We start from the raw sequence: 44,972 nt of genomic DNA on the forward strand, positions 1-44,972 counted from the left end.
GCCTCCGCCGCCCCCGGCCGCTGCGGCACCGCCACCGGGTCCGGGCCCCCGTACCGCGGCCCGGGCCGCGGCGGGCCCGCCACCCGGCGGAACCGGAGCGGCGACGGCCGCGGCACCCCCGGCCCCCGCACCGGCACCGGCACCGGCACCGGGATGCGCCTCGGGCCCGGGCACGTACCCCATGGCGGGCGCGCCGGCACCCGCGGAGAACTGCACCCCGCGCTCGATCCGGTCCAGGCGGGCCATCACCGAACGCTCGTCGCCGTACGCGGCGGGCAGCAGCACGCGCGCGCAGATCAGCTCCAGCTGGAGGCGGGGCGAGTGGGCGCCCCGCATCTCGGTGAGCCCCTCGTTGACGATGTCGGCGGCGCGGCTCAGCTCGGCCGCGCCGAACGACCGTGCCTGGGCCTGCATCCGCTCGACGACGTCGGCGGGGGCGTCGATGAGCCCCTTCTCCGCCGCGTCGGGCACGGCGGCGAGGATCACCAGGTCACGGAGGCGTTCCAGCAGGTCGGTGACGAAGCGCCGCGGGTCGTTGCCGCCCTCGATCACCCGGTCCACGACCTCGAAGGCGGCCGAGCCGTCCCCCGAGACGAACGACTCGACGACGGAGTCGAGCAGCGAGCCGTCCGTGTAGCCGAGCAGGGCGGTCGTCATGTCGTATGTCACACCGTCGGCGCCGGCGCCCGCGAGCAGCTGGTCCATGACGGACATCGAGTCCCGGACGGATCCCCCGCCCGCCCGCACCACCAGCGGCAGCACGCCGTCCTCGACCGGGATCTCCTCCCTGCCGCACACCTCGCCCAGGTAGTCGCGCAGCGTGCCGGGCGGCACGAGCCGGAACGGGTAGTGGTGGGTCCGCGACCGGATGGTCCCGATGACCTTCTCGGGCTCGGTGGTCGCGAAGATGAACTTCAGGTGCTCCGGAGGCTCCTCGACGACCTTCAGCAGGGCGTTGAAGCCCTGCGGCGAGACCATGTGGGCCTCGTCGATGATGTAGATCTTGTACCGGCTGGAGGCGGGCCCGAAGAACGCCTTCTCGCGCAGGTCACGGGCGTCGTCCACGCCACCGTGCGAGGCGGCGTCGATCTCGATGACGTCAATGGATCCCGGTCCGTTGCGTGCCAGGTCACGGCACGACTGGCACTCGCCGCACGGGGTCGGGGTGGGACCCTGCTCGCAGTTCAGACACCGCGCCAGGATCCGGGCGCTGGTCGTCTTGCCGCATCCGCGCGGACCGCTGAACAGGTACGCGTGATTGACCCGGTTGTTCCGCAGCGCCTGCTGCAGCGGGTCGGTGACATGCCCCTGCCCGATGACCTCGGCGAAGGACTCCGGGCGGTAACGGCGGTAGAGCGCGAGAGACGACACGCATACGAGGTTATAGGCGCCCGCCGACAACCGGTCCGCCCCAGGAAGCCAGGACGTCCCGGGAACCCCGGCCGCCCCCGGTATGCCCGGCCGCCCTGGAACGCAGGCGCCCCCCACGCACCCGCCAGAGCCGACCTACCCTTGCTGCCTTCCGGCCCTGGGGGAGTTCAGTCAGATAGCGCCGCGTGAGGGGCTGTGCCATACGTTACCCGATGTGGGGCCCCCGGAACGAGTTCGCAAGCACTCCTCCACGTCATGTAATGTTCTCTGCGGAGGATTCGCCTAGAGGCCTAGGGCGCACGCTTGGAAAGCGTGTTGGGGGCAACCCCTCACGAGTTCGAATCTCGTATCCTCCGCCAGTGCCTCACCGGGCACGTGAAAGGCCCCGACCGGGAAACCGGCCGGGGCTTTCTGCTTTCTGAAGGATCTTCCCCGGATCGTGCACCGCCCGCGGACGTCGACACGGCGTCAGTGCCGTCGGTATCACCTAGTCCCGGCGCTTCCTCCGGCCCCAGGCGCGTCGGAGCCGGGCGAGGCCATCGGTCCGCGACGGCGCTCGCGGCTCGTGGACATGGAAGTGGATGTCTCCCACCTGCCCCGCCTGTACGGCGGGGCCGTGGATGGTCCCCGACAGGTCGTTGCCCGTTCCGGCCCCGGCGCCCGCGCCGGTGTCCGTGTTTCCGCCGATGCGCGGGGCCCCGCCGGTGTTCGCGTCCCCGCCGGTGTCCCCGCCGGTGTCCGCGTCCCCGGACGCGGGCGGCGAGTCCGTCGGGCGCATGACCTGGATGCGCTCAGCGGAATAGCCCCTGCCGAGCGAGAGGTATTCGGCGAGTTTCAGCGGCTCGACGGTGCAGGGACCCATGTCGTCCCGGGCTGCCTTCCTGCATGCCTCCGCCAGCCCTGGCCTGCTGTCCAGCCATTGTTCCGTCTCCGCCAGTTCCGCTTGCAGGGCGGCGAGCCGGGCTTCTCGCTCAGCCTTCGCGTCCTGGCTCTCCGGGACGTAGTGCAGCTCCGCCGGTGGGTCGGCGGCCTCCCGCAGGGCGCGCTTGACCTTCTCGGCCTTCTGGTCCAGACGGCGCCAGTCGGCCTTCCTCGGGTCCGCGCGGACCGCTCGAGCGATCTCCGTCAGGAAGGCCTGCGCGGTCTGTTCGGCGGCGTCCGCACGGATCAGCTCCGCGAGCCTTTCCGACCATGCGCGGTGCGCGTCGGGGTCGACGTGCGCGACCAGCGTCAAGTGGTGTCGCAGCCCGTCGATCTGCTTGCGTACGGCGTCGACTTCCAGCAACCGCGCCATGCTCGTCGGCGGGTCCTCGACCTCCCGCCGCTCGTGCCGCCCGAACCCGTGCCGAGGGAAGCGCTCCACGAGGCGGGTGAGGCGCGCCCGCTCCCGCAGCCGGACGTCGTCCCCGGGCGAGTAGCCGGGGTGCGACGCGACCCTCTTGCACAGCTTGTAGAGGCTTGTCTCCGGGCGCAGCTGGATCAATACGTCGGTCTCCTCCCGGAGACAGAGCACGAGGACGGCGGGGAGCAGCCTTTCGGCGATGCCGAAGAACTCGGCGCAGCGGGACACCGCCTCGGTCCACGCGGCCTGCTGCACATCCTCCGGGTACGGCGGACGTGCGACCGGGACGCCTCTCCAGGCGTCGTCGGGGGTCAGGACTCGGGTGTGCCTGAAGCCACCGCAGTCGTCGAGCGTCAGGTTCTTCCAGAACCGGGAGCGCGGACTCTCCAGTGCCGTGCAGTACGGCTCTTCTTCCGGATCGTCCACGAAGGAGGGGTCGGGGCAGAGCACCGCGATGCGGTGGCCGGTCACGTCGTGGATGCTGGTCCAGTCCCGCGACAGCTCCTCATGGAGGGTTCTGGCCTCTGCGGTGCGGGCGAGGACGACCATGAGTCCGAGATAACCGTCGCGCCGCGCCGCGTCGACGATGTAGGGCAGTGCCTCCCGGGCGTTGACCGGGGCCTTCCACATGACGTCTCCGTTCTTCACCTGGACAGTGCTTCTTCCCTGGCAACCGACAGGACCCTCAACAAGTCCTGTCGCCGCAGGGCAGGAGCGTTTCCTGCGTGGGTGACCAGCCTTCGGACAGAGCGCCTCGTGACAGCGCGAGGCCAGTCCGTCCGACACGGGCCGGAACGTCGTGGCCGCCTCGGGGCCTCACGCGGACAAGGGCTCGTCACGACCTGACGAGTACACGGCTCAGTCAACAGGACGGGACCCTCCTCGGGGCCTTGAATGCGCCGGAGCCTCTCCGGGAGGCTGTGAGGCCGACCCAAAGTGGGATCCGTAACCGAGCAGGGGAGTCCCAGGATGGACCCGATCACTGCAGCGGCCCTCGCGGCGCTGGCCGGCGGTCTCGGCGGCGAAGCCGGACGTCATGCGTGGCAAGGGCTCACCACGCTGGTGCGGCGCCCGTTCGGACGAGCCGACGCACAGGCAACTCAGAGCGACGCGACGTCCCAGGTCAGCTCCGGGGAACTGGAAGTCGCCGCGCTGGAGGGAGACCCTGCCGACCCGATGCGCGCGCAGGCACTGGCCACCGTCCTCGGCGTACGAGCGGCCCGCGATGAAGAGTTCCGCCGCCTGCTCGACGAGTGGTGGCAGCGAGCACAGCCCAGCACGTCGGGCGGCGACGTGCACAACGACGTCAGTGGTGGCACCCAGAATGGCCCAGTACTCCAAGGCCGGGACTTCTCGAGCCTCACCTTCCACATGACGCGCACCCCAGCCTCCTCCGACAGGGACTGATCGGCAGGAGGCCGGGCCACGCTCAGCCACCGCTCCTTCGCGCGGGGCAGGGCGCCGGCTCGCTACCGCTCGATGCGTATCCGCCGCGTCTCGCTCACCTGGTCGGTCTCCGACACCCGGACCGTCGTCCTCATCGTCCAGGTGCCGGGGAGGGGCAGGGTGAGGGAGTGGGCGCTCCAGTAGCCGCCCCGGTCAACGAGTTCCGCGGTGATCGGGCCGACCGCGCAGTCGGGCAGCGTGAAGGAGAGGCGCAGTTCGGGTACGGCGGCCAGGCTGCCGTCGGGGCCGAAGACCACGGCCTGCACCGCGTTGTCGCCGGTGCGGCCGGGGTCCAGGGTGATCTGGACCGTGCCCCGGCCGGAGGCGCCGATGTCGAAGGGGACGGTGGTGACGGAGGCGGGCAGCACCCCGCCCGCCGGTGCGGTTCGTGCCGCCTCCTCCGCCGCCCGGCCCGGCGGGGTGCCGGTGAGCACGGTCGTGATCGCCAGGACGACGGCCGCGAGGACGGCCTCCACCAGGACGGACCGGCGCAGCCCTCGGCGGTGGGCGGCCACGTCGGTGGGCGGTTCCGGCTCGGACGGCTCCGGCTCGGGCGGCTCCGGCTCGGACGGCTCCGACGCCCTGGCCGGTGGTCCGCCCGCCGGCCCGCCCGCTGGCCCGCCCGCCGGCCCGCCCGCCGGTCCGCCCGCCGGTCCGCCCACCGGATCCGGCGTCCGCTCGCGTACGTCCGCGGGTACGGCCGTCTCCGCACGCGCCCCCGCCGCCACCCACGCGGTCGTCCACCGTCGCGAGACCGCCGCCGCGGCCAGCAGTGCGGCCACCCCGGCCAGCTTGGCGAGCAGCAGCCTGCCGTACGTCGTCTCGGTGAGCGCCGGCCAGGAGCCGAGGCCGCGCCAGGACTGGTAGACGCCGGTGGCGGCCAGGACGCTCACGGAGGCGAACGCGGTCCGGGAGAAGCGGGCGGCCGTGGCGGCGTCCGGGGAGGAGGGGAGGGTGGTGAGCAGGGCCACGAGACCGCCGAGCCATACCGCCGTGGCCAGCAGGTGCAGTACGGAGGACGCCATCGCGACGGGCACCTGGATCCCGGCGGACGCGTGCTCGGCGGCGGCCCAGGTCAGGGCGAGGCCGACGGCCGGCGCGGCGCCCACCGCGGTGGCGAGGGGGGTGCGCCGGAGGTGTCGGTCGCCGCGGGTCAGGCGGACGAGGGACAGCCCGGCCGGCACCAGCAGCGCCAGCCTGACCAGCAGCAGCGCACCGGGCCGGGTCGCCACCGTGCCGCCGAGGGCGGTGACGTCCAGGGCCGCCGACGGCCCCGCCCCCGCCTCGTACGGGGCGCGCAGCACCAGCAGGGCGACGGTGGCGCCCAGCAGGGTCCACCAGCCCGCCAGCAGGGGCCGGCGCAGCGGGGCGGGGTCCGGCGGGCGGCACAGGGCGACGAAGGCGGCGGTGCCGATGAGCAGGGCGGCGGCGAGGTAGGAGAGGTAGCGGGCGATCTTGTGGAGCGTGGCGGTGAGCGGGTCCTCGGTGGGACCGGTGTCCACGGAGGCGGTCGTCGCGGAGGGCTCGCCGACCGAGAAGGTGAAGGCGCCGGAGACGGGGTGGCTGTCGGCCGACACCACCCGCCAGGCCACGGTGTAGGTGCCCTCGCCGAGCTCGCCCGCCAGCGCCACGCGGGCCGTGTCGGAACCGCCGTCTGCGCGCCCGGCCTCCCCCGTGCGCACCCGGTGGCCTTCGGGGTCGAGGACGCGGAAGGAGTCGTCGCGCAGGCCGACGGACTCGGTGAAGGTCAGGGTGACGTGGCGGGGAGCGCGCTGGAGGACGGTGCCGTCGCCGGGGTCGGTGGAGCGGAGGGCGGCGTGGGCGGACGCCGGTCCCGCGCCGCCGAGGACGAGGCCGAGCAGGACCAGCACGGTGCCCAGCAGCACCAGCCCCTGGGTTCCCCGTCGGCCCCGTCGGCCCCGTCCGTTTCCACGGCCCCCTCGCCCCCGGCCTCCCGTGCGCGCACCCTCACCACACCTCACGTCGCATCTCCGTCGTCGGGACCCGCTGCCTCGGGGATACGTACGGACGCGGACGCCGCCCCGCTCACCGGAGACGCACCGGAGACGCACCGACTGCCGGGCCGAAGACGCACCGAAGACGCCCGGCTGCCGGGCCGAAGACGCACCGGCTGCCGGGCCGGGCCCTCACCACGACGGGCGTGCCGTCACCCCGCCGTCCACCACGAGGTCGTGGCCGGTGACCCAGGACGCCAGCCGCGACGCCAGGAACACGCACGCGTCGCCCACGTCCTCCGGGCGTCCGAGCCGTCCCGTGGGCGCCGCCTCCCGCCACCGCCGTACGCCCTCCGGCCAGGCCCGTGCGAGCCCGTCCCGGTCGATGAGGCCGGGCGAGACGGAGTTGACCCTGACTCCCCACGGGCCGTACTCCAGCGCCGCGGAACGGGCGTGTGTCACGACCGCCGCCTTGGAGGCGCTGTAGTGCGCGTGGGCGGGTGCGGGGGCGCCCGCCTCGATCGAGGCGATGTGGGTGACCGTGCCGCCGCCGTCCTGGGCCCGCATGATCCGGGCGGCGGCCTGCGTGCACGCGAAGACGCCGGTGAGGTTGGTGTCCACCACCGTCCGCCACTCGGCGGCCGTCATGTCGGGCAGTTCCCGCAGTGGCTGCACGCCCGCGTTGTTGACCAGTGCCGTCAGCCGTGCCCCGGGGCTTTCGCGTCCCCCGCCCCAGTCGGCGGCCTGTTCCACCAGGCGGCGGCAGGCGTCCTCGTCGGTGAGGTCGGCCCGCAGGACCGTGGCCCGCCCGCCCCGCTCCCGGATCCGCGCGGCCACGTCCCGCGCCGCCTCCACCGCCGTACGGCAGTGCACCGCGACCGCCGCGCCCTCCTCGGCGAACCGCAGGGCGATGCCCCGTCCGATGCCGCCGCCCGCGCCGGTGACCAGGGCGACCTGGCCTTCGAGGAGGTTCATGGCCGGCAGAGTTCCACGATGCGCCCGGCCGCCGACGGGTACCGCGCCGTCAGGTCGGCCGCGTCACCGTGCTCGTAGTCCCCGTAGGTGAATCCGGGCGCCATCGTGCACCCGAAGAGCGACCACGCGCCGCCCGCCGCCACCGTGCCGCCCATCCAGGTTCCGGCGGGGACGGTGAACTGCACGTGCTGCCCGCCCAGGACGTCCGGTCCCAGCACGGCCGTACGGGCGCCGCCGTCGGGTGGGAGCAGCAGCAGTTCCAGCGGATCGCCGAGGTAGAAGTGCCAGACCTCGTCGGTGGGCAGGCGGTGCAGGGCGGAGAAGTCACCCGGACGGGCGGTCAGCAGGGCCACGATGGCCGAGCCGGCAGGGCGTCCGTCCGGGCGCTCGGGGCCGGCCCAGGTACGCCGGAACAGGCCGCCCTCGCGCGGGATGGGCTCCAGCGCGTAGTGCGCGATCAGGTCCTCGGCGGTCGGCGGGGAGGTCACCCCGGGAACGCTACCTCCCGGCGGAGGAACGCGAGTTGCGCCTTCTTCTCCGGCAGGTACACGTCCGGCAGGTCGATCTCCGGCAGGACGACCGCCGGTCCGGGGGTGAAACCCTGCTTGAGGAAGCGGGCGATGGCCTTCTCGTTGCCGACGTCCGGGTCGACCACGATCCGCTTCCGGCCCAGCCCCAGCAGCACGTACGCCACGAGGCACCCCGACAGCGCGGCGGTCCAGCCGGGCCGCGCGCCCTCGGTGCCGGCGGGGGCGAGCAGCAGGTGGACGCCGATGTCGCCGGGTTCGGCGTCGTAGCACTCGCTCACCCGGTCGGCCTCGGGGTCGTAGGTCTGGAACACGGCGACGGGCGCGTCGTCCTTCACCACCAGGAAGGCGTGGTGGGTGTCGAGCGTGTCCATGTGGGCGTAGATGCCGGCGACCTGGTCCCGCGTGAGGCCGTTCATGCCCCAGAAGGCGGCCCGCTCCTCGCTCACCCAGCCGTGGATCACGGCGGCGTCGGCGGTGGCGTCGAGGGGGAGGACGCGGACGGTTCCGAAGCCGTCGAGTTCCTGCTCGTGGACGGGGACGCGGGAGGCGTACGGGGAAGGGGGCGTGTGCGGGTCAGTCATCGGTTTCCTTCGTGAGCCGGGTGAAGTCGGTGACCACCGGGGCGAGGTCGCCGTCGAGCCAGAGCTGCTGCTGGTCGCGGTGGTGGGGCGAGCCGGGGACGCCCCGGGCGCCGTGGGGCACCACCCAGCCGCTGTCCTGGCGGTCGGCCAGGTCCCAGACGTAGCGGGCGGCGGGGCCGCGGGCGGCGCGGTCGGTGAGGCCGGGGACGGCGGAGGTGCACAGCACGCAGTCGTGGTCGCCGGACAGGCCGGGTTCCTCCTCGGGGGAGGGGTCCGGCAGCGCCCGCCAGGGGGCGAGGCGGTGGGTGTCGCCCCAGGTGCCCGCGGGCGGACTCGCGGCCACCTCCTCCAGCGCCGCGCGGACGGCCCCGGCGCGGTCGATGCCGTACAGGTCCTCGGCGCGCAGCAGGTGTTCGAGGGCGTATCCGACGCGCGGCACGAGCGCGAGCCACGGCAGCAGCACCTCGGGGTACGCGGGCGGCACGGACGCCGCGGCGAGGACCGGGTGCGCCGCCAACCGGCGTACGACCGCTGCGCGTACGGCCGCGTACGCCGCCGCGTCGGTGCTGCCGGCGTCCATGCGCCGGTCCCAGGCGAGGAGGCGGTCGCGCAGGGCGCCGGCCTCGGGGGGCAGGGCGTCCAGGGCGGCCAGGTGGTCCAGGAGGGGGGCGGCCGAGGCGAGGTGGGTGTCCGTGTGGATCGCGGGCATGCAGGCGGCCGACCAGCGTTCCTTCCCGGCGAGCAGGGCGGTGATGCGATCGGCGCGGTGCGGCGGGGCGAACTCGACGCCGAGCGGGGCGGCCGGGCCGCGCTGGTTGGCCATCACGGCGACGCCGTCGGTGAGTCCGGCGCGGGGCGGGGTGTGCCAGCCGGTCCACTCGTGGCCGGTTTCCCAGGCGGGCACCGGGCGCAGGCCGTTGGCCGGGGACCGGGTCGGCACGCGTCCCGCGACCCGGTGCAGCAGCCCGCCCTCGGTGTCGGCGGCCTGCACGACGTTGACCGGCTCGGCCCACGCGTCCAGGGCCCGGTCCACGTCGGCGACCCGGCGGGCCCGCAGCAGCGGCAGCAGGGCGCTGAACCCGAGGTCGGCGGTGACGCGGGGCGGGTAGCGCAGGCTGAGGGCGGTGGGGGTGCCGTCGTCGAGGCCCTCGGGTCCGCCGGCGATGACCGGGCCCCGGTCGGTCTCGATGACCTCGACCTCCACGTCGTCCTCCCCCGCGACCCGGATCGTCTCGGTGTGCCGGGCGGCGCGGTGCCAGGTGCCGTCGGGGCCGAGCGCCTCGACACCGGCGCCGGTGCGGCGCAGCCGCTCCCGGTACAGGTCCTGGTAGTCGGCCATGGCGTTGGTGATGGCCCAGGCGACCGTGCCGGTGTGCCCGAAGTGGGCGGTGCCGGGGACGCCGGGCACGGCGAGGCCGACGACGTCGAACTCCGGGCAGGACAGGTGGATCTGCTGGTAGACGCCGGGTTCCTCGATGAAGCGGTGCGGGTCGCCGGCGATGACCGCGTGGCCGGTCACGGTCCGTTCGCCGCTCACCAGCCAGCCGTTGCTGCCGGCGGTGCCGGGTCCGTCGGCGGCGAAGAGGGCGACGGCCTCGGGACCGAGGTGCTCGGTGATGTGTTCGCGCCAGAGCTTGGCGGGGAAGCCCGCGAAGAGGATGTGCGTGGCGAGCCAGACGCCGAGCGGGGTCCAGGGCTCCCAGCGGCCGGGGGCGAGGCCGGTGCGCGCGAACTCGGGGGCGGCCGGGGCCGCGGCCAGTCCCTCGTTCACGCCGTCGGCGTACGCCCGGACCCAGGCGGCCGTCTCCGGGTCCTTGTCCTCCAGGGCGGTGAAGCAGCGGCGGGCGGTGTCCGCGAGCCGGGCCCGTCTGGCGAGCCGGTCCCAGGACAGTGCCGCGGGCCCCAGGAAGGACGCGGAGGTGCCCTGCGCGCGGTGCCGCTCGACCTCCAGCTGCCAGGCCCGGTCACGGGCGGTCACCCGACCCTGGGCGCGGGCGAGTTCGCCCGCGCTGTCCGCGCGCAGGTGCGGGATCCCCCAGGCGTCGCGGTATGTCTCGGCGCTCACCCCTGTGCCTCTACTTTCCTTTAGGTTAGGCTCACCTAAGTCAATCGTCGTGGGCGAATAGTACGCGAAGGGTGAAGAAACGATGGGGCAGGGGCGGGGCTGGGAGGGCGCGGTCCTCAGACTGATGCGTGCGAAGGACTTCGAGTTCACCGTGGTGGACGCCGAGGACGTGACCCCGCACTACCGGCGGCTGCGGATGACCGACGGCGGCATGCTGGCGGCGACCGGCGTCCACCCGACGATGTGGGTGCGGCTGTGGTTCGAGAACGCGGGCAAGCCGCACCAGCGGGCGTACACGCTGGTCGACCCCGACCCCGCGACGGGCACCTTCGCCATGGAGTTCGCCCTGCACGAGGGGTGCGCGAGCGACTGGGCCCGGGCGGCCAAGCCGGGCGACACCGTCGAGGCGACGGTCCAGGGCACCGGCTTCGACGTCCCGCAGCCGCTCCCCTCCCGGCTCTTCGCGGTCGCGGACCCGGCGTCCCTGCCCGCCCTCAACTCCCTCCTCGACGCGCTGGGGCCGGTCCCCGCGACGATCTGGTTCGAGGGCGGCGGCACGGCCGACGGCCTGCCCTTCCGCACCGACCCCGCCCGCCACGAGGTCCGCGCGGTCCCGCGCCGTGACGCCGGCGCCCACCTGGTCGCACAGGTGAAGGAGGCCCTGCCGGAGCTGCTGGCGTCCACCCCCGAGCCGTACGTCTGGATCGCCTGCGACACGACGACGACCCGGGCGCTGGCCTCGTACGCCCGCAAGGAACTGGGCCTGCCCAAGCAGCGGGTGAACGCGCTGGGGTACTGGCGCGCGACCTGAGCCCGCGCGCGCGATCATCGGAGCATGGACGTCACCCTTCACCTCGCCCAGGACCCCGAGGCCGACGAGCTCCTCGGCCGCAGCCCGCTCGCCGCGCTGGTCGGCATGCTGCTCGACCAGCAAGTCCCCATGGAGTGGGCGTTCAAGGGCCCGTCGACCATCGCCCGGCGCATGGGCGCGGAGGACCTCGACGCGCACGACATCGCCGCCTACGACCCCGAGGCGTTCGCCGCCCTGCTCTCCGACAAGCCGGCCGTGCACCGCTACCCCGGCTCGATGGCCGGCCGCGTCCAGCAGCTGTGCCGGTACCTCGTCGAGACCTACGACGGTGACGCCGAGGCCGTCTGGCGGGGTGTCGGCACCGGCAAGGAGCTGCTGAAGCGGCTCCAGGAACTGCCGGGCTTCGGCAGGCAGAAGGCCCAGATCTTCCTCGCCCTGCTCGGCAAGCAGCTCGGCGTCCAGCCGGAGGGCTGGCGGGAGGCCGCCGGCGCCTACGGCGAACCGAGGTCCTTCCGGTCCGTCGCCGACATCACCGGGCCGGAGTCCCTGACCAAGGTCCGTGCCCACAAACAGGAGATGAAAGCCGCGGCGAAGGCCGCGAAGGCCTCCGGCACGTAGCCGGACGGGGCCACGGAACCCCGGGCCCGGGATCCACCGGCCCGAGGCGGCCCGTCGCCCGCCCCGGCCCCCGGTTCCCGTTCGCCCCCGTTTGCGGCATCTTTTCCGGCGCCGCACTCGGGCGCCATGGCTGCGCCCGCGACGTCTTGGCCGGTAGGCTTTCCGTGTGATCTTCAAGCGCATCGGAAACGGCCGGCCGTACCCCGACCACGGCCGGGAGAGCACCCGGCAGTGGGCGGACGTCGCGCCGCGCCCGGTCCGCCTCGATCAGCTCGTGACGACCAAGGGCCAACTCGACCTGGAGACGCTCCTCGCCGAGGACTCCACCTTCTACGGCGACCTCTTCGCGCACGTCGTGAAGTGGCAGGGCGACCTCTATCTCGAGGACGGCCTGCACCGCGCGGTGCGCGCGGCGCTCCAGCAGCGCCAGGTACTGCACGCCCGGGTCCTCGAACTCGACTGACCGGGACCGGGGCCGCCCCCCTGCCCGGCCTCGCCCTCGGCCCGGCCCGGCCCGGCTCTGGCGATCCTCGCGACACTCCGGCCTGACCCGTTCGGGTTGCATTTCACCGAACGCCGGAACGTCAACTGATCATCTAATAGGCATCGCCGCCCGAGCGCACTACGCTGCGACCATGAGCATGCTCACTCCCCCTGGCATGGGCGGCCAGTACAGGATCACGGGGGACAAGTACCCGCGGATGCGACCGGCCCGGCGACGCGGCCGGCTCGCGTTCGCCGGCGTCGCCTGCGTCACCGTGATCGGAGTGCTCGGCTGGGGCACACTGCAGCTCATCGACGTCTTCACCGGCGGCGACAAGGCCTCGGCGGCCGGTGCCGCGGGCTGCTCGGCCACCACCGCCAAGGCGAGCGCCTCGCCCGCCGCGGTGGCCGTGCCGAAGCCGGCTCAGGTGACCGTCAACGTGCTCAACGCGACGACCCGCAGCGGTCTCGCGCAGAAGACCGCCGACGAGCTGAAGAAGCGCGGCTTCCGCGTCGGCGCCGTGGGCAACGCGTCCAAGGAGTACGACAAGAAGGTCGGCGGCACGGGCGTCCTGCTCGGCGCCGCCACCACCCTGAAGACGTCCCTGCCCGTGCTCGGCACCCAGCTCCCCGCCGCGGACCGCCGTACCGACGCGGCCCGCAAGGACACCACCGTCGACCTGATCATCGGCGACGGCTTCAAGGGACTGGCGAAGAAGGCGGACGCCGACGCGGCGCTGGCCGGGCTGGCCGCACCGCGGCCGACGCCCGCCGTGGAGAAGAAGAGCTGCTGAGCAGCCGTACGGGTGCGCCCGGGCCCGGAGGCCCGGAGCGTGCTACTCGGCCGCCCCGTACATCCGGTCACCGGCGTCGCCGAGGCCCGGCACGATGTAGCCCTGATCGTTGAGACGCTCGTCCACCGAGGCCGTCACGACCGTCACCGGGGTGCCGGCCAGCTCGCGCTCCATGACTTCAACGCCCTCGGGGGCGGCGAGCAGCACCACGGCCGTCACGTCGTCGGCGCCACGCTTGATCAGCTCCTGGATCGACGCGACGAGCGTGCCGCCGGTGGCCAGCATCGGGTCCAGGACGTACACCTGGCGTCCGGAGAGGTCGTCGGGCATACGGGTCGCGTACGTGGAGGCCTGCAGCGTCTCCTCGTTGCGCACCATGCCGAGGAAGCCCACCTCGGCGGTCGGCAGCAGCCGCACCATGCCGTCGAGCATGCCGAGACCGGCCCGCAGGATCGGCACCACCAGCGGGCGCGGGTGGGAGAGCTTGACGCCGGTGGTCGGGCAGACCGGCGTGTGGATGTCGACCTGTTCGGTGCGCACGTCGCGCGTGGCCTCGTAGGCGAGCAGGGTGACCAGCTCGTCGGCGAGACGTCGGAAGGTCGCGGAGTCGGTGCGCTGGTCGCGCAGTGTGGTGAGCTTGTGGGCGACCAGGGGGTGGTCGACGACGTGGAGACGCATGTCCCCCACAGTAACCGGGCCCCGGGAGGCCGGCGTCCCCGCGGCGGGCAAGCCCCTGACCACGGCTCCCGATCACGGTTCCGGATCACGTCTTTGCCCGGTCGCCCGCGTCGAACCGCCCGACCGGGGGAAGGTGGAAGGGACGGACGCTGGGTGGTGAGACTGTGCCTGACCGGGACTTCCACGACACGCCGTCCCCCGGCAAGGAACCGGGGACGGGGCGCGTGACGGAGCGGAACGCGAAGCTGCGTACGCAGCGGGACACGGAACGGAGTACGGAGCGGAGCGCGGAGCCGCGCACGGAGCGGAGTACGGAGCAGGGCGCGGAGCGGAGCGCGGAGCCGGAGAGGGACGCCGAGCGGCGACGGCGCCGGGCCCGGTTCCTGCGCGACCTGACGGAGGCCCGCGAGCTGCGGGACCGCGTCCAGCCGCGCCGCGCCAAGGCCGCCCGGCTGCGCCACGCGATGCGCATGCGCACCTTCCGCTGGTAGCTCCCCGGGGGTTTCCCTGGCCCGGCCGGGGAAGATCACGCGCCGCGCCGACGTTACGACGACGGACGTACCCGGGCGCCGCAAGAATCCGCGTACGATCCGCACGTGGCGGCGACAAGTCCCGTAACCCGGTCGAAACTGCCGGACACAGGGCGCCGAAGACGTCCCCTGAGGGCCTTGTTTCTGCCACGATTCCGAGTGGGTGGGCTCGGAGCACCGCTCCTCCGCCCGCAGCCTCCGCCGGGGGGACCTCCAACCGGCACGCCTATGACCAGTGGGAGAGTCACGGTGTACTTCGCCGCACTGCTCGCGCGCACCGAAGACGGGTGGGAAGCGAGCGACACAGAGCTCGACGATGTGGAGACCCTGTCGGATCTGGCCGACCTCGCCCGGGAAGCCTCTCCCGACGAGGACACGGTGCTCGTACTGATCGAGCAGGAGGACGCGTGGTTCGGCGTCGTCCGGGTGGACGGCGAGGAGGACCCCCGTATCTACGTCTCGGACGCCGCCGCTGCCGCCCGCAGCAGCTACGGCGAGATCCTGCTCACCGACGAGCTGCTCGGCCGGGAACCCGGTGACGACGGCGACGACCTCGACGCCCTCGACCTCGACGGCACGGAGGACGGGAACTCCGAGGACGACGACGAGGACGACGGGACGGGCGGTGACGCGGCCGCCGGCACCGGTGAGTCCGTGCCGCACGGCCCGGTCGGTGACGCGGAGATCCTCGACGACCTCGGCATGAGCGAGAAGGAACTGCGCTCGATGTCCGGGGACGCGGTCGGCGAGATCGCCGAGGCCCTGGGCGCCTCCGAGGTACTGGAGACCGTCCGCTGACCGGACAGGACGTGGGAGAAGAACCGCTGGAACGTTCCGGCCCGCCCGACCCGGTGCGCGACCCGTGGCGGGCGGTGATGCGGCTCGCCCTGGCCGAGGCCGGGCGGGCCGCGCGGGGCGGGGACGTCCCCGTCGGAGCCGTCGTGCTGGCACCGGACGGCCGGACCGTGCTGGCGGCCGGGCACAACGAACGCGAGGCCACCGGTGACCCCACGGCCCACGCCGAGGTCCTCGCGGTCCGGCGGGCCGCCGCGGCCCTCGGCGAGTGGCGGCTGACCGGCTGCACGCTCGTCGTCACCCTGGAGCCGTGCACGATGTGCGCGGGCGCGCTCGTGCAGTCCCGCGTGGACCGCGTCGTCTACGGCGCCCGCGACGACAAGGCGGGCGCGGCCGGCTCCCTGTGGGACGTCCTGCGCGACCGGCGCCTCAACCACCGTCCCGAGGTGATCGAGGGCGTACTCGCGGACGACTGCGCCCGGCTGCTCACGGACTTCTTCCGCGACCGCTGACCGGCACCTGCCAGCCGTTGCCGAGCCCGTCCAGAACCGATTTCGAACCACGCCGCACTCTGTTGTAAGGTCTCTCTCGGTAGCGTGTCCGAGCGGCCGAAGGAGCTCGCCTCGAAAGCGAGTGTGGCGCAAGTCACCGAGGGTTCAAATCCCTCCGCTACCGCAGGTAGGCGAAGGGCCCGGTCCACTGGACCGGGCCCTTCGTGCTGCTCCGTATGGACCGGCCTACGTGCGGGAGCCCTCTCCTTGGTCGTCTCGATCGGCTGCGCGTGGCTGCCGGATCAGCCCGTCCGCCTGCCGGGCACGCCCACCCGAACGGTGTCGGCCATGTGCCGGCACCGCGCGGCCACAGCCGTGGTCGACCAGCCCGTCAGGCCCATGACGGTGCGCTGGGGCGGGAGCGACAGCCCGGCGAGCGGAGTTGCGCCGGTCGTCGGCGGCCCGCAAGAGCCGTTTGACGTCCTCCGACAGGGAAGGGCCAGTCCCTAGTCCCACCCGCTCAGACCTGGCTGACCCGGGAACATGCCCTTGCAGTCGCCGAAGCTGATCACATCGCTGTCGGGCGAATTCTGCTCGCACCGTTGTCTGTCGTTGAGGGACTCTCCTTCCTCCGGCTCCGACAGGGCGGCGGCGACAGACCACACGACAGCGACAGCGAGGATGACCATCAAGGCCTTCAGATACGTCATCCGCCCGAATCCGCCACCGATCACGGTGCGCTGACCCGAGGCCGCTTCATGGGCAGAGTGGTGGGCGGCGCGCCCTCGTCTCGCGGGGAGACGCGGCGGCGCCAGGGATTTGGGGCGCAGTTCAGCCTTCGGATGACGCGCCCGGCGTGCGTGGAAAGCCGCGGCCACCCTTTCGCCACCCCTTCGGGCTGGGACTGAAGCCCCACACCCCGGGTGCGTGCAGTGGAGAGTGATGAAGGCATCGGACATCGGGCCCCCCGCCCCTAGATGCGGCGCCCGCTGCCTGCGGGCGCTGTCGCTCAATCCTGGAGGAGTCCGGATTCTGGCAGGCCGTGTGACGCAAGTCGATGCCGGACGCGCCGCGTCGTCGTTCAAGATGCCGTACCCGGCGGAAGTTCGCCGGCGCAGAGCAGCGGTACGCGGCGGAACGCTCCGTCTCGGTTCCCGTCTCGTCCACAGCCGTCCGCACCCGTTCACGGCTGAACGCGAGGCACCCCCGCCGTACGGGCCTGCACAAGTGCGGGCGGCGACGGGCCCCGCCCTGGCCAGCATGAGGGGAGAAACGCAGAAAGGTTACACTCGCCGCCGGCGCAGAAGGCCTGGAGGAACCGGCAGCAGGGGAGGCCGCGATGGCGGTGAACGCGAAGAAGATCGCCGTCTACGTACTCGTGGTCTTCGTGCTCTATGTGATCATCACAGATCCGGCGAAGGCCGCCGACTACGTACAGATCGGCTTCGAGGGCATATCCGACGCGGCGGCAGCCGTCGGTGACTTCATGACCTGGGCCGCCAACGGAGGAAAGTGATGATCCGCCACCTGGTGCTGTTCAAGCTGAACGAGGGCGTGGAGCGCGACGACCCGCGCGTCGTGAAGGGTGTCGAGGCCTTCCGGGCGCTCGGCGGCCGGATCGAGGAGCTCCGGTTCTGGGAGTGCGCCTGGAACATCAGCGACCGGCCCATCGCCTACGACTTCGCCATCAACTCGGCCGTGGACGACGTCGACGCCCTCAGGCGCTACGTCGACCACCCCGCGCACCAGGAGGGCGTCGCGCTCTGGCGGGAGTTCGCCACCTGGGTGATCGCCGACTACGAGTTCTAGCCCGCAGCGGCACCCCGGCCCCGCACCGTGCCCGGTGCGGGGCCGCTTCGCGTCCACGCCTGCGTTCACTCAACACGGCGTCAGGCGGTGCTTGCACACAGTGCACATGTCTTGTGATGCTATGACCGCTTTTGACGGATGACTTACGGAAGAGTTGACGGATCACGAGGTGGAGTTGACCGTGCCGGCCAGTACTGCGCCTCAAGCACCGCCCGCACCGCCCGCACAGGCCGCCCAGGCCGCCGCACAAGCCACACAAGCCACACAAGCCACACAAGCCTCCCAGGCCACACAAGCCGCCGCTCAAGCCGCTCAAGCCGCACAGGCCACTCAGCCCCAGGAGCCGCCCGCGCGGGAGGCCGCGCCGCAGCGCAGGCGGGGCGCCGACACCAGGGCCCTGACCCAGGTGCTCTTCGGCGAGCTGAAGGGCCTCACGCCGGGCACTCCGGAGCACGACCGGGTACGCGCGGCGCTCATCGAGGCCAACCTCCCGCTGGTGCGCTACGCCGCCGCCCGCTTCCGCTCCCGCAACGAGCCGATGGAGGACGTCGTCCAGGTCGGCACCATCGGGCTCATCAACGCCATCGACCGCTTCGACCCGGAGCGGGGCGTGCAGTTCCCGACGTTCGCGATGCCGACCGTCGTCGGCGAGATCAAGCGGTACTTCCGCGACAACGTCCGCACGGTGCACGTACCGCGTCGGCTGCACGAGCTGTGGGTGCAGGTCAACAGCGCGACCGAGGACCTGACGACCGCCTTCGGGCGCTCCCCCACGACCGCCGAGATCGCCGAGCGGCTGCGCATCACCGAGGAGGAGGTGCTGTCCTGCATCGAGGCGGGGCGGTCGTACCACGCCACCTCCCTGGAGGCCGCGCAGGAGGGCGACGGACTGCCCGGGCTGCTCGACCGGCTCGGCTACGAGGACCCCGCCCTCGACGGGGTCGAGCACCGTGACCTGGTCCGGCACCTGCTCGTCCAGCTCCCGGAACGCGAACAGCGCATTCTGCTGCTGCGCTACTACAGCAACCTCACCCAGTCGCAGATCAGTGCGGAACTCGGCGTCTCCCAGATGCACGTCTCGCGACTACTGGCGCGTAGTTTCCAGCGACTGAGGTCCGCGAACCGGATCGACACGTAGTCTCCGCACACGGCCTTCGCACATAATCGAAAGCGCGATCCAGGTGTCACCGGTGAGAGCGAATCGCTCACCAGGGCCGTTGCAGGTGGAATCGGGCCGAAAGACCGTCAGACCCCCTGTTTCCAGGGGGTATTCGCGTCTCGGATGTCGACATGTCACTACAGCGCGTTGCCGACATGTGACATTCTGCCGGAGACGCGTTTGCCGGAGCTCCGGCTCCGGTATTCAGGTGGAGGCTGCGTTCCCGGCGTGGGAGCGTTCGCCGTGACCGTCCCGCGACCCAAAGGGGGTGGCATGTCCGCAGACCAGGGCAGCTCGAAGGTGCTCGCGCTCGCTGAGAGCGAGACCGCACCCGACACGCTCGAGGCGCTCGGCCCCGTCGACGACGCACAGGCCATCGAAGCCGTACCGAACCTCGACGCCGTGCCGAACCTCGACGCCGTGCCGGCCCAGGCCGTTCCGGCCACGGAGGCCATCGACACCCGCACCCTGTCCCGCTCCCTGTTCCTGCGGCTCGCCGCCCTCGACAAGGACAGCCCGGAACGCGCCTACGTCCGGGACACCCTGATCGAGCTCAATCTCCCGCTGGTGCGTTACGCCGCCGCGCGCTTCCGCTCCCGCAACGAGCCGATGGAGGACATCGTCCAGGTCGGCACCATCGGCCTGATCAAGGCGATCGACCGCTTCGACTGCGAACGGGGCGTGGAGTTCCCGACGTTCGCCATGCCGACGGTGGTCGGCGAGATCAAGCGGTTCTTCCGCGACACCTCGTGGTCGGTGCGCGTCCCGCGCCGGCTCCAGGAACTGCGCCTGGCCCTGACGAAGGCCACCGACGAGCTCTCCCAGAAGCTGGACCGCTCGCCGACGGTCGGCGAGCTGGCCGCGGTGCTGGGCGTGTCCGAGGAGGACGTCGTCGACGGCCTCGCGGTCGGCAACGCCTACACCGCCTCCTCGCTGGACTCCCCGGCCCCGGAGGACGACGGCGGCGAGGGGTCGCTGGCGGACCGCCTGGGCTACGAGGACACGGCGCTGGAGGGTGTGGAGTACCGCGAGTCCCTGAAGCCGCTGCTGGCCAAGCTGCCGCCGCGGGAACGGCGGATCATCATGCTGCGCTTCTTCGCCAACATGACCCAGTCGCAGATCGGCGAGGAGGTCGGCATCTCCCAGATGCACGTCTCCCGCCTGCTGACCCGCACCCTGGCCCAGCTGCGCGAGGGCCTCATCTCCGACTGAGTCCGGCGCAGGACGGCGCCCGCACGGGCGCGGGAGCGCGCAGGACGGCGTACGACGGCGACCGCCGCGGCACCTCGGGGTGCCGCGGCGGTCGCCGTCGTACGCCGTGCCCGTACGCGTCCGTACGTGGCCGTACCGGTCCTTACGTATCCGTAGATATCCGTAGATATCCGTAGGTACCCGTAGGTGTCCGTGCGGGGCGGTGCGGTTGCCGCTCTGCGGCGCCGGCTCTTTCCGGGCCGGTACGCCCCACTGCCGAACCCCCGGGCCGGACCGGGCCGAAACCCTCGGGGGGCCGGTCCGCTCCGCACCGGTCTGCTTCAACGCCGGCCCACTCCGGCGCCGGTTCTACTTCAGCGCCAGCCAGGCCACGGCCGCGACGATCACCACGACGGCCACGACGCCGACGATCAGGCCGACGCGGGGCCCGGAGGAGGCGGCGGGGGCCGCCTGGCGGGACTGGGGGGCGTCGTCGACGAACGCGCGGAACATCTGGGTGCTGCCTGCGGGGTCGTTATTGCCCTGGGGGCCCTGGTTGTTAGCCATGGGCCGAGACACTAGCGAATCCGCCGATGCGGCCCAAGTGCGGGGCTCCCGAGTCACCTTGGCCTCGCCCGTCGCGCGCCCACCGCCCGCCCGCCGGAGGCCGGACACCCGCCCGCCGTCCGCCCGGCCGCACGCCCACCGGCCACCACCTGCACGTTTACTATCGCAATACTTGCCTTTGCCAACTTTTTATGCCGGGGATGACCGTTTTTATTTGCCTGTAGCAACCAACCGATCCTATGGTTGCCCTAAGCAACAAAACGGGAGGTGCGCATGGCCGAGAAGGCTCAGTACGAGGAGCTGATCCGCCAGTTCAGCGCCTTCGGCGCCGTGAAGCGGGAGATGGGACGGCTGCTGCCGCCCGACTGCCCGAGCGGGTCCGCCGCCGTGCTGACACTGCTCGGCCGCCACGGGGACATGCGCATGAGCAAGCTCGCGGAGCTGCTCGCCGTGGACATGTCGGTGACCAGCCGCCACGTCGCCCACGTCGCCGAGCGGGGCTGGATCGAACGGTCCCCCGACCCCGCGGACAAGCGCTCGCGCATCCTGCGCCTGACGCCCGACGGGCAGGGACGGCTCGACGACATCGCCGAACGGACCAGCCAGATGCTCGCCCACCGGCTGAGCGACTGGTCCGACGACGAGGTCGGCCAGCTCTCCCGGCTCATGGCCCGTCTCAGGGCCAGCTTCGACGACTGCCGGGTGCCCGCGCCCCGGCCACCCGCACCGTCCGGGGACGAACAGTCCACCCGTACACCCGCGACCACCACGTAAGCAAAGGAAGTCCATGGCAACGACCACACCAGCCGGTGTGCGGGCTCATGCCAAGCACGGGGGAGGCTCCAACGGAGACGCTCCGATGACGCACCGGCAGATCATGGAGGCGCTGTCCGGGCTGCTGCTCGGCATGTTCTGCGCCATCCTGTCCTCGACCATCGTCACCAACGCCCTGCCCGAGATCATCGGCGACCTCGGCGGCGGCCAGAGCGCCTACACCTGGGTCGTCACGGCCTCGCTGCTGACGATGACCGCCTCCACCCCCCTGTGGGGCAAGCTCGCGGACCTGGTCAGCAAGAAGGCCCTGGTCCAGATAGCCCTGATCGTCTTCGTCATCGGCTCCGTCGTGGCCGGTCTGGCGCAGAACCCGGCGATGCTGATCACCGCACGCGGCATCCAGGGCCTGGGCGCGGGCGGTCTGTCCGCCCTGGCGCAGATCATCATGGCCGCGATGATCTCCCCCCGTGAGCGCGGGCGCTACTCCGGCTACCTGGGCGCGACCTTCGCCGTCGCGACCGTCGGCGGTCCGCTGCTCGGCGGTGTCATCACCGACACCAGCTGGCTCGGCTGGCGCTGGTGCCTCTACGTCGGCGTGCCCTTCGCGATCCTCGCGCTGATCGTCCTGCAGAAGACGCTGAACCTGCCCGTGGTCAAGCGGAAGGTCAAGGTCGACTGGGCCGGCGCCTTCTTCGTCACCGCGGCCGTCTGCCTGCTGCTCGTCTGGGTCACCTTCGCCGACGACAAGTACTCCTGGATGTCCTGGCAGACCGGCGCCATGGTCGGCGGCGCGATCGTGCTGACGCTGATCTTCCTCTTCGTCGAGTCGAAGGCCAGCGAGCCGATCATCCCGCTGCGCCTGTTCAGGAACCGCACCATCACGCTGGCCTCGCTGGCCTCGCTGTTCGTCGGTATCGCGATGTTCGCGGGCACCGTCTACTTCAGCCAGTACTTCCAGCTGGCCCGGGACAAGTCCCCGACCATGTCGGGCGTCATGACCATCCCGATGATCGGCGGTCTGTTCATCTCGTCCACGGTCTCCGGTCAGATCATCACCAAGACCGGCAAGTGGAAGGGCTGGCTGCTGGCCGGCGGTGTGCTGCTGACGGCGGGTCTGGGCCTGCTCAGCACCATGCGGTACGACACCCCGTACTGGCACATCGCGATCTTCATGGCGCTGATGGGCCTCGGCGTCGGCATGATGATGCAGAACCTGGTCCTGTGCACGCAGAACCAGGTGGCCCCGAGCGACCTGGGCGCGGCCTCCTCCGTCGTGACCTTCTTCCGGTCCCTCGGCGGCGCGGTGGGCGTCTCGGTGCTCGGCTCCGTGATGTCGACCCGGATCAGCCACTACGCCTCGGACACCATCGGCTCGCTCAGCCCGCAGGAGCAGGCGGCGGCCGCCAAGGCCTCCGGCAGCGGTGCGATCCCCGACATGGACCTGCTGCCCCCCGGTATCCGCGAATGGCTGGAGAGCGCCTACGGGCACGGCATCGCCGACATCTTCCTGTACGTCGCGCCGATCGCGCTGCTCGGTTTCCTGGTGACGCTGTTCATCAAGGAGGTCCCGCTGCGTACGTCGGGCGCCCTGGCCCAGGCCGCGGAGGCCACCGCCGGGACCGCCTCCCCGGCCGCCCCGGCCCCGGCCGAGGCCACCCGCGTCGCGCCGGAGCCGGTTCCGGCCGGTGCGACGGCGGCCGCCCCGGTCGCCGACCGGGGTCTTCCGACCGAGACGACGCAGCGGCTCGCCGCCGTCGCCACGGACACCGGCTCCGGTGCGCCGGGGGCGCCCGTCCCCGGTGGCATCGCGGTCCGCGGCTTCGTCCGCGGTGCCGAGTCGGCGCCGGTCCCGCAGGCCGCCGTCACGCTGATCTCGCTGGCGGGCCGGCAGCTCGGCCGGTCGGTCGCCCAGGCCGACGGCTCCTACGCGGTCGACGTGCCGGGCGCGGGATCGTACGTCCTGATCGCCTCCGCCGACGGCTTCCAGCCGCAGGCCTCGACGATCGTCGTCAACGACGAGCCGGTCGCGTACGACATCCTGCTCAGCGGCACCAGCGGGCTGACCGGCCTGGTCCGGGCCGTGGAGAACGGGCTGCCGGTCAAGGACGCGATGGTGATCGTGACCGATGTGCGCGGGGACCTGCTGGCCACCGCCGCCACCGGTGACCAGGGCGACTTCTCCTTCGCCGAGCTGGTGCCGGGCACGGTGACCGTCGCGGTGAACGCCGCCGGCTACCGGCCGCGCGCCCTGCCCATCGAGGTCGGCGGCACCGGGGTCACCCGGGTCGAGGTCGACCTGCAGGCCGGGGCGCAGGTCCAGGGCGTCGTGCGGGCGCCGCACGGTCCGCTGGCCGACGCCCGCGTCACGCTCGTCGACGCGGCGGGCAACGTGGTCGGCACGGCCACCACCGGCGCGGACGGGGCGTACGCCTTCACCGACCTGGACGCCGGTGAGTACACCGTCATCGCGACCGGCTACCCGCCGGTGGCGACGTCCCTGACGGTCGCCGGCCCGGGTGCCGACGGCCACGACATCGAGCTCGCCCACCCCGGCGAGTAGCGAGACCCCGGCCCGTGGTGGCGAGCGCGCTCTGAGCGGAGGTGCGCCCGCCCACCACGGGCCGGTCTCTTCACGACCTACTTCAAGCCTCACGACCTACTGCAAGACCTTCTTCACGAACTTCTCCACGACCTTCTTCACGACCACTTTCTGAGCCTTTGCAGGGAGAAAACGGGATGGGACTGACCGCGAGGATCCGAACGCGGGACGGATGGGCCGTGTCGCACGCGGTCGTCACGGTGACCGACATGACCGGCACGCAGGTGCTGCGCGCCGAGGCGGACACCGAGGGCACCGTGCGGGACACCACCCCGCTGACGCCGGGGGCGTACACCGTCATCGTCACGGCCGTCGGCTACGCGCCCGCCGCGTCCAGCGCGATCGTCACCGCGAGCGGCCGGGCCGAGGTCGGCACCGTGACGCTGGCCCGCCAGGGCGGCACCGAGCTGCCGCCGCCGGGGCCGTGGACGGTCGATCCGGCGCACTCCAGCGTGGCGGCGGTCGCCCAGCACCTGGGCATCTCCAGCGTGCACGGCCGGTTCACGGAGTTCGCCGGCACGGTCGAGATCGCGCCCGACGACGTCACCAAGTCCCGGGTGGAGGCGGTGATCAAGGCAGCCTCCGTCGACACCGGCAACGGCATGCGCGACACCCACCTGCGCTCCGCCGACTTCCTGGACGTCGAGCGGTTCCCGGAGATCACCTACCGCTCCACCGGGGTGTCGGAGGCCGGGCCCGACCGCTGGACCGTCCACGGCGAACTGGGCCTGCACGGTGTCGTCCGCCCGGTCGACCTGGACCTGGCCTACCTCGGCACCGGCGCCGACCCGTGGGGCGGCACCCGGGCGGCGTTCCGCGCCACGACGGAGCTGCGCCGCGAGGACTTCGCCATGAACTACAACCAGGTCCTCCAGGCCGGCATCGCCGCCATCGGTACGACGCTCAGGGTCGAGCTGGACATCCAGGCGGTCCAGGGGGAGTCACTGCCGGCCGCGTGAGGCGCCGCCGGACGCCCGGGCCACCAGCTCGCCGCACAGGTCCCGGAGCTTGACGTTCCGGTGCTGCGAGGCCCTGCGCAGCCGGTCCAGGGCCCGGTGGGCGTCGATCCGCTCCCGGGCCATGAGCATGCCGACCGCCTGGTCGATGACGCTGCGGGAGAGCAGGGCGGTGCGCACGTCGGCCGCCGAGGCCTGCTGCCGTTCCAGGCGCAGGGCCTCGTTCACGGCGTGCGCGGCCCGCTCCGCGAAGACGCGGGCCGCGTCGAGTCCCCGGGCCAGCGCGTCGGGTCCGGTGCCGTAGAGGTTGAGGGCGGCGCCCGTCTCGCCCTCGACGGCCAGCGGGAGCGCCAGTACACAGCGCACGCCGGTGGCCAGCGCGTACGCCGTGTACGCGGGCCAGCGGGTCTCCGTCGCCAGGTCGGGGGCGTACCGGGCGCTCTGGGTCTCCGCGGCGTCCACGCAGGGGCCCGAGCCGTTCTCGTACTGCCGCAGGTCCAGGCCACGGGGCAGGCCGGTGCTGCCGGCCAGGGTCATCAGCCGGTCGGCGCGGCGCACGGTGACCGAGCACGCGACGGCGCCGGGCACCTGCACGACCGCCCGGTCGGTCAGGTCGCGCAGGAGGGTGTCGAGGCCCTGGCTGCGCGCCATCGCACGGTCGAGCGTGTCAGGGATCTCCGAGGTCATGGCCGTACGGATATCCCGTCACCGCTCGCTCACGCCTCGCCCCCCGGCGCCGGTGTTCGCGTCGACGATGCGGCGGGCGAGGTCGCGCAGTTTCACGTTCTCCCGCTGCGAGGCCTTCACCAGGGAGTCGAAGGCGCCGGCCGCGTCGATGTCCAGCCGCTCCATGAGGATGCCGGTGGCCTGGCCGATCAGGTCCCGGGTGCGCATGGCCTCGGTGAGCTGCTCGCGCACGGTCGCCGAGTCCAGGGCGAGCGAGACGTGCGCGGTGAACAGCCGGCCGATGCGGGTGGCGTCCTCGTCGAAGGCCTGGGGTTTGCGGGCGTACGCCGTCAGCACGGTCAGGCGGCGCCGGTCGGCGCGCAGCCGCAGCGACAGCGCGGAACGGAGACCGAGGTCGCGCAGGGCGTTGCCGCCGCCGTCGGTCTCGCTGTCGTCCGTCCGGACCACGGGGGTGGTCCAGAGGTGTTCCCAGTCCGGGTGCGGCTCGCACGCCCCGGCCCGGGACTCGCCCGCGAACCGTACGACCTCGTCGCTCCAGGCGAGCGTGCGCAGCCGGCCGCCCCGCTGGATCTCCGAGATGCCCGCGTGCTCCGCGCCGGGCAGCAGCCGCACCGCCAGGGCGACCGCGGTGTCCAGGGTGTCGTCCGGGGTGCGCGTCCCGTGCAGTTGCCGAGCCGCCGCCGTCAGGGCCTCGGCCAGCTCGAAGCCCACCGGAAAACGCGGCAAATCAGTAAATTCGGACGCAGCCACCACGAACCTCTTCGGCATGCGCGGCCAAACGGCCGTGCGCAGGAGAGCTCCGCAGCACATTCCCGACTGCGAGCACAGGACGAACAGCACTTTAGCTGCTTGGTTGCGTGCCGGTGACGCCCGGCCGAAGGACCGGGCGGACGCCTTCCGTACCCCGTCGCCGGCGTGATGAAATGGGAGACGGGTCAGGAAGCGGCCTCGACCGGAAGCCGGCGGACGTCTGTCAGGTGAGTGACGTGACCTTCCTCCCCCCACCGTGCGAGCCGTGCGATCCGCCCGGTTACGCCGTGCTCGCGCTGCCCCCGGAGATCGACTTCTGCAACGCCACGGGGCTGCTGCCTCTGATCATGGCCGCGGTCGACCACCGTTCCGACGGCCTGCGCGTCGTCGTCCTGGACCTGACCGCGACCCGTTTCATGGACTCCCAGGGCGTCCGGCTCCTCGACCGGGTACGCCGCCGCCTGCCCGACCGCGCCCGGCTGCGGGTGGTGGCCGCCCCGAAGGGGGTGCCCGGCCGCGTCCTCGAACTCTCCGGCCTGCGCCGGGACGTACCGGTGTACGACAGCCTCACGGAGGCCCTGCGCCCGGAGAGCGGTACGGCGAACGGGCCCGGCAGCGGGGCGGGGAGCGGGAGCGCGGCCTAGGCTGACGGCATGGCACCGAACATCGCGACGAACACCCGTGTCTCCCTGGACGGGTTGCTGGACTTCGTACGCCCCCGGCACCGGGCGATCCTGCTGACCCGGCGGGCCGACGGCAGCCCGCAGGGCTCGCCGCTGACCTGCGGGGTCGACGATTCCGGCCGCATCGTGGTCTCCACCTACCCGGAGCGGGCCAAGACCCGCAACGCGCAGCGGGACCCGCGGGTCAGCCTCATCGTGCTCAGCGACGAGTGGAACGGTCCCTGGGTCCAGATCGACGGCACGGCGGAGGTCATCGGTACGCCCGACGCCGTGGAGCCGCTCGTGGAGTACTACCGCAACATCGCCGGCGAGCACCCCGACTGGGACGAGTACCGGCGGGCCATGGTGAAGCAGGGGAAGTCGATCATCCGGGTGACGCCGGAGAAGTGGGGTCCGGTGGCCACGGGGGGCTTCCCGGCGCGGCTGGCGTCGGACGGCTGACCGCGGGGGCCGGGGAACGGGCGCGGGGGCTGCCACAGGGCCGGGCGCGGAGCCCCGGCAGGGGACCAGGACGCTGCGTCGGGGACCAGGCACGGGACCGGGCACGGGCCCCTGCCCGGAGCCGGGCACGGGACCGGGCACGGGACCGAACGCGGGACCGGACGCGGGACCGGGCACGGGACCGGGCACGGGACCGGACGCGGGACCAGGCACGGGACCGGACGCGGGACCAGGCACGGGACCGGACGCGGAGCCGGTCACCCTCGTTCGACCATCGCCTCGATGCCCGCCACGAGCAGGTCCAGCGCGAACTCGAAGTCCCGGTCCAGCATCTCCCCGACCGTGTCGCCGCCGCGGGCCGACATGATCTCCCGGGACTCCTCGATGACGCCCGCGGTGTCCGGCGACTCCGCCACCGCGCTCATGGAGGCCCGGAAGTACTCGTCCGGACTCAGGCCGCTGTGCGCCGCCCGGGCGAGGAGGTGGCCCTCGATGGTCCCGTAGCCGTAGACGAACTGGAAGACGGCGGAGATGGCACCGGTCACGCGGTGCGCGGGCAGACCGCTGCGGCGCACGACGCCCTGCACGGCCCGGGAGAAGGCCAGCGAGTGCGGCCCGATGTTCAGGTAGGTGCCGGTCAGCTGGGACAGCCAGGGATGGCGCACCAGCAGCCTGCGGTTCTCCCGGGCCAGCGTGCGCAGCTGCCCGCGCCAGTCCCCGCCGGCCTCCGGGCCGGGGTGGCGCAGCTCGCCGAAGACGGCGTCCAGGGCGAGTTCGAGCAGCTCGTCCTTGGTGTCGACGTACCAGTACACGGACATCGCGGTGACGTCCAGCTCGGCGGCCAGCCGGCGCATGGAGAACTTGGCCAGGCCCTCGGCGTCCAGCAACCGGACGGTGGCCTCGGTGATCCGCTCCCGGTCCAGCCCGGACGGCTGCCCGCCGCGCCGCCCGCTCCGCCGGCCCTCACCCGCCAGCCAGACACTGGCCCGCGGCCCCTGCCGCCCTGCCTTCGCCATGCGTACATTCTCCTCGCTCGCCACCCGCCGGCCGGCCCACCCGCGCTCACCCCTCAGGCGCTCTCCTCCTCCGCCCGCCGCAGCAGCACCGCCGCGACCGCACCGCCGAGCACCACAGCCACCGCTCCCACCAGCTGACTGCGCTCCAGCCCGGAGGAGAACGCGTCGATCACCCGGCCCCGCTCCGCCTCCCCCTCCGCCGAGGCCAGCGCCGCCGGCAACGACGCCGCCGCCATCGGCACCAGCGCCGCGAACCGCGAGTTCAGCACCGCGCCCAGCACGGCCACGCCCAGCCCGTTGCCGAACTCCGCCAACGTACCGTTGACGCCCGCGCCGACCCCCGCCTTGGCCGGCGGAATCGAGCTCATGATCGCGTGTGCCATGGCCGGGTTGCCGAGCGCGCACCCCACGCCGATCAGCAGCAGGCCCAGCAGTGTGCCGGCGTAGCCCTCACCGGTGAGGGTGGCGATGGCCACCAGGCCCGCCGACATCAGCACCATGCTGAGCAGCACCGCCGCCGGCGTACCCAGCCTGGCCAGCCATTTCGCCGCCACCCCGGAGAAGTTCAGGAGGACCACGGTCAGCGCCAGCGGCGCCGTCGCCAGCCCCGCCTCCAGAGGGCCGTACCCGAGCACGAACTGCAGGTGCTGGGTGAGCAGGAACAGCGCGCCGCCCATGCCGAAGGTGATCAGCACCAGCCCCGCCACCGCGCCGGTGAACCGCTGGTTGCGGAAGAAGGCCAGGTCGAGCATCGGGTACGGGATGCGGCTCTCCCAGTAGGCGAAGAGCGCGAGGACGCCCACCGCGACGGCCGCCGTGGCCGACACCCTGCCCGACGTCCAGCCGTGCTCGGGTCCGGAAATGATCGCGTAGACCAGCGCGGACATGCCGATCGTGGAGAGCACGGCACCGATCAGGTCGGGGCGGTCGCCCTGCCGGTTGCTCGACTCGGGGACCAGGGTCACGACCGCGACCAGGCCCAGCGCCACGACCGGCAGGTTGATCAGGAAGATGGCGCCCCACCAGAAGTGGTCGAGCATGAATCCGCCGATCAGCGGCCCGCACGCGAAGCCGAGCGCGCTGACCGCGCTCCAGATGCCGATCGCCTTCGCGTGCTCCGCGGGCGCGAAGATCTGCATGACCACGGCGAGCGTGGTGGTCAGCAGCAGCGCACCGCCGACGCCCATCCCGGCCCGCGCCGCGATCAACTGCCCGGTGGTCTCCGCCAGACCCGCCGCCAGCGAGCCCAGGCCGAACAGGGCGAGGCCCGTGGCCAGCATCTTCTTGCGGCCGTAGCGGTCGGCGGCACTGCCCGCGGTGAGCAGCAGGCCGGACTGCACCAGGGAGTAGGCGTTGATCATCCACTGAATGTCCGAGGTGGCCGCGCCCAGCTCGCTGGTGAGCGAGGGGATGGCCACGTTCAGCACGGTGTTGTCCAGCACCACGGTCAGCTGGGCGAGGCTGATGACACCGAGGATCAGCCAGCGCTGCGGGTGGCCCTGGACCGTGGGCGCGGCTTCCTGCTCCTGGGAGGACATCGTCATGCTGTACAGCGTAGAGGGGCCCTTATACGCCGTACAGCACAGTCCTTCCCGGGTCAGGTCGTCGTCGGCTGCGTGAGGTCGTAGAAGGTGGCCGAGCCGGCCGTGACCTCCGTGAAGTTGGCCTCGACCCACGACGTGATCTGCGACGAGGTGCCGGAGTCGCCGCTGCCCATGCCGCCCATGCCGCCCGCGCCGCCGCCTCCGACGAAGTAGTGGATCTCTCCGTCCGCCACGTACTCCTTGAACTCGGTCAGGGTCGGTGACGGGTCCGTGCCGTTGAAGCCGCCGATCGCCATCACCGGGTCACCGGTGCTGAGCTGGTAGCTCGCGGCGTTCTGGGAGCCGATCGCGGCCGCGACCCAGGTGTACCGGCCGGCGTCGGCCTCCAGCAGCTCCTTGGCCTCGGAGCCGACCTGGGCGCCGTTGAGCAGACCGCCCATGCCGCCACCACCGCCACCGCCGCCGCCCGTACGGCCGCCCTCGCCGGTCTGACTGTTCGGAGCCGTCCGGCCGTCCGGAGCCGTCCGGCCGTCCTGGCCCGGTGCGCCTCCAGGGAATCCGCCCGCGCCGGGACCGCCCTGCCCCTGGCCCTGCCCCTGCCCGGGGGCGGTCCCGCCGCCGGGAAGGCCACCGCCCCCGGGGCCACCGCCCCGGCCACCGCCACCGCCCGGGCCGCCCCTCATGCTCGCCCCGGCCGGACCGGCCGTGACGATGGAACCGCTGTGCCCCTCCTGCACGGTGCTCAGCGTGTACGCGGTGGGCGCGGCCAGCGACGCCACGACGCCCGCCCCCGCCACCGCGAGGGCGAGCCGCCGCCCCAGCCGCCCGGCGAAGACGAGCCCGAGCGCGGCGGCCAGGCCGCCGACCAGGACCAGCCACTTCAGCCAGGGCAGGTAGTCGGGTGTGCGGTGGAGAAGGACGTATCCCCAGGCCGCGGTCGCCGTGACGGCGGCGGCGAGGGCCAGGGACGCCCAGGTCCGCTCGCGCCGCTCCCACAGCGTCGCCGCACCCATGCCGACCACGGCCGCCAGGCAGGGCGCGAGGGCCACCGTGTAGTACTGGTGGAAGATGCCCGCCATGTAGCTGAAGACGGCCGTGGTCATCAGCAGCGAGCCGCCCCAGACCAGGAAGGACGCGCGGGCGGTGTCGGTACGGCCGCCTCGCCGCGTGGCGACCAGTCCCGCGGCGAGCAGGACGAGGGCGGCCGGGAGCAGCCAGGAGATCTGGCCGCCGATCTCGGAGTTGAACATCCGGTCCCAGCCGGTCTCGCCCCACTGTCCGCCGCCACCGCCCGTGCCGCCGCCGACGCTGCCGGTCTCCTCGCCGTTGAGGCGGCCGAGGCCGTTGTAGCCGAGGGTCAGCTCCAGGAAGCTGTTGTTCTGCGAGCCGCCGATGTACGGCCGCGAGGACGCCGGCCACAGCTCGACGACCGCGACCCACCAGCCGCCGGAGACCAGGATCGCGGCGGTGGCCAGCGCCAGCTGCCCCAGCCGCCTCCTCAGCCGCACCGGTGCGCAGACGCCGTAGACGAGGGCGAGGGCGGGCAGGATCAGGAAGGCCTGGAGTGTCTTCGTCAGGAACGCGAAGCCGATCGCGACGCCGGCCCACACCAGCCACTTGGTCCGGCCGTCCTCCAGCGCGCGGACGACGAGGTGGCAGGCGACGGACATCAGCAGCGCCAGCAGCGCGTCCGGGTTGTTGAAGCGGAACATCAGCGCGGCGACGGGTGTGAGCGCCAGCACCGCACCGGCGATCAGCCCGGCCGCGGGAGCGAACCGGCGGCGCACGGACGCGTACACGACGGCGACCGTCGCGACGCCCATCAGCACCTCGGGGACGAGGACCGACCACGAGTTCAACCCGAAGATCCGCACCGCCAGCGCCATCGGCCACAGCGCGGCCGGGGGCTTGTCGACGGTGATGGCGTTGGCAGCGTCCAGGGAGCCGAAGAAGAACGCCTTCCAGGACTGGCTGCCCGCCTGCACGGCCGCCGAGTAGAAGGAGTTGGCGTAGCCGGAGGCGCTGAGGTTGCAGAGGTAGAGCAGACCGGTGGCCAGCAGCAGGCCGAGGAAGGCAGGCCGGACCCAGCGGGGGTCCTCGGGGCGGCCTCGCCACAGTCTTCGCAGGCGCGACTGCCGGGGCGGTCCGGGCGCGGGCGGCGCCACCGGCGGTCCCCAGTCCTCGCCGTCCCCGGGACACGTGTCCCCCGTGCGCGTCGTCCGGTCGTGGTGCGTCGTCATCGTCCGTCCCTCGAATCGGTGTCGGCGGGGCGCACCGGCCGCAGCCGCACGGTCGCGTCGCTCCAGGTGCGGGAAGAATCCGGGTGCCGTGGTTCCCGGGCGCCGTGTCCCGGCGTTCTGGTGATCGGCGGCGCGTCCGCGGTGGGCGGCGCGTCCGGGAACACCCAGGCGCGGAAGAGCAGGAAGCGCAGCACGGTGGCCGCGAGGTTGGCGGCGATCAGCACCGCCAGCTCGGTGGAGTGGTCCGGGTCGGCACTCGCCGCGTTCAGGGCGGCGAGCGAACCGCTGGTCAGGGCGAGACCGATACCGAAGACGACCAGCCCCTGCGCCTGGTGCCGCACCGCGCCGCCCCGGCCCCGCACCCCGAAGGTCAGCCGCCGGTTGGCGGCGGTGTTGGCGACCGCCGAGACCAGCAGGGCGAGCGCGTTGGCGAGCTGCGAGCCGCCGAAGTGGCGGAAGCCGCTGTAGAGCAGCAGGTAGAAGAGGGTGGAGAGGGCGCCGACGACACAGAAGCCGACGAGCTGCCGGGCGAGTCCCTGCGGTACGTCCTTCAGGTCGCGGTCGCGCGGGTCGTCGCCGAAGGGCCGGGCCAGCCGGTCCAGCGGCAGCGAACCGGTGGCCAGCGCCTTGCCGACCCGCCACACGCCCTTGAGGTCGTCGGTCGCCGTCCGCACGATGTGCACGGTGGAGTCCGGGTCGTCGACCCAGTCGACCGGCACCTCGTGGATCCGCAGCCCCGCACGCTCGGCGAGCACCAGCATCTCGGTGTCGAAGAACCAGCCGGTGTCCTCCACCAGCGGCAGCAGCACCCGGGCCACGTCCCGGCGGATCGCCTTGAACCCGCACTGCGCGTCGGAGAAGCGGGCCTGGAGGGAGCCGCGCAGGATGAGGTTGTAGGAGCGGGAGATGAACTCCCGCTTGGCGCCCCGCACCACCCGTGAGCTGCGGGCGAGCCGGGAGCCGATCGCGAGGTCCGAGTGCCCGGATATCAGCGGCGCCACCAGCGGCAGCAGCGCGTTCAGGTCGGTGGACAGGTCGACGTCCATGTAGGCGAGGACCGGGGCGTCCGAGGCCGACCAGACGGTACCGAGGGCCCGGCCCCGCCCCTTCTGCTCCAGCCGGAACGACGTGACCTCGGCGAGCTCCGCGGCCAGTCGCGCCGCCACGTGCGGGGTGGCGTCGGTGGAGGCGTTGTCCGCGACCGTGATGCGGAAGGCGTACGGGAAGGTCCGCGTCAGGTGCTCGTGCAGTCTCAGGACGCACGGCCGGAGGTCCTTCTCCTCGTTGTAGACGGGGATCACCACGTCCAGGACTGGCGTACCGGCTCCTGCGGCCGGGAGGTGCTCCCGTGCCGGCAGGGAGCCGGGAGAAGAGTCGGTTCGCATGGGACCGACTCTTCTCAAGTCCCCTGTCGCACCCGTGTGGTGGGACTGTGCTGTGCCTGTGAGTGCGGCGCCGAGCCGCGCCGTGCCGGGAGGGCGGGCAGGTACAGGGTGAACACCGTACGCCCCGGCACGCTGTCGACCGTCACGGCACCGCCGTGCGCGGTGGCCACGGCCTGCACGATGGCGAGCCCGAGGCCCGTCGAGCCGGTCGTCCGGGACCGCGCGGAGTCGCCGCGCGCGAACCGTTCGAAGACGTGCGGCAGCAACGCGGCCGGGATGCCCTGCCCGTTGTCCTCGACGTCCACGCACAGCCACCCGCCGCTGTGCCGCACCCGCGCGGTGACGGTCGTGCCGGGCGGGGTGTGGTTGCGGGCGTTGCCCAGCAGGTTGACCAGCACCTGCTGGAGCCGGGCGGCGTCCGCCGACACCGGCATCGGTTCCTCGGGCAGGTCGAGCCGCCAGGTGTGGTCGAGGCCGGCCGCGCGGGCGTCGCTGACGGTGTCCACGACGAGCGGTACGAGGTCGGTCTGCTCGAACTGCAGCGGCCGCCCGGCGTCCAGGCGGGCGAGCAGGAGGAGGTCCTCGACCAGCAGGGTCATGCGCCCGGCCTCGGACTCGATGCGTCCGAGCGCGTGCCGGGTGTCGGGGCCGACCTGCTCCCGTCCCCTGCGGGTGAGTTCGGCGTACCCGCTGATGGAGGCGAGGGGCGTACGCAGTTCATGGCTGGCGTCGGCGACGAACTGCCGTACCCGCGTCTCGCTCTCCTGCCGCGCGTGCAGCGCGCCGTGCACGTGGTTCAGCATCCGGTTGAGCGCGGCACCGACCCGGCCGACCTCGGTGTGCGGGTCGCACTCGGACTCCGGGACGCGCTCGTCGAGGTTCACCTCGCCCGCGTGCAGGGGGAGTTCGGAGACCCGGGTAGCGGTGGCGGCGACCTTGCGCAGGGGGCGGGTGGCGACGCCGACGATGACGGTCCCGGCGAGGGAGGCGGCGATGAGGCCGGCGGCGGTGACGCTGGCCTCCACGAGGACCAGGGTGTTGATGGTGCCGGTGACCTCGGAGGTGGGGAGGGCGGCGTAGTAGCTGCCGTTGACGCCGTCGCGGTACTCCACGCGGTAGTCGCCGAGGCCGGGGATCTCGACGGTGTGCGCGTCACCGTCCTGGGGGGCGGACGCCAGCGCGGTCCGCTGCGCCGCGCTGAGGGAGACCGCCGTCATGCCGCTGAGGTCGGTGCTGTCGTCGGAGTCCCGGCCGTACTGGGCGTCGACGACGACGCCGTCCCGCACGTCGGCGACGATCGTGCCGCGCGGTTGCGGCCCGCGGGTGACGAACGCGTCGAGGTCCATCCGCTGCGGGCGCTTGGCCCCGCCCCCGCCCTGGGGGTCACCGGGCGGCCCGAAGCCGGACACCCGGCCCACCACCTCGTCCAGCTGCCCGTCCAACTGGTCGTACAGATGCGACCGCAGCGCCACCGTGGTCACCGTGCCGATCACCGCGCACACCACCGCGATCAGCGCCACCGACGCGACGACGAGACGCGTCCGCAGGGTTCTCGGCCGCGGTCGTCGCCGCCCGCTCACGCCGCGGGCTTGATCAGGTAGCCGGCACCGCGCCGGGTGTGGATCATCGGCTCGCGTCCGGCGTCGATCTTCCGGCGCAGGTAGGAGATGTACAGCTCGACGACGTTGGCCTGCCCGCCGAAGTCGTACGACCAGACGCGGTCCAGGATCTGCGCCTTGCTGAGCACGCGCCGCGGGTTGCGCATGAGGAAGCGCAGCAGTTCGAACTCGGTGGCGGTGAGGTGGATGCCGTCGCCGCCCCGGGTGACCTCGTGGCTGTCCTCGTCGAGGGTGAGGTCGCCGACGACCAGGACCGAGTCGGAGCGCCGGTCGGCGGCACCGGAGCGCCGGATCAGCCCGCGCAGCCGGGCGACGACCTCCTCCAGGCTGAACGGCTTGGTGACGTAGTCGTCCCCGCCGGCGGTCAGTCCGGCGATCCGGTCCTCGACGGCGTCCTTGGCGGTCAGGAACAGCACCGGCACGTCCGGCAGGTCGCGGCGCAGCCGCCCCAGCACGCTCAACCCGTCCATGTCGGGCAGCATCATGTCCAGTACGACGGCGTCGGGCCGGAACTCCCGCGCGGCCTGGACGGCACCGTGCCCGTCCCCGGCGCTGCGGATCTGCCAGCCCTCGTAGCGCAGGGCCATGGACAGCAGCTCGGTGATGGACAGCTCGTCGTCCACCACGAGCACCCGGACGGGGCTCCCGTCCGGCCTCAGCAGTTCGGTGCGCCCCTGGGGCGAGGTCGTGGTCATAACGGACACCATGTCGGGACGCTCTGAGAGCACCCTTTCCCCAAGCTGTGATTTCTCTGAGAAACCCACAGGGGCCTCCCAGGCGGCTCCCGTCGACCACGGTCGGCCGGCCCTTCCGCCAGCCGGGCCGCCGGAGCCACCGAGGGTCACCGAGACCGCGGAGGCCATCGACGCCACCGACGCCACCGACGCCACCGACGCCACCGACGCCACGATCGTGCCCGGCACTCCCGGGGCGCTTCCCGTGCGCCTCCCGGGCACCTCCCCGGCGCCCGGTGCCTCCCCGACGCCCGGTGCCTCCCCGGCGCAAGGAGCGACGGACGAGGTCAGAACAGCCCGTCCTGCACTCCAGCCGCTCGCTTGAGCTCCCGCACGGGAACGGCGCACGGCCGGCCCTCTGCGGACACCAGCTCCCACCCGGTCATCAGCCGCGTATCGAGCACGACGACCCCGCGCTCCGTCGACAGGTGCAGATCCGGCCCCGCGGCCGCCACCAGCTCACCCCCGATCGCCCCGCCCGCCACCAGCTCGGCCACCTCCCCCACGGCGGCCGGCCCGCGGCCCGCCGCCCCTCCGGTCCCGAAGGCACCCGTACCGATCCCGAAGGCACCCGCGTGGTCCACGCCCCGGAACGGCTCGGGCGTCAGCGACTCGGGCCAGCCGCCGAGCGCCACCGCCCGCGCGTGCAGCTCCGCGATCTCGGCCGCCCGCCCCTCCTCGGACGCCGGCAGCCCGTCCCGCACCGCGCGCTTGTGGGCGTACGGGATCCGGTCGGGCACGCCCAGTGCCGCCCGCAGCAGTTCCTCGGTCCGCCGCGCGGCCATCAGCGGCCCGCTGCCCAGCCAGCTGAAACAGACCGCGCCCTGCTCCAGCAGCCGGGCGGCTCCCCGTTCCTGTGCGGTGATCCCCACCTTGACGAGCCCCGGCCCGAACCACGCCAGGTAGACGCGGTACGGCCGCGGGTCGTCCGCGATCGTGTCGGCGGCCACGGAGTGCGCCCGGTCCAGCCGCGCGCACTCCCCGCACCGCGCCCCCGTACTGCGCCCCGGTACACCGGCCCGCGCCGGGCACATGTGCCCCCGTGCCCCCACGCATGTCCGCACACCCCCCTCGGCGACCGCGAACGCCACCCGCTTCCCCCGGGGCAGCGCGCTGCGCCGGCCCCCGGCCCACGTGAGCACGGGACCGTCCGCCGCCCACCGCAGCCCCGCGCACTTCCATGCCTGTGCCATCGCCGTCGAGCGTAGGGGGAGCCACTGACAACGCCCTCCGCGCCGCCCTAGCGACGCTCGGCGACGAAGGAGCCGAGGCCGGGCCGACCGGTCGGGAGTGCCGGCCCCGAAGTAACGTACGGCCATGGCAGCAAGCACCACCATGTGCCCCGAGCGCCTGGTCATGGAGCACATCACCAGCCGCTGGGGCACCCTGGCCCTGATCGCGCTGCTGGACCGCTCGTACCGCTTCAGCGAGCTGCGCCGGGAGATCGGCGGGGTCAGCGAGAAGATGCTGGCCCAGACCCTGCAGACGCTGGAGCGCGACGGTCTGGTCCACCGGGACGCCAAGCCCGTGATCCCGCCCCGCGTGGACTACTCCCTCACGGACCTCGGCCGGGAGGCCGCCGAGCAGGTCCGGGGCCTCGCACGGTGGGCGGAGCGGCGGATGGCGGCGGTCGAGCAGGCCCGCGCGGCGTACGACGCGACGAGGACCTGACGCGCCCGCCGCCCGCCCCACTGCTCCGTGCGCGCCGTACTCACCCCGAACCGGGCGGCGTCACGACTTCAGCACCGCCTCCATGACGCTGCGGGCGATGGGCGCACCGAGGCGGCCACCGGAGATGTCCGAGCGGGAGATGTCCATCTCGGTCGGATCGATGAAGACGGCCACGGCGACGGACGACCCGTCGTCCTTCTTGCCGTAGGAGACGAACCAGCCGTACGGCACCTCGTCGTCCACGTCGACACCGCGCTGCGCGGTACCGGTCTTGCCGCCGACCGTGATGCCGTCGATCAGGGCACGCTTGGCGCTGCCCTCCTTGGCGGTGAACTCCATCATCTGCTGGACCTTCTGCGCGGTCTCGGCGGAGACCGCCTCGCTCATCACCGCGGGCTCGGCCTTCTCCAGCGTGCCGAGGTCCGGTCCCTTGACCTCGTCGACGATGTAGGGCTGCATCAGCTTGCCGTCGTTGGCCAGGGCGGCGGTGACCATGGCCATCTGCATCGGCGTACTGGTGAGGCTGCCCTGTCCCATGCCGGTGAGCGCGGTGCCCGGCTTGTCGAGGTTCTCGGGGTAGAGGCTCTTGGTGGCGAGCAGGTCGCCGAAGTCGTCGGAGTAGACGTCCTCGTTGAAGCCGAACTTCTCGGCCGTCTCGCGCATCTTGTCCGCCCCCAGCTCGGACGCGGCGTCCAGGAAGACGTTGTTGCACGAGTGCTGCATCGCGACCTTCATCGAGGCCTTGTCGCAGACGGCGTCACCGGCCTCGCTGCCGATCCTGTTGGTCGACTGCGGCAGCTTGTACGGCGATTCGGCGTCCGTGCGGGCGTCGATGTCGCTGACCACCCCGTGCTCCAGCGCGGCGGCCGCCGTGAGGATCTTGAAGGTGGAGCCCGGCGGGTAGGTCTCGCGCAGCGCGCGGTTGGCGAGCGGCTTGCTCTTCTCCTTGGTGAGCGCGACGAAGCGGTCCGACTCGTTGAAGGTGCCGCCCGAGAACGTCGACGGGTCGTAGGAGGGCGCCGAGACCAGAGCCAGCACCTTCCCCGTCGCCGGGTCCAGGGCGACGACGGCGCCCCGGGCCCCCTTCAGGTCGGTCAGCCCCTTCCAGGCCGCCTTCTGCGCCTTCGGGTCGATGGTGGTGACCACCGAGCCGGCGCGCCGGCCCTCGCCGCTGACGATGTCGGCGAACCGCTGGAACGCCAGCCGGTCGTCCTTGCCGGTCAGGATGGAGTCGTAGGTCTTCTCCAGCAGCGTCATGCCCTGGGCCTGCGACGCGTATCCCGTCACCGGCGCGTACATCGGCCCGTCGGCGTAGGTGCGCTTGAACTTGAGGTCGGTGCCCTCGGTCTCGGCGGAGCCGGTGACGGCCCGGCCACCGACGACGATGTCTCCGCGCGGGGTGGAGAACTGCTCGATCTGCACCCGCCGGTTCTTCGTGTCCGAGGCGAGCTCCGGGGCCCGGACGTACTGCAGCCAGTTCGCGCGGATCAGCAGGCCGAGCACCAGCAGCCCACAGAAGATCGCCACGGCCCTCAGCGGCTTGTTCACCGGGTGCCCCCACCGAGTCTCGGCCGGATGGATATGGAGATGCGTCGTCGCAGCATGCGCACACCCTAAACACACCAAGCGCCCTCAGCGCCGCCAGGGCTGCCGTCAACTCCCCCGCGAATTCCCGACGATTGCGGGCGAGTGACATGAGTCACACAAAGAACGGGGCTCCCGTGACCAACCCTACCCACCTGTCCAATTTATCCAGACGGGAATCGTCAAAGATAACCGCAGCCCGAACAAAAAAGAGCACCTTTCTTTCGCTTCGGCTATAAAATATTCGAACCATTCAGACTGCCCGCACACGCTTTTCCCGCGGCCGTTCTCCTTTTTCTCTCCCACCAGGGAAGGCTCCCAGTGAAGCTTCGCCGTCGCCTCGCTGTGGCCGCCGCCGTCGCGGTGACCACGCCCGTCGCGCTGTTCACCGCCGCTCCGGCCCTCGCCGCCGGGAAGCCCGCGGCGCAGATACAGAACCAGCCGACGTACGCGGAGCTGGAAAAGGCCGCCGGTGACGCGAGGAAGGCCTACGAGGACGCCGTCGCCGCCAAGGAGAGGGGACTGAAGGACCTCAAGGCCACCCTGGACTCCCTGGCGTCCGACACGCACCCGCTCAGGGCGGCCACGATCACCGCCGCCAAGGCGGCCCAGGACGCGGCGGCCGCCAGGGCCACTGCCGAGCAGGCCGTCGCGGACGCCGAGGCCACGCTCGAAGCGGCCGGGAACGACACCGACAGGGCCGCGGCGCAAAAGGCCCTCGAAACCGCCGAAGCCGATCTGGTGGCAGCGGTCAAGGCCCAGCAGGAGGCCGACACCACGGCCGAGCAAGCCAACACCGCGCTGAGCGACGCCAGGGTGGCGGCCACCCGTGAGTACAGTCTGATCACGGCAGCCGTCGACAAGGCGAGCAAGGCCGCGGAAACCGCTGAAAAGGCACTCGACGCCGCCAGGAAATGCATCCGTGAGAACGGCCTGACCTCGCTCGTGACGGAACTGCCGTCCGAAGTCGTCGCGGGCACCACCGTCGGTTTCACCCTGCGCGTGACCAACGGCACCGAGCGCACACTGACCGTGGACCCCCTGGTGTTCGTCCACGCGAACGGCGAACACAGCGGTGGGAAGAGCCCCTTGGAGGTGAAGTGGTCCACCGGCTCCGGCTGGCAGACCCTCACCGGTGACGGGCCCGAGCACATCGGTCCCCTCGGCACCCTGAAGCCGGGCGAGCGGAGCGACGTACGGCTGCGGATGCGGATCGACTCCGCCTCCCGGGCCGCCGACGCCCTCGCGCTGTTCGCCAGTGACGCCTCCGACGCGTACAAGCCCTGCGTCCACGGCCCGATGAAGCGCTACGAGTTCAAGATCCTGCCCGCGGGCAGCAAGCCGGGCGCGGTCGACGAGGCCAAGCCCGGGCAGCCCGGCGGGGACGACGACAAGCGGCCGGACACCGCGGCCCCCGGCACGGGCACGGGCCCCTCCGCACAGGGCGGCGCGTCCCAGCAGCCGGCACAGGCACCGGCCACCGGGACCGACACCGCCGGCAACCTCGCCAGGACCGGCACGTCCTCCGCGATGGCGCCGCTCGCCCTCGCGAGCGCCGTCGCGGTCGCACTCGGCGCCGGTACGGTCGTCGCCATCCGCCGCCGCAAGGCCGCGCAGAACGCCTGACCGGCAGCCGGCCGCCCGGACCCGGGGCACCCTCCCGTGCACTCGGTCCGGGCGCCGGCCCTCGCTGCTGTGCGACACAGGCCGTGGGACACAGGCGTGGCACCCGAGCCGTGGGACACAGGCCACGAGACACCGATCGTGGCGCGCAGATCGCGGAACACAGATCTCGGGACACAGATCATGAGGCGAACGCCTTGAGACAAGGGCTGTGAAACAAGGACAGAGGCCCTGTGGATCACTCCACAGGGCCTCTGACCTGATGTGCACTCGGCAGGATTCGAACCTGCAACCTTCTGATCCGTAGTCAGATGCTCTATCCGTTAAGCTACGAGTGCCTGTCTTCTTCAGTTTTACCGCCGCTCCCGTTCCTTCCGGCCCGCTCGCGGCGACAGGAAGAACATTACATGACTGCCGCCGTCATGTGAAATCCGTTAGCCGCACCCGTTGTGACCTGCGGAAACGAGCCATCGAAGCCACCGCACGGACCCGGAGGAACACCGAAGCCCCGGCCAGACGGGCCGGGGCTTCGGTGATCGGTGCGGAGGCGGAGGGATTTGAACCCTCGATGGGCTTTAAGACCCAAACCGCATTAGCAGTGCGGCGCCATAGACCGGACTAGGCGACGCCTCCAGACAACATCACCCTTCGCGTGCGAGCGCGACTGGTGCGTGCCGATGATGACACAGTTGAGCTCGCTGTCACCAATCGACCCCTACGGTACTAGGCGGGCGGGCCGCAGGGCAAAGCCCTTACGGCCCGGTCGCGCAACGTCCGGCGGTCCGGCGCGTTAGTCCGGTCATGTTCCAGGTCACTCGCCTTCCCGCCGCCGCCCGTATCCTCGGCGCCGCCGCCCTGTCCGCCGTCACCCTGGCCACCCTGTCCGCCGCGCACCCGGCCGCCGCCGCCGGCGGCGGGGCACCGGTCTTCGATCACCTGACGGTCACCGTCCGGGACGCCGGAGCGGGCGCGGACGGCACGTACGAGCTGTTCTGCAACCCCCACGGCGGCAGCCACCCCGACCCGGACGGCGCCTGTGCCGTCCTCGAGCGCGACACGCGGTGGGGGCAGGACGTCTTCGCCCCCGTCCCGGAGGGCAGCGTCTGCACCATGCAGTACGGCGGTCCCGCCACCGCGCACGTCACGGGCACCTGGGCCGGACGCCCCGTCGACGCGACGTACGACCGCCGCGACGGCTGCGGGATCTCCCGCTGGGACCGCATGGTGCCGCTGCTCCCGGACATGGGGTCGGCAGGGCGGTCGTGAACCGGTCCTGTGCGGCGCCGGGAGGCGACGCACAGGGCCCTCGGTCACATGTTCTGCTTCACTTTCTCGTGCGACCTCCCTCGCATCCCACGCCGCCCGCCGGGCCCCAACCCTTAGACTCCCTCGCGTGACACGTTGCGGGCCGATTGGCAAGATGGCCCAGGCGGTCGGCAAGTGCGGTAACCAGGAGGGAAGCGTCTCGTGAGCAGCAGGCCATCCCGAGGCGCTGCTCGCCTCGCAGCCATACTGGACGCGCTGCCCGACGCGTTGGTGCTGGTCAACGCGAACGGCACCGTCGTCAACGCCAACACCATCGCGCTGGAGGCCTTCGAGGCTCCGGGCACCGCGCTGGTCGGGCGCGGGCTGCTGGACCTGCTGCCGCAGTTCGACTCGCGGCTCATCCCCGGGTCCATGAGGCGGCCGGACCACATCGATCCACGGGCGCGCACCAAGCCGACGCGGATGGTCGCCCGGCGCACCGACGGGACCGAGTTCCCGGTCGAGGTCACCAGCGCCAACCTGGAGACCGGCCAGCAGGCCTACGACAACTACGGCTACGCCGGCGACGAACTGCTGATGCTCGTCGTCCGCGATCTCTCCGGCACCGTCGACACCGAGGCCGAGCTGGCGCGCTCGCAGCGGCAGACCGAGATGATCCTGCGGGCCGCGTCCGAGGGCGTCGTGGGCACCGACACCGACGGGCGGATCGTCCTCGTCAACCCGGCCGCCGCCCAGATCCTGGGCTACCGGGCCAGCGACCTCGGCGGCCGTGAGCTGCACACCCTCATCCTGCACTCGCGGGCCGACGGCTCGCCGTTCCCCTACGACGAGTCGCCGCTCGCCGACACCCTGCGCTCGGGCCGCAAGCACCGGGTGCGCGGACAGGTGGTGTTCTCCAAGAGCGGCGACCAGTTGCCGGTCGACCTGACGACCGCACCCGTCCGCGACGGGGACCAGCTCGTCGGCGCCGTGATGACCTTCACCGACCGGCGCCCCTACGACGCCCTGGTCAAGGAGCACGAGGAAGCGGAGCAGCGGCACGCCGAGGAACGGGAGCGACTCGCCGAGGAACACGCCTCCGAGCTGACCGCGCTGCGCCAGCAGCACGCGGGTGAGCTGGAGGAACTGCGGGAGAAGCACGCGGAGGAGATCGCCGCGGACGCCGACCGCTACGCCGCGCTCGGTGAGCGGGAGAAGGACCGCTACGAGGCGATCGCCGCCCGGCACGAGCAGCTGCTCACCCTCCTCGGGGACTCCCTGCGCGGGCCCCTGGACGAGCTGCGCCGGGAACTGGCCGCGCTGGCGTCGGACGACGCCGGTCAGCTGTGGCCCGAGGCCAACCAGGTGCTGCACCACCTCTCGGCCGGCTACTCACGCATCACCACGCTCATCGACAACGTCCTCGGCTACCAGCGTCTCGACGTCGGGAACGAGAACCTCTCCCGTACGAAGGTGATGCTCGACGCCGTCGTCGCCTCCGGTGTCGACGGGGCCGTGGAACTGATCGGGCCGGGGCGGGTGCAGTTCGCCGTGCACGCGCCGCCCATCGAGGCCGAGGTCGATCCCCGGCTGCTGGCCACCGCGCTCGCGCATCTCGTCGCGGACGTGGCGGGCGTCGACGCCACCGGCAATTCACCCGTGTCGGCGACGGGCGGCTACCTGGACAACACCGTCGTGGTGGCGGCGGCGCAGCGCGGCGAGGTCGTACGCATCGAGGTGCGCGGGCCGTACGCCGGGGGAGACCCGGTGCACGAGCCGATCGTGCGCGGGATCGTGCGGGCGCACGGTGGCGTGCTGCAGACGCACGAGGTGCCGGGAATGAGCGGCAGCGCGTACGTGCTGGAGGTGCCGATCGGGGGTGGGGCGGGGGCCGTCGCCGCCCAGGCCCAGGCCCTGGCCCTGGATCCGGGGCAGGCACCGGCACAGGCGCAGGCCGCCGAGGTCGAGGGGGCCACGGGTCGCGCGGGTGCTGCGGGGGCTCCGGGCGCGGGCAGCGCCCTGGCCGTTCAGGAGCCGGCTCCCGGTGGCGGACGGCGGCGCGCACGGCGGGCCTCCGTCGACGCGTTCCTGGAGAGCGAGGTCACGGGCGCTGCGGGTGAGGGCCCCGGCGGGGGCCCCACCGGTGCCGAGGGCGGGGGTGCCGCACCGACCGGGCGACGCAGGCGGCGTGCTGCCCAGGCCCAGGAGCAGACCGCCCAGGAGCCGATCGCCCAGGGGCAGACCGCCCAGGAGCAGGCCCAGGCCGCACCGGCTCAGGCCGTGCGGGAGGAGGCCCAGGCGTCGGCCCCGCTTCCGGTTCCCGCGCAGGCGGCGCCGGGCGAGGGGTCCGGCGGTACCGGGCGTCGGCGCGGACGGCCCGCGGAGGCCGCCGGTGCCGCCGCCGAGGGTGTGCCCCAGGAGGCGGACGCCGGGGTGTCCGAGGGCGCCGTCGTCATGGCCGGCGAGCACGGCGGAGGGGCCGCGGCCTCCAACACCGGTCTCGGCGGGACCGTACCGCCGCAGGGCATGCCCGGGCCCGGCGGCCGGCGTGCGCGGCGGGACGGCGGGGAGCAGCAGGCGCTGCCCCCGGCGCTGCCCGCGCAGGCCGGTGAGTCGGACCCGCCCGACGCGTCCCAGCCGACCGGGCGCCGGCGCCGCGCCCTGGCCTCCGCGAACGAGCGTGCCGCCGCGCAGGAAGCGGCACCGCGCCAGGTGTTCGCCCTGCCGCCCGCCGACGTGGACCGGCCCTCCGACGGGGCGGAGCCGCACGGGACGGCCGAGGCCGTGGCGTCCCCGGCGACGCCCCCGGGCCAGGTCCGGGTGCCCGGCCCGGCCGCTTCCGGTGACGTCCCGCCCGACGGCGGCGCCCTGCCCGCCGAGGGCCGGCACGACGCCGTACCGCACGACCAGGCCGACGACCACACCCCGCCGCAGCCGCACCCGGCCGATGCGCCCACGGGCCGGCGCCGTCGGGCCGGGGCCGGCCCGTGGGCCGAGGAAGCGGCGCCGCCGGCGATGCAGGGTGGTCCGGTGCAGAGTGGTCCGGTGCAGAGTGCGCCCGCGCAGGCGCCACCCGTGCACGGAACCCCCGCGCCTCCGCAGCACGCCGCCGGCCGGGGCGTGCCCGCCCAGGCCGCACCGGCGCCCGCCCCCGCACCGGCAGCCCACGCAGCCGCGCCCCAGCCCGCCGAGGCCACCGCCGACGCCGCGCAGCCCGCCGCCGGTCAGCC

The 44,972-nt window shown here is 72.8% G+C and carries 41 protein-coding genes, 4 tRNA genes and 1 other RNA gene; 23 read left to right on the plus strand and 23 right to left on the minus strand.

The window, feature by feature from the left end; translation table 11 throughout:
- The coding region (locus tag ACP4IX_RS33220; RefSeq protein ID WP_426558213.1) for a DNA polymerase III subunit gamma and tau at positions 1-1,371 on the minus strand (1,371 nt) is incomplete at its 3' end.
- A gap of 102 nt (positions 1,372-1,473) precedes the next feature.
- Positions 1,474-1,568: signal recognition particle sRNA small type (gene ffs / locus ACP4IX_RS33225), an RNA gene on the minus strand.
- Positions 1,569-1,642: 74 nt separating this feature from the next.
- Between ffs and ACP4IX_RS33230 the strand changes: the two genes are divergently transcribed.
- A tRNA-Ser gene (locus ACP4IX_RS33230) sits at positions 1,643-1,730 on the plus strand.
- A gap of 128 nt (positions 1,731-1,858) precedes the next feature.
- On the opposite strand, the gene ACP4IX_RS33235 is transcribed toward ACP4IX_RS33230, so the two are convergent.
- A complete protein-coding gene (locus tag ACP4IX_RS33235) occupies positions 1,859-3,361 on the minus strand; it encodes a hypothetical protein (RefSeq protein WP_426558215.1) in 1,503 nt (500 codons plus the stop codon).
- A 321-nt stretch (positions 3,362-3,682) separates the two neighbouring features.
- Between ACP4IX_RS33235 and ACP4IX_RS33240 the strand changes: the two genes are divergently transcribed.
- Positions 3,683-4,120 carry a hypothetical protein gene (locus tag ACP4IX_RS33240; protein ID WP_426558217.1) on the plus strand — a complete coding sequence of 146 codons (438 nt, stop codon included), beginning with the start codon at positions 3,683-3,685 and terminating at the stop codon, positions 4,118-4,120.
- 62 nt (positions 4,121-4,182) lie between these two features.
- Here the strand turns inward: ACP4IX_RS33240 and ACP4IX_RS33245 are convergent, their stop codons facing one another.
- From ACP4IX_RS33245 to ACP4IX_RS33265, 5 genes are all read right to left on the minus strand, one after another.
- Complete coding sequence (locus tag ACP4IX_RS33245) at positions 4,183-6,045, minus strand: copper resistance CopC/CopD family protein (protein WP_426558219.1); 1,863 nt, start codon at positions 6,043-6,045, stop codon at positions 4,183-4,185.
- Between the two features lie 261 nt (positions 6,046-6,306).
- Positions 6,307-7,089: an SDR family NAD(P)-dependent oxidoreductase gene (locus ACP4IX_RS33250; RefSeq protein ID WP_426523001.1), complete on the minus strand. Its 783-nt coding sequence runs from the start codon at positions 7,087-7,089 to the stop codon at positions 6,307-6,309.
- Entirely contained in the window at positions 7,086-7,577 is a 492-nt protein-coding gene (locus ACP4IX_RS33255; protein WP_426523000.1) for a cupin domain-containing protein, read from the minus strand. Before ACP4IX_RS33255 ends, ACP4IX_RS33250 begins: the two co-directional genes overlap by 4 nt.
- Positions 7,574-8,200, minus strand: coding sequence for a GNAT family N-acetyltransferase (locus ACP4IX_RS33260; protein WP_426558221.1), 627 nt, complete (start codon positions 8,198-8,200; stop codon positions 7,574-7,576). The genes ACP4IX_RS33255 and ACP4IX_RS33260 overlap by 4 nt, the downstream gene beginning before the upstream one ends.
- Positions 8,193-10,265 carry a penicillin acylase family protein gene (locus ACP4IX_RS33265; protein ID WP_426558222.1) on the minus strand — a complete coding sequence of 691 codons (2,073 nt, stop codon included), beginning with the start codon at positions 10,263-10,265 and terminating at the stop codon, positions 8,193-8,195. The genes ACP4IX_RS33260 and ACP4IX_RS33265 overlap by 8 nt, the downstream gene beginning before the upstream one ends.
- A gap of 82 nt (positions 10,266-10,347) precedes the next feature.
- Between ACP4IX_RS33265 and ACP4IX_RS33270 the strand changes: the two genes are divergently transcribed.
- The 4 genes from ACP4IX_RS33270 (at position 10,348) to ACP4IX_RS33285 (ending at position 12,971) form a co-directional block, all read left to right on the plus strand.
- A complete protein-coding gene (locus ACP4IX_RS33270) occupies positions 10,348-11,076 on the plus strand; it encodes a siderophore-interacting protein (protein WP_426522997.1) in 729 nt (242 codons plus the stop codon).
- Between the two features lie 24 nt (positions 11,077-11,100).
- Entirely contained in the window at positions 11,101-11,694 is a 594-nt protein-coding gene (locus tag ACP4IX_RS33275) for an HhH-GPD-type base excision DNA repair protein (protein ID WP_426522996.1), read from the plus strand.
- A gap of 166 nt (positions 11,695-11,860) precedes the next feature.
- Complete coding sequence (locus tag ACP4IX_RS33280; RefSeq protein ID WP_003999914.1) at positions 11,861-12,157, plus strand: type II toxin-antitoxin system VapB family antitoxin; 297 nt, start codon at positions 11,861-11,863, stop codon at positions 12,155-12,157.
- A gap of 196 nt (positions 12,158-12,353) precedes the next feature.
- The gene (locus tag ACP4IX_RS33285) at positions 12,354-12,971 is read left to right on the plus strand and encodes a LytR C-terminal domain-containing protein (RefSeq protein WP_426558244.1); all 618 of its coding nucleotides are present in this window, start codon (positions 12,354-12,356) and stop codon (positions 12,969-12,971) included.
- Between the two features lie 42 nt (positions 12,972-13,013).
- On the opposite strand, the gene upp is transcribed toward ACP4IX_RS33285, so the two are convergent.
- On the minus strand, positions 13,014-13,649 hold the full coding sequence (gene upp / locus ACP4IX_RS33290; protein WP_426522995.1) for a uracil phosphoribosyltransferase: 636 nt from the start codon (positions 13,647-13,649) through the stop codon (positions 13,014-13,016).
- A 164-nt stretch (positions 13,650-13,813) separates the two neighbouring features.
- On the opposite strand from upp, the gene ACP4IX_RS33295 reads away from it, so the two are divergent.
- From ACP4IX_RS33295 to ACP4IX_RS33310, 4 genes are all read left to right on the plus strand, one after another.
- Positions 13,814-14,140 (plus strand): hypothetical protein, encoded by a 327-nt coding sequence (locus ACP4IX_RS33295; RefSeq protein WP_426558224.1) that lies wholly within the window; start codon positions 13,814-13,816, stop codon positions 14,138-14,140.
- 288 nt (positions 14,141-14,428) lie between these two features.
- Positions 14,429-14,977 (plus strand): hypothetical protein, encoded by a 549-nt coding sequence (locus ACP4IX_RS33300; protein WP_426558246.1) that lies wholly within the window; start codon positions 14,429-14,431, stop codon positions 14,975-14,977.
- 77 nt (positions 14,978-15,054) lie between these two features.
- Positions 15,055-15,486, plus strand: a complete 432-nt coding sequence (tadA, locus tag ACP4IX_RS33305; protein ID WP_426558248.1) for a tRNA adenosine(34) deaminase TadA — start codon at positions 15,055-15,057, stop codon at positions 15,484-15,486.
- Positions 15,487-15,564: 78 nt separating this feature from the next.
- Positions 15,565-15,649, plus strand: a tRNA-Ser gene (locus tag ACP4IX_RS33310).
- A gap of 322 nt (positions 15,650-15,971) precedes the next feature.
- Here ACP4IX_RS33310 and ACP4IX_RS33315 read toward each other — a convergent pair.
- The gene (locus ACP4IX_RS33315; protein WP_426522993.1) at positions 15,972-16,175 is read right to left on the minus strand and encodes a hypothetical protein; all 204 of its coding nucleotides are present in this window, start codon (positions 16,173-16,175) and stop codon (positions 15,972-15,974) included.
- A gap of 629 nt (positions 16,176-16,804) precedes the next feature.
- Here ACP4IX_RS33315 and ACP4IX_RS33320 point away from each other — a divergent pair.
- From ACP4IX_RS33320 to ACP4IX_RS33335, 4 genes are all read left to right on the plus strand, one after another.
- Positions 16,805-16,981 carry a hypothetical protein gene (locus tag ACP4IX_RS33320; protein ID WP_426522992.1) on the plus strand — a complete coding sequence of 59 codons (177 nt, stop codon included), beginning with the start codon at positions 16,805-16,807 and terminating at the stop codon, positions 16,979-16,981.
- A complete protein-coding gene (locus ACP4IX_RS33325) occupies positions 16,981-17,274 on the plus strand; it encodes a Dabb family protein (RefSeq protein WP_426522991.1) in 294 nt (97 codons plus the stop codon). Before ACP4IX_RS33320 ends, ACP4IX_RS33325 begins: the two co-directional genes overlap by 1 nt.
- 181 nt (positions 17,275-17,455) lie before the next feature.
- Positions 17,456-18,412 carry an RNA polymerase sigma factor SigF gene (locus tag ACP4IX_RS33330; RefSeq protein WP_426558226.1) on the plus strand — a complete coding sequence of 319 codons (957 nt, stop codon included), beginning with the start codon at positions 17,456-17,458 and terminating at the stop codon, positions 18,410-18,412.
- Between the two features lie 294 nt (positions 18,413-18,706).
- Positions 18,707-19,645 carry an RNA polymerase sigma factor SigF gene (locus ACP4IX_RS33335; protein ID WP_426522989.1) on the plus strand — a complete coding sequence of 313 codons (939 nt, stop codon included), beginning with the start codon at positions 18,707-18,709 and terminating at the stop codon, positions 19,643-19,645.
- 348 nt (positions 19,646-19,993) lie between these two features.
- Here the strand turns inward: ACP4IX_RS33335 and ACP4IX_RS33340 are convergent, their stop codons facing one another.
- Positions 19,994-20,191, minus strand: coding sequence for a hypothetical protein (locus ACP4IX_RS33340; protein WP_426522988.1), 198 nt, complete (start codon positions 20,189-20,191; stop codon positions 19,994-19,996).
- A 273-nt stretch (positions 20,192-20,464) separates the two neighbouring features.
- Between ACP4IX_RS33340 and ACP4IX_RS33345 the strand changes: the two genes are divergently transcribed.
- The 3 genes from ACP4IX_RS33345 to ACP4IX_RS33355 all read left to right on the plus strand — a co-directional run bounded on the left by ACP4IX_RS33345 (position 20,465) and on the right by ACP4IX_RS33355 (position 24,523).
- Positions 20,465-20,965, plus strand: a complete 501-nt coding sequence (locus tag ACP4IX_RS33345) for a MarR family winged helix-turn-helix transcriptional regulator (protein ID WP_426558228.1) — start codon at positions 20,465-20,467, stop codon at positions 20,963-20,965.
- A 13-nt stretch (positions 20,966-20,978) separates the two neighbouring features.
- Positions 20,979-23,525, plus strand: a complete 2,547-nt coding sequence (locus ACP4IX_RS33350) for an MFS transporter (RefSeq protein ID WP_426522986.1) — start codon at positions 20,979-20,981, stop codon at positions 23,523-23,525.
- Between the two features lie 176 nt (positions 23,526-23,701).
- Positions 23,702-24,523, plus strand: coding sequence for a YceI family protein (locus ACP4IX_RS33355; protein WP_426522985.1), 822 nt, complete (start codon positions 23,702-23,704; stop codon positions 24,521-24,523).
- Here ACP4IX_RS33355 and ACP4IX_RS33360 read toward each other — a convergent pair.
- Complete coding sequence (locus ACP4IX_RS33360; RefSeq protein ID WP_426522984.1) at positions 24,506-25,207, minus strand: GAF and ANTAR domain-containing protein; 702 nt, start codon at positions 25,205-25,207, stop codon at positions 24,506-24,508. The genes ACP4IX_RS33355 and ACP4IX_RS33360 overlap by 18 nt on opposite strands.
- A gap of 18 nt (positions 25,208-25,225) precedes the next feature.
- Positions 25,226-25,975, minus strand: a complete 750-nt coding sequence (locus ACP4IX_RS33365) for an ANTAR domain-containing protein (protein ID WP_426522983.1) — start codon at positions 25,973-25,975, stop codon at positions 25,226-25,228.
- A 218-nt stretch (positions 25,976-26,193) separates the two neighbouring features.
- Between ACP4IX_RS33365 and ACP4IX_RS33370 the strand changes: the two genes are divergently transcribed.
- Positions 26,194-26,601, plus strand: coding sequence for an STAS domain-containing protein (locus tag ACP4IX_RS33370; RefSeq protein WP_426522982.1), 408 nt, complete (start codon positions 26,194-26,196; stop codon positions 26,599-26,601).
- A 9-nt stretch (positions 26,602-26,610) separates the two neighbouring features.
- Positions 26,611-27,081 carry a PPOX class F420-dependent oxidoreductase gene (locus ACP4IX_RS33375; RefSeq protein WP_426522981.1) on the plus strand — a complete coding sequence of 157 codons (471 nt, stop codon included), beginning with the start codon at positions 26,611-26,613 and terminating at the stop codon, positions 27,079-27,081.
- A gap of 257 nt (positions 27,082-27,338) precedes the next feature.
- Here the strand turns inward: ACP4IX_RS33375 and ACP4IX_RS33380 are convergent, their stop codons facing one another.
- The 7 genes from ACP4IX_RS33380 to ACP4IX_RS33410 form a co-directional block, all read right to left on the minus strand.
- On the minus strand, positions 27,339-28,097 hold the full coding sequence (locus tag ACP4IX_RS33380; protein WP_426558230.1) for a TetR/AcrR family transcriptional regulator: 759 nt from the start codon (positions 28,095-28,097) through the stop codon (positions 27,339-27,341).
- A gap of 53 nt (positions 28,098-28,150) precedes the next feature.
- Positions 28,151-29,641 carry an MFS transporter gene (locus ACP4IX_RS33385; protein WP_426522979.1) on the minus strand — a complete coding sequence of 497 codons (1,491 nt, stop codon included), beginning with the start codon at positions 29,639-29,641 and terminating at the stop codon, positions 28,151-28,153.
- 53 nt (positions 29,642-29,694) lie between these two features.
- Positions 29,695-31,881 (minus strand): glycosyltransferase family 39 protein, encoded by a 2,187-nt coding sequence (locus ACP4IX_RS33390; protein WP_426558232.1) that lies wholly within the window; start codon positions 31,879-31,881, stop codon positions 29,695-29,697.
- Positions 31,878-33,266 (minus strand): glycosyltransferase, encoded by a 1,389-nt coding sequence (locus tag ACP4IX_RS33395; protein ID WP_426558234.1) that lies wholly within the window; start codon positions 33,264-33,266, stop codon positions 31,878-31,880. Before ACP4IX_RS33395 ends, ACP4IX_RS33390 begins: the two co-directional genes overlap by 4 nt.
- A 14-nt stretch (positions 33,267-33,280) precedes the next feature.
- Positions 33,281-34,846, minus strand: a complete 1,566-nt coding sequence (locus tag ACP4IX_RS33400) for an ATP-binding protein (RefSeq protein ID WP_426558236.1) — start codon at positions 34,844-34,846, stop codon at positions 33,281-33,283.
- A complete protein-coding gene (locus ACP4IX_RS33405; RefSeq protein WP_030403173.1) occupies positions 34,843-35,580 on the minus strand; it encodes a response regulator transcription factor in 738 nt (245 codons plus the stop codon). Before ACP4IX_RS33405 ends, ACP4IX_RS33400 begins: the two co-directional genes overlap by 4 nt.
- A 326-nt stretch (positions 35,581-35,906) precedes the next feature.
- Positions 35,907-36,812: a DUF2797 domain-containing protein gene (locus tag ACP4IX_RS33410; protein WP_426558238.1), complete on the minus strand. Its 906-nt coding sequence runs from the start codon at positions 36,810-36,812 to the stop codon at positions 35,907-35,909.
- Between the two features lie 124 nt (positions 36,813-36,936).
- On the opposite strand from ACP4IX_RS33410, the gene ACP4IX_RS33415 reads away from it, so the two are divergent.
- On the plus strand, positions 36,937-37,290 hold the full coding sequence (locus ACP4IX_RS33415; RefSeq protein WP_426522974.1) for a winged helix-turn-helix transcriptional regulator: 354 nt from the start codon (positions 36,937-36,939) through the stop codon (positions 37,288-37,290).
- Between the two features lie 60 nt (positions 37,291-37,350).
- Here ACP4IX_RS33415 and ACP4IX_RS33420 read toward each other — a convergent pair whose 3' ends face one another.
- Positions 37,351-38,838: a peptidoglycan D,D-transpeptidase FtsI family protein gene (locus ACP4IX_RS33420; protein WP_426522973.1), complete on the minus strand. Its 1,488-nt coding sequence runs from the start codon at positions 38,836-38,838 to the stop codon at positions 37,351-37,353.
- A 357-nt stretch (positions 38,839-39,195) separates the two neighbouring features.
- On the opposite strand from ACP4IX_RS33420, the gene ACP4IX_RS33425 reads away from it, so the two are divergent.
- Complete coding sequence (locus ACP4IX_RS33425; RefSeq protein WP_426558240.1) at positions 39,196-40,500, plus strand: hypothetical protein; 1,305 nt, start codon at positions 39,196-39,198, stop codon at positions 40,498-40,500.
- 262 nt (positions 40,501-40,762) lie between these two features.
- On the opposite strand, the gene ACP4IX_RS33430 is transcribed toward ACP4IX_RS33425, so the two are convergent.
- Positions 40,763-40,835: transfer RNA gene (locus ACP4IX_RS33430), tRNA-Arg, on the minus strand.
- Positions 40,836-41,039: 204 nt separating this feature from the next.
- Positions 41,040-41,130: transfer RNA gene (locus ACP4IX_RS33435), tRNA-Ser, on the minus strand.
- A 168-nt stretch (positions 41,131-41,298) separates the two neighbouring features.
- On the opposite strand from ACP4IX_RS33435, the gene ACP4IX_RS33440 reads away from it, so the two are divergent.
- Both ACP4IX_RS33440 and ACP4IX_RS33445 read left to right on the plus strand, forming a co-directional pair.
- Positions 41,299-41,763 (plus strand): SSI family serine proteinase inhibitor, encoded by a 465-nt coding sequence (locus ACP4IX_RS33440; protein ID WP_426522971.1) that lies wholly within the window; start codon positions 41,299-41,301, stop codon positions 41,761-41,763.
- 201 nt (positions 41,764-41,964) lie between these two features.
- Positions 41,965-44,972, plus strand: a 3,008-nt coding sequence (locus ACP4IX_RS33445; protein WP_426558242.1) for a PAS domain-containing protein, incomplete at its 3' end; no start/stop codon positions are given.

It is taken from the genome of Streptomyces sp. WG5 (assembly GCF_049974565.1).
GTDB lineage: Bacteria > Actinomycetota > Actinomycetes > Streptomycetales > Streptomycetaceae > Streptomyces.

Excerpts from the sequence above, each read along its gene's own strand:
- ACP4IX_RS33440 (WP_426522971.1), top strand. The coding sequence starts at position 41,299 with ATGTTCCAGGTCACTCGCCTTCCCGCCGCCGCCCGTATCCTCGGCGCC.
- ACP4IX_RS33360 (WP_426522984.1), bottom strand. The coding sequence starts at position 25,207 with ATGACCTCGGAGATCCCTGACACGCTCGACCGTGCGATGGCGCGCAGC.
- ACP4IX_RS33415 (WP_426522974.1), top strand. The coding sequence starts at position 36,937 with ATGGCAGCAAGCACCACCATGTGCCCCGAGCGCCTGGTCATGGAGCAC.
- ACP4IX_RS33375 (WP_426522981.1), top strand. The coding sequence starts at position 26,611 with ATGGCACCGAACATCGCGACGAACACCCGTGTCTCCCTGGACGGGTTG.
- ACP4IX_RS33340 (WP_426522988.1), bottom strand. The coding sequence starts at position 20,191 with ATGGCTAACAACCAGGGCCCCCAGGGCAATAACGACCCCGCAGGCAGC.
- ACP4IX_RS33250 (WP_426523001.1), bottom strand. The coding sequence starts at position 7,089 with ATGAACCTCCTCGAAGGCCAGGTCGCCCTGGTCACCGGCGCGGGCGGC.
- ACP4IX_RS33320 (WP_426522992.1), top strand. The coding sequence starts at position 16,805 with ATGGCGGTGAACGCGAAGAAGATCGCCGTCTACGTACTCGTGGTCTTC.
- ACP4IX_RS33260 (WP_426558221.1), bottom strand. The coding sequence starts at position 8,200 with ATGACTGACCCGCACACGCCCCCTTCCCCGTACGCCTCCCGCGTCCCC.
- ACP4IX_RS33275 (WP_426522996.1), top strand. The coding sequence starts at position 11,101 with ATGGACGTCACCCTTCACCTCGCCCAGGACCCCGAGGCCGACGAGCTC.
- ACP4IX_RS33270 (WP_426522997.1), top strand. The coding sequence starts at position 10,348 with ATGGGGCAGGGGCGGGGCTGGGAGGGCGCGGTCCTCAGACTGATGCGT.
- ACP4IX_RS33240 (WP_426558217.1), top strand. The coding sequence starts at position 3,683 with ATGGACCCGATCACTGCAGCGGCCCTCGCGGCGCTGGCCGGCGGTCTC.
- ACP4IX_RS33285 (WP_426558244.1), top strand. The coding sequence starts at position 12,354 with ATGGGCGGCCAGTACAGGATCACGGGGGACAAGTACCCGCGGATGCGA.
- ACP4IX_RS33410 (WP_426558238.1), bottom strand. The coding sequence starts at position 36,812 with ATGGCACAGGCATGGAAGTGCGCGGGGCTGCGGTGGGCGGCGGACGGT.
- tadA (WP_426558248.1), top strand. The coding sequence starts at position 15,055 with ATGCGGCTCGCCCTGGCCGAGGCCGGGCGGGCCGCGCGGGGCGGGGAC.
- ACP4IX_RS33350 (WP_426522986.1), top strand. The coding sequence starts at position 20,979 with ATGGCAACGACCACACCAGCCGGTGTGCGGGCTCATGCCAAGCACGGG.
- ACP4IX_RS33380 (WP_426558230.1), bottom strand. The coding sequence starts at position 28,097 with ATGGCGAAGGCAGGGCGGCAGGGGCCGCGGGCCAGTGTCTGGCTGGCG.
- ACP4IX_RS33315 (WP_426522993.1), bottom strand. The coding sequence starts at position 16,175 with ATGACGTATCTGAAGGCCTTGATGGTCATCCTCGCTGTCGCTGTCGTG.
- ACP4IX_RS33335 (WP_426522989.1), top strand. The coding sequence starts at position 18,707 with ATGTCCGCAGACCAGGGCAGCTCGAAGGTGCTCGCGCTCGCTGAGAGC.
- ACP4IX_RS33405 (WP_030403173.1), bottom strand. The coding sequence starts at position 35,580 with ATGACCACGACCTCGCCCCAGGGGCGCACCGAACTGCTGAGGCCGGAC.
- upp (WP_426522995.1), bottom strand. The coding sequence starts at position 13,649 with ATGCGTCTCCACGTCGTCGACCACCCCCTGGTCGCCCACAAGCTCACC.
- ACP4IX_RS33385 (WP_426522979.1), bottom strand. The coding sequence starts at position 29,641 with ATGACGATGTCCTCCCAGGAGCAGGAAGCCGCGCCCACGGTCCAGGGC.
- ACP4IX_RS33365 (WP_426522983.1), bottom strand. The coding sequence starts at position 25,975 with ATGCCGAAGAGGTTCGTGGTGGCTGCGTCCGAATTTACTGATTTGCCG.
- ACP4IX_RS33325 (WP_426522991.1), top strand. The coding sequence starts at position 16,981 with ATGATCCGCCACCTGGTGCTGTTCAAGCTGAACGAGGGCGTGGAGCGC.
- ACP4IX_RS33345 (WP_426558228.1), top strand. The coding sequence starts at position 20,465 with ATGGCCGAGAAGGCTCAGTACGAGGAGCTGATCCGCCAGTTCAGCGCC.
- ACP4IX_RS33395 (WP_426558234.1), bottom strand. The coding sequence starts at position 33,266 with ATGCGAACCGACTCTTCTCCCGGCTCCCTGCCGGCACGGGAGCACCTC.
- ACP4IX_RS33390 (WP_426558232.1), bottom strand. The coding sequence starts at position 31,881 with ATGACGACGCACCACGACCGGACGACGCGCACGGGGGACACGTGTCCC.
- ACP4IX_RS33355 (WP_426522985.1), top strand. The coding sequence starts at position 23,702 with ATGGGACTGACCGCGAGGATCCGAACGCGGGACGGATGGGCCGTGTCG.